Origin of the sequence: Rhodococcoides fascians NBRC 12155 = LMG 3623, from assembly GCF_001894785.1 — a bacterium.
Classification (GTDB): Bacteria; Actinomycetota; Actinomycetes; order Mycobacteriales; family Mycobacteriaceae; genus Rhodococcoides; species Rhodococcoides fascians.
On sequence record NZ_BCWW01000001.1, the window covers coordinates 1066903 to 1123358 of the forward strand.

At 64.8% G+C, this 56456-nt stretch carries 58 protein-coding genes (2 of these 58 only partly in view); 31 read left to right on the forward strand and 27 right to left on the reverse strand.

Annotation, left to right across the window (positions count from 1 at the left end; translation table 11 throughout):
• On the forward strand, positions 1-269 hold the 3' portion of the coding sequence (locus tag RFA01S_RS05380; protein WP_052060516.1) for a GNAT family N-acetyltransferase. The gene continues 88 nt to the left of window position 1, outside the view; 269 of the gene's 357 nt are visible here — the last part of the coding sequence; its start codon lies beyond the left edge, outside the window; it ends in the stop codon at positions 267-269.
• 86 nt (positions 270-355) lie between these two features.
• Positions 356-952 (forward strand): hypothetical protein, encoded by a 597-nt coding sequence (locus RFA01S_RS05385; RefSeq protein ID WP_032406518.1) that lies wholly within the window; start codon positions 356-358, stop codon positions 950-952.
• On the opposite strand, the gene RFA01S_RS05390 is transcribed toward RFA01S_RS05385, so the two are convergent.
• The 3 genes from RFA01S_RS05390 to RFA01S_RS05400 are packed head-to-tail and all read right to left on the reverse strand — an operon-like array spanning position 922 to position 3316.
• Complete coding sequence (locus RFA01S_RS05390) at positions 922-1722, reverse strand: exodeoxyribonuclease III (protein WP_032406517.1); 801 nt, start codon at positions 1720-1722, stop codon at positions 922-924. The genes RFA01S_RS05385 and RFA01S_RS05390 overlap by 31 nt on opposite strands.
• A gap of 11 nt (positions 1723-1733) precedes the next feature.
• Positions 1734-2705: an N-acetylglutamate synthase, CG3035 family gene (locus RFA01S_RS05395; protein ID WP_442978215.1), complete on the reverse strand. Its 972-nt coding sequence runs from the start codon at positions 2703-2705 to the stop codon at positions 1734-1736.
• An 8-nt stretch (positions 2706-2713) separates the two neighbouring features.
• Positions 2714-3316, reverse strand: coding sequence for a peptide deformylase (locus RFA01S_RS05400; RefSeq protein ID WP_032406628.1), 603 nt, complete (start codon positions 3314-3316; stop codon positions 2714-2716).
• A 295-nt stretch (positions 3317-3611) separates the two neighbouring features.
• On the opposite strand from RFA01S_RS05400, the gene napA reads away from it, so the two are divergent.
• The 5 genes from napA (at position 3612) to RFA01S_RS05425 (ending at position 7866) form a co-directional block, all read left to right on the forward strand.
• Complete coding sequence (napA, locus tag RFA01S_RS05405) at positions 3612-3947, forward strand: nucleoid-associated protein NapA (protein ID WP_032365130.1); 336 nt, start codon at positions 3612-3614, stop codon at positions 3945-3947.
• Between the two features lie 103 nt (positions 3948-4050).
• Positions 4051-4587: a LytR C-terminal domain-containing protein gene (locus RFA01S_RS05410; RefSeq protein WP_228139287.1), complete on the forward strand. Its 537-nt coding sequence runs from the start codon at positions 4051-4053 to the stop codon at positions 4585-4587.
• Positions 4588-4683: 96 nt separating this feature from the next.
• Complete coding sequence (gene sodC, locus RFA01S_RS05415) at positions 4684-5406, forward strand: superoxide dismutase[Cu-Zn] (protein ID WP_032365131.1); 723 nt, start codon at positions 4684-4686, stop codon at positions 5404-5406.
• Position 5407: 1 nt separating this feature from the next.
• Positions 5408-6538, forward strand: a complete 1131-nt coding sequence (locus RFA01S_RS05420; RefSeq protein ID WP_027498472.1) for a glutamate--cysteine ligase — start codon at positions 5408-5410, stop codon at positions 6536-6538.
• 38 nt (positions 6539-6576) lie between these two features.
• On the forward strand, positions 6577-7866 hold the full coding sequence (locus RFA01S_RS05425; protein WP_032406516.1) for a phosphatase PAP2 family protein: 1290 nt from the start codon (positions 6577-6579) through the stop codon (positions 7864-7866).
• Here RFA01S_RS05425 and mnhG read toward each other — a convergent pair.
• Genes mnhG through RFA01S_RS05455 form a run of 6 tightly spaced genes read right to left on the reverse strand, consistent with a single transcriptional unit; the run spans position 7832 to position 14263 of the window.
• Positions 7832-8170 (reverse strand): monovalent cation/H(+) antiporter subunit G, encoded by a 339-nt coding sequence (gene mnhG, locus RFA01S_RS05430; protein ID WP_027498469.1) that lies wholly within the window; start codon positions 8168-8170, stop codon positions 7832-7834. The genes RFA01S_RS05425 and mnhG overlap by 35 nt on opposite strands.
• A 22-nt stretch (positions 8171-8192) precedes the next feature.
• The gene (locus RFA01S_RS05435) at positions 8193-8450 is read right to left on the reverse strand and encodes a monovalent cation/H+ antiporter complex subunit F (RefSeq protein ID WP_027498468.1); all 258 of its coding nucleotides are present in this window, start codon (positions 8448-8450) and stop codon (positions 8193-8195) included.
• Entirely contained in the window at positions 8447-9088 is a 642-nt protein-coding gene (locus RFA01S_RS05440) for a Na+/H+ antiporter subunit E (RefSeq protein WP_228139369.1), read from the reverse strand. Before RFA01S_RS05440 ends, RFA01S_RS05435 begins: the two co-directional genes overlap by 4 nt.
• Before the next feature lie 2 nt (positions 9089-9090).
• Positions 9091-10734 (reverse strand): Na+/H+ antiporter subunit D, encoded by a 1644-nt coding sequence (locus tag RFA01S_RS05445; protein ID WP_027498466.1) that lies wholly within the window; start codon positions 10732-10734, stop codon positions 9091-9093.
• Entirely contained in the window at positions 10731-11417 is a 687-nt protein-coding gene (locus RFA01S_RS05450; RefSeq protein WP_081371263.1) for a Na(+)/H(+) antiporter subunit C, read from the reverse strand. The genes RFA01S_RS05445 and RFA01S_RS05450 overlap by 4 nt, the downstream gene beginning before the upstream one ends.
• Positions 11414-14263, reverse strand: a complete 2850-nt coding sequence (locus tag RFA01S_RS05455) for a Na+/H+ antiporter subunit A (RefSeq protein WP_032406515.1) — start codon at positions 14261-14263, stop codon at positions 11414-11416. The genes RFA01S_RS05450 and RFA01S_RS05455 overlap by 4 nt, the downstream gene beginning before the upstream one ends.
• A 248-nt stretch (positions 14264-14511) precedes the next feature.
• Between RFA01S_RS05455 and RFA01S_RS05460 the strand changes: the two genes are divergently transcribed.
• Together RFA01S_RS05460 and RFA01S_RS05465 are read left to right on the forward strand one after the other, a co-directional pair.
• Positions 14512-14922 (forward strand): NUDIX hydrolase, encoded by a 411-nt coding sequence (locus RFA01S_RS05460; protein ID WP_027498464.1) that lies wholly within the window; start codon positions 14512-14514, stop codon positions 14920-14922.
• Positions 14923-14982: 60 nt separating this feature from the next.
• Positions 14983-15735 carry an isocitrate lyase/PEP mutase family protein gene (locus RFA01S_RS05465; protein ID WP_032365137.1) on the forward strand — a complete coding sequence of 251 codons (753 nt, stop codon included), beginning with the start codon at positions 14983-14985 and terminating at the stop codon, positions 15733-15735.
• A 57-nt stretch (positions 15736-15792) separates the two neighbouring features.
• Here the strand turns inward: RFA01S_RS05465 and RFA01S_RS05470 are convergent, their stop codons facing one another.
• From RFA01S_RS05470 to RFA01S_RS05490, 5 genes are all read right to left on the reverse strand, one after another.
• On the reverse strand, positions 15793-17979 hold the full coding sequence (locus RFA01S_RS05470) for an AAA family ATPase (protein WP_032406514.1): 2187 nt from the start codon (positions 17977-17979) through the stop codon (positions 15793-15795).
• Between the two features lie 21 nt (positions 17980-18000).
• Positions 18001-18855 (reverse strand): CDP-alcohol phosphatidyltransferase family protein, encoded by an 855-nt coding sequence (locus tag RFA01S_RS05475; protein WP_032406513.1) that lies wholly within the window; start codon positions 18853-18855, stop codon positions 18001-18003.
• 7 nt (positions 18856-18862) lie between these two features.
• Positions 18863-19579, reverse strand: a complete 717-nt coding sequence (locus RFA01S_RS05480) for a phosphatidylserine decarboxylase (RefSeq protein ID WP_027498460.1) — start codon at positions 19577-19579, stop codon at positions 18863-18865.
• Positions 19580-19718: 139 nt separating this feature from the next.
• Positions 19719-19988 (reverse strand): GlsB/YeaQ/YmgE family stress response membrane protein, encoded by a 270-nt coding sequence (locus RFA01S_RS05485; RefSeq protein ID WP_027498459.1) that lies wholly within the window; start codon positions 19986-19988, stop codon positions 19719-19721.
• 88 nt (positions 19989-20076) lie between these two features.
• On the reverse strand, positions 20077-20541 hold the full coding sequence (locus RFA01S_RS05490) for an SRPBCC family protein (protein WP_027498458.1): 465 nt from the start codon (positions 20539-20541) through the stop codon (positions 20077-20079).
• A gap of 168 nt (positions 20542-20709) precedes the next feature.
• On the opposite strand from RFA01S_RS05490, the gene RFA01S_RS05495 reads away from it, so the two are divergent.
• Entirely contained in the window at positions 20710-21873 is a 1164-nt protein-coding gene (locus RFA01S_RS05495; protein WP_371829089.1) for an IS30 family transposase, read from the forward strand.
• A 51-nt stretch (positions 21874-21924) separates the two neighbouring features.
• Here RFA01S_RS05495 and RFA01S_RS05500 read toward each other — a convergent pair whose 3' ends face one another.
• Complete coding sequence (locus RFA01S_RS05500) at positions 21925-22701, reverse strand: DUF1206 domain-containing protein (RefSeq protein ID WP_139278392.1); 777 nt, start codon at positions 22699-22701, stop codon at positions 21925-21927.
• A gap of 484 nt (positions 22702-23185) precedes the next feature.
• Between RFA01S_RS05500 and RFA01S_RS05505 the strand changes: the two genes are divergently transcribed.
• The 5 genes from RFA01S_RS05505 to RFA01S_RS05525 all read left to right on the forward strand — a co-directional run bounded on the left by RFA01S_RS05505 (position 23186) and on the right by RFA01S_RS05525 (position 27980).
• Entirely contained in the window at positions 23186-24841 is a 1656-nt protein-coding gene (locus RFA01S_RS05505) for an NAD(P)/FAD-dependent oxidoreductase (RefSeq protein WP_032365141.1), read from the forward strand.
• A complete protein-coding gene (locus tag RFA01S_RS05510) occupies positions 24838-26271 on the forward strand; it encodes an ATP-binding protein (protein ID WP_032390652.1) in 1434 nt (477 codons plus the stop codon). Before RFA01S_RS05505 ends, RFA01S_RS05510 begins: the two co-directional genes overlap by 4 nt.
• Positions 26268-26612: a UBP-type zinc finger domain-containing protein gene (locus RFA01S_RS05515; RefSeq protein WP_032390651.1), complete on the forward strand. Its 345-nt coding sequence runs from the start codon at positions 26268-26270 to the stop codon at positions 26610-26612. Before RFA01S_RS05510 ends, RFA01S_RS05515 begins: the two co-directional genes overlap by 4 nt.
• A gap of 80 nt (positions 26613-26692) precedes the next feature.
• Positions 26693-27370, forward strand: a complete 678-nt coding sequence (locus tag RFA01S_RS05520) for a GOLPH3/VPS74 family protein (RefSeq protein WP_032406510.1) — start codon at positions 26693-26695, stop codon at positions 27368-27370.
• Positions 27371-27377: 7 nt separating this feature from the next.
• The gene (locus tag RFA01S_RS05525) at positions 27378-27980 is read left to right on the forward strand and encodes a DJ-1/PfpI family protein (protein WP_032369823.1); all 603 of its coding nucleotides are present in this window, start codon (positions 27378-27380) and stop codon (positions 27978-27980) included.
• On the opposite strand, the gene RFA01S_RS05530 is transcribed toward RFA01S_RS05525, so the two are convergent.
• The gene (locus tag RFA01S_RS05530) at positions 27960-28307 is read right to left on the reverse strand and encodes a DoxX family protein (protein ID WP_032386652.1); all 348 of its coding nucleotides are present in this window, start codon (positions 28305-28307) and stop codon (positions 27960-27962) included. The genes RFA01S_RS05525 and RFA01S_RS05530 overlap by 21 nt on opposite strands.
• 79 nt (positions 28308-28386) lie before the next feature.
• Here RFA01S_RS05530 and RFA01S_RS05535 point away from each other — a divergent pair, with 79 nt between their 5' ends.
• Positions 28387-28716: a winged helix-turn-helix transcriptional regulator gene (locus tag RFA01S_RS05535; protein ID WP_032406509.1), complete on the forward strand. Its 330-nt coding sequence runs from the start codon at positions 28387-28389 to the stop codon at positions 28714-28716.
• Positions 28717-28765: 49 nt separating this feature from the next.
• Here the strand turns inward: RFA01S_RS05535 and RFA01S_RS05540 are convergent, their stop codons facing one another.
• On the reverse strand, positions 28766-30631 hold the full coding sequence (locus tag RFA01S_RS05540; protein WP_032369821.1) for a BCCT family transporter: 1866 nt from the start codon (positions 30629-30631) through the stop codon (positions 28766-28768).
• A gap of 265 nt (positions 30632-30896) precedes the next feature.
• On the opposite strand from RFA01S_RS05540, the gene RFA01S_RS05545 reads away from it, so the two are divergent.
• The gene (locus tag RFA01S_RS05545) at positions 30897-31814 is read left to right on the forward strand and encodes a serine/threonine-protein kinase (protein ID WP_032369820.1); all 918 of its coding nucleotides are present in this window, start codon (positions 30897-30899) and stop codon (positions 31812-31814) included.
• A 65-nt stretch (positions 31815-31879) separates the two neighbouring features.
• Here RFA01S_RS05545 and RFA01S_RS05550 read toward each other — a convergent pair whose 3' ends face one another.
• On the reverse strand, positions 31880-33361 hold the full coding sequence (locus RFA01S_RS05550) for an amino acid permease (RefSeq protein ID WP_027498447.1): 1482 nt from the start codon (positions 33359-33361) through the stop codon (positions 31880-31882).
• A 406-nt stretch (positions 33362-33767) separates the two neighbouring features.
• On the opposite strand from RFA01S_RS05550, the gene groL reads away from it, so the two are divergent.
• The 3 genes from groL to RFA01S_RS05565 all read left to right on the forward strand — a co-directional run bounded on the left by groL (position 33768) and on the right by RFA01S_RS05565 (position 37259).
• The gene (gene groL, locus RFA01S_RS05555; protein ID WP_008713461.1) at positions 33768-35393 is read left to right on the forward strand and encodes a chaperonin GroEL; all 1626 of its coding nucleotides are present in this window, start codon (positions 33768-33770) and stop codon (positions 35391-35393) included.
• Between the two features lie 144 nt (positions 35394-35537).
• Positions 35538-36326 carry an RsiV family protein gene (locus RFA01S_RS05560; RefSeq protein ID WP_032406508.1) on the forward strand — a complete coding sequence of 263 codons (789 nt, stop codon included), beginning with the start codon at positions 35538-35540 and terminating at the stop codon, positions 36324-36326.
• A 30-nt stretch (positions 36327-36356) separates the two neighbouring features.
• On the forward strand, positions 36357-37259 hold the full coding sequence (locus tag RFA01S_RS05565) for an alpha/beta fold hydrolase (protein WP_032406507.1): 903 nt from the start codon (positions 36357-36359) through the stop codon (positions 37257-37259).
• Here the strand turns inward: RFA01S_RS05565 and RFA01S_RS05570 are convergent.
• Genes RFA01S_RS05570 through RFA01S_RS05585 form a run of 4 tightly spaced genes read right to left on the reverse strand, consistent with a single transcriptional unit; the run spans position 37256 to position 40481 of the window.
• Positions 37256-37579 (reverse strand): putative quinol monooxygenase, encoded by a 324-nt coding sequence (locus RFA01S_RS05570; protein WP_032365151.1) that lies wholly within the window; start codon positions 37577-37579, stop codon positions 37256-37258. The two genes, RFA01S_RS05565 and RFA01S_RS05570, sit on opposite strands and share 4 nt — an antisense overlap.
• Positions 37580-37625: 46 nt before the next feature.
• The gene (locus tag RFA01S_RS05575; protein WP_027498442.1) at positions 37626-38651 is read right to left on the reverse strand and encodes an NAD(P)-dependent alcohol dehydrogenase; all 1026 of its coding nucleotides are present in this window, start codon (positions 38649-38651) and stop codon (positions 37626-37628) included.
• 5 nt (positions 38652-38656) lie between these two features.
• Entirely contained in the window at positions 38657-39436 is a 780-nt protein-coding gene (locus RFA01S_RS05580; RefSeq protein ID WP_080731069.1) for an iron-sulfur cluster assembly protein, read from the reverse strand.
• Between the two features lies 1 nt (position 39437).
• On the reverse strand, positions 39438-40481 hold the full coding sequence (locus tag RFA01S_RS05585) for an amidohydrolase family protein (RefSeq protein WP_027498441.1): 1044 nt from the start codon (positions 40479-40481) through the stop codon (positions 39438-39440).
• A 150-nt stretch (positions 40482-40631) separates the two neighbouring features.
• On the opposite strand from RFA01S_RS05585, the gene RFA01S_RS05590 reads away from it, so the two are divergent.
• Both RFA01S_RS05590 and ligD read left to right on the forward strand, forming a co-directional pair.
• Positions 40632-42098 carry an AAA-type ATPase lid domain-containing protein gene (locus RFA01S_RS05590; RefSeq protein ID WP_052060538.1) on the forward strand — a complete coding sequence of 489 codons (1467 nt, stop codon included), beginning with the start codon at positions 40632-40634 and terminating at the stop codon, positions 42096-42098.
• Positions 42099-42170: 72 nt separating this feature from the next.
• Positions 42171-43118: a non-homologous end-joining DNA ligase gene (ligD, locus tag RFA01S_RS05595; RefSeq protein WP_032406506.1), complete on the forward strand. Its 948-nt coding sequence runs from the start codon at positions 42171-42173 to the stop codon at positions 43116-43118.
• A gap of 68 nt (positions 43119-43186) precedes the next feature.
• Here ligD and argG read toward each other — a convergent pair whose 3' ends face one another.
• Both argG and RFA01S_RS05605 read right to left on the reverse strand, forming a co-directional pair.
• A complete protein-coding gene (argG, locus tag RFA01S_RS05600) occupies positions 43187-44602 on the reverse strand; it encodes an argininosuccinate synthase (RefSeq protein ID WP_032373710.1) in 1416 nt (471 codons plus the stop codon).
• A 22-nt stretch (positions 44603-44624) separates the two neighbouring features.
• Positions 44625-45329 (reverse strand): FadR/GntR family transcriptional regulator, encoded by a 705-nt coding sequence (locus RFA01S_RS05605; RefSeq protein ID WP_032406505.1) that lies wholly within the window; start codon positions 45327-45329, stop codon positions 44625-44627.
• A gap of 102 nt (positions 45330-45431) precedes the next feature.
• Here RFA01S_RS05605 and aspA point away from each other — a divergent pair, with 102 nt between their 5' ends.
• The 4 genes from aspA to RFA01S_RS05625 all read left to right on the forward strand — a co-directional run bounded on the left by aspA (position 45432) and on the right by RFA01S_RS05625 (position 49613).
• Positions 45432-46871: an aspartate ammonia-lyase gene (gene aspA, locus RFA01S_RS05610; protein ID WP_032406504.1), complete on the forward strand. Its 1440-nt coding sequence runs from the start codon at positions 45432-45434 to the stop codon at positions 46869-46871.
• Between the two features lie 4 nt (positions 46872-46875).
• Positions 46876-48309 carry an amino acid permease gene (locus RFA01S_RS05615; protein ID WP_032399574.1) on the forward strand — a complete coding sequence of 478 codons (1434 nt, stop codon included), beginning with the start codon at positions 46876-46878 and terminating at the stop codon, positions 48307-48309.
• The gene (locus tag RFA01S_RS05620; RefSeq protein WP_052060515.1) at positions 48302-49222 is read left to right on the forward strand and encodes an asparaginase; all 921 of its coding nucleotides are present in this window, start codon (positions 48302-48304) and stop codon (positions 49220-49222) included. Before RFA01S_RS05615 ends, RFA01S_RS05620 begins: the two co-directional genes overlap by 8 nt.
• Positions 49223-49292: 70 nt before the next feature.
• Entirely contained in the window at positions 49293-49613 is a 321-nt protein-coding gene (locus tag RFA01S_RS05625; RefSeq protein ID WP_032406503.1) for a hypothetical protein, read from the forward strand.
• On the opposite strand, the gene RFA01S_RS05630 is transcribed toward RFA01S_RS05625, so the two are convergent.
• Positions 49578-50384, reverse strand: a complete 807-nt coding sequence (locus RFA01S_RS05630) for an MOSC domain-containing protein (protein ID WP_081371264.1) — start codon at positions 50382-50384, stop codon at positions 49578-49580. The two genes, RFA01S_RS05625 and RFA01S_RS05630, sit on opposite strands and share 36 nt — an antisense overlap.
• A gap of 21 nt (positions 50385-50405) precedes the next feature.
• Here RFA01S_RS05630 and RFA01S_RS05635 point away from each other — a divergent pair, with 21 nt between their 5' ends.
• A complete protein-coding gene (locus RFA01S_RS05635; protein ID WP_032365156.1) occupies positions 50406-50978 on the forward strand; it encodes an isochorismatase family protein in 573 nt (190 codons plus the stop codon).
• A gap of 12 nt (positions 50979-50990) precedes the next feature.
• Here the strand turns inward: RFA01S_RS05635 and RFA01S_RS05640 are convergent, their stop codons facing one another.
• A complete protein-coding gene (locus tag RFA01S_RS05640) occupies positions 50991-51593 on the reverse strand; it encodes a hypothetical protein (protein ID WP_032406501.1) in 603 nt (200 codons plus the stop codon).
• 49 nt (positions 51594-51642) lie between these two features.
• Here RFA01S_RS05640 and RFA01S_RS05645 point away from each other — a divergent pair, with 49 nt between their 5' ends.
• The gene (locus tag RFA01S_RS05645) at positions 51643-53055 is read left to right on the forward strand and encodes a glucose-6-phosphate dehydrogenase (protein ID WP_032390714.1); all 1413 of its coding nucleotides are present in this window, start codon (positions 51643-51645) and stop codon (positions 53053-53055) included.
• 162 nt (positions 53056-53217) lie between these two features.
• Positions 53218-53373, forward strand: coding sequence for a hypothetical protein (locus RFA01S_RS27640; protein WP_155288427.1), 156 nt, complete (start codon positions 53218-53220; stop codon positions 53371-53373).
• Positions 53374-53453: 80 nt separating this feature from the next.
• Here the strand turns inward: RFA01S_RS27640 and RFA01S_RS05650 are convergent, their stop codons facing one another.
• Positions 53454-53660: a PspC domain-containing protein gene (locus tag RFA01S_RS05650; protein ID WP_027498428.1), complete on the reverse strand. Its 207-nt coding sequence runs from the start codon at positions 53658-53660 to the stop codon at positions 53454-53456.
• Positions 53661-53941: 281 nt separating this feature from the next.
• Between RFA01S_RS05650 and ppk2 the strand changes: the two genes are divergently transcribed.
• Both ppk2 and RFA01S_RS05660 read left to right on the forward strand, forming a co-directional pair.
• Positions 53942-54886 (forward strand): polyphosphate kinase 2, encoded by a 945-nt coding sequence (gene ppk2, locus RFA01S_RS05655; protein ID WP_045840630.1) that lies wholly within the window; start codon positions 53942-53944, stop codon positions 54884-54886.
• Between the two features lie 1084 nt (positions 54887-55970).
• Positions 55971-56456, forward strand: partial view of an alpha/beta hydrolase family protein gene (locus RFA01S_RS05660; RefSeq protein WP_027498426.1) — the 5' portion only. It continues 348 nt past the right edge of the window; only the first 486 of its 834 coding nucleotides appear in the window; the start codon lies at positions 55971-55973; the stop codon falls past the right edge of the window.

A 56456-nucleotide genomic window follows, 5' to 3' on the forward strand; every position in this document is an offset into this window, starting at 1 on the left:
GATTCGATCTGTTCGTCGACGACGATCTCGTCGGCATCCTCGGCTATCGGTTCGGCGATGGCGACGATGCAGCCGGCGACGAATCGGTTGTCGCCCTGATGCACACGGTCGCCAAAGAGGAATACGGCGACCGCGGCTGGGCAGGAGTGCTCGTGCGCGCATCGCTGAACACCGCGCGCGACCGCGACTGGCGCATCGTGCCGATCTGCACCTACGTCCGTCGCTACCTGGCGCAGCACCCGGAGTTCTTGGACCTGGTCGTCGAATAGCAGAGCACTGCTCTTGCCTGGAGTGTGTCGAGGGTGAATACTGCTCCCTGTAGAGAGCGCCGCTCTCGAAAGGTTGGGTACTCCCGATGCGTGCAGCTCTGTATGTCTTCGTCGGCCTCATGTTCGGCCTCTACCCCGTATTGCGCCCCTACTCGGACGAGATGAGCAGTGCAGGAGCGGACGCCTTCGCATCCTCGAGTTGGGTGACGGCCCATACCTTCGCGATGCTCGGCTTCATCGCACTCGGACTGGTTGTGCTCTACGGCGGTCGACGGTCCGATCCGGCAGTGGTCACTACCTGGATCGGCGTCGGACTGCTTCTGCCGTACTACGGTGCGGAGACGTTCGCGCTGCACGCGCTGGGCATCGACGCCGCCGCGAACTCGAACCCCGGGCTGCTAGACCTTGTCGATCCGATTCGCTACTCGATCGTGCAAACGGTCATGTTCGGCCTCGGACTGGTGTCGATCGCCGTCGGGCTGGTGATGTTCGCTCTACGGAACCGCTATGCGATGGTGCTGGCCGCCGGATTCGTGTTGTATCTCCCGCAGTTCTACACCCCACCGGCCGTGCGGATCGCCCACGGAATCTTGATTGTCGTGGGAGCGATCATCGCTGCGCGAGCGGTGGCCGGCAGTTCGGTCCGCCCTACTCAGCCGATCTCCACGATCACCGGAGCATGATCGCTGGCACCCTTGCCCTTGCGCTCCTCGCGATCGATCGATGCGCCGGTCACGCGAGTCGTCAGAGCAGGTGAGGTCAACGCCATGTCGATGCGCAGACCTTGTTTCTTCGGAAATCTCAGCTGGGTGTAGTCCCAGTACGTGAACGTCCTGGGCTCGGGAGTGAACTGCCGCGTCACCTCGGTGAAACCGGCCTCGGAGAATGCCGCGAAGGCATCACGCTCCGGCTGCGAGGTGTGAGTCTTGCCCTCGAACAGGGCGGGATCCCACACGTCGTCGTCGGTGGGAGCGATGTTCCAGTCGCCGACGAGCGCGATCTGCGCCTGCGGGTCCGCCGCCACCCACGCCTGCGCGTCGGCCTTCAGTGCCGCGAGCCACTCGAGCTTGTAGGTGTAGTGCGGGTCGGCAAGCTCGCGGCCGTTCGGCACGTACAGGCTCCAGATACGCACCCCGTTGCAGGTCGCTCCGATGGCGCGGGCCTCGTCTGCCGCCTCGACCTCGGGATCCTTGCTGAACCCGGGCTGGTCCTCGAAGCCGACCTGCACGTCGTCCAAGCCGACGCGCGACGCGATCGCCACGCCGTTCCACTGACTGAGCCCGACGTGGGCAACCTCGTAGCCGATCTCGGTGAACCGCTCGTACGGAAACTGTGCGTCCTTGCACTTGGTTTCCTGCATCGCCAGCACGTCGACGTCGGATCGCTGCAACCAATCGACGATTCGATCCTGCCGAGAGCGGACGGAGTTCACATTCCAGGTAGCAAAGCGCACGGGAAGGAACCCTATAGAACGCGTCCGACAGGCTCGCGGCCGATCGTGTCGTCCGGGCGCGCGTAGCGATAGCGGTGATGCTCGCCGAATCCCAGATCGCGGTAGAGCGCCTGGGCATCGGTGTTGTCGACGGCCACCTGAAGGTATGCGTGCGTGGCGCCGTTCTCGCGTCCCCACCGCACCAGCTCGCCGCACATCAGCGTGCCGAGACCGTTGCGGCGATGCTCGGGGGACACCCAGAGCGCGGTCAGACCCACCCACGACCGACCGTCCGGGGCCGCGGTGACGGCCGCTCGGCCCACTGCGATCGATCCGACTCCTGCGTTCCCGATCGCGCCGAAACCGAGGGTTCCGTTGCGCACCGCCGAGACCACCTCGGCAGCACCCGTCGTCGCCTCTCGGCCTTGGTAGCGCAGAGAACTCAACCAGTCGGCGGTCGGTTCGGGAGAGACGGTGACAGGCGAGTCGCCCTCGCGTAGAACCAGATTCGAGATATCCGCCGCCATGACGACGGTCTCGTTGAACGTCGACCAACCGGCCGGTGCGGTCGCGAGACGGTCGGGGAGGGCGAGGATCGGCGTCAGTCCTCGTGCGTCGTATCGGGCGGAGATCGCGGCCACCGTCTCGGAATCTGCTGCTGCGCCGGGCTCGAGAGGCACCGCCGAATTGGCGCGCCCGGTGAAGCCGTGCCCGAAACGCAACTGCCAGCCGGTGATCCACTCCTGTTCGACACCCGGCCACCCGTCGGCCGCGGCCGCCTCCAGAGCCCGAATCTCCGAGGTGCGAACAGGTTTGGGGCCCAACGGCTTCAAGGCCACTATGCGATCGGCGGCCACCTGCACCAGAGCGCCGTCCTTGGCGCGGACCGACACCGCGACCGCGTCGGCCGACACCAATTCCCCGATGACGTCCGTCATCGGATGGGTGTGGCCGGGTGGCAGTCGGTACCGCAGCATCACCCGCGTCCCCGGCGGAACGGTCACGGCAGCGATCAGTCCTCGTCCTCGTCGTCGTGGCCGAAGGGGTCGTCGACGGTGCCCGGCACCCAGCTGAGGCCGGGGACGCCCCACCCGGAGCGCTTGATCGCCTTCTTCGCCGCTCGCGCGTGGCGACCGATGAGCACATCGGTGTAGAGGAAGCCGTCGAGGTGACCCACCTCGTGCTGCAACATCCGGGCGAAGAACCCGCGGCCCTCGATGTCCACCGGATCGCCGTTGGCGTCGGTACCGGTCACTCGCGCCCAGTCGGCCCGACCGGTGGGGTACTGCTCACCGGGGACCGAGAGGCACCCCTCGTCGTCATCGTCGGGGTCGGGCATCGTCTCGGGAACTTCGGACGTCTCGAGCACCGGGTTGACGACCTCTCCGCGGCGGCGGAAAACCTTGCCGTCCGCGCCCTGGTCGGGGCAGTCGTAGATGAACAGACGCTTACCGACGCCCACCTGGTTCGCCGCCAGTCCGACGCCGTTGGCAGCCGCCAACGTCTCGTACATGTCGGCGATCAGCTCGGCGAGCTCGGCCGGCGACTCGGTGACGGGATCGGTCGCAGTGTGGAGCACCGGATCGCCGACGATCCGGATGGGAAGAATTGCCATGGTCGACAAGGATAGTGGGTGACGCCCGGCCCACCCACCGGCCCGTCGGGAGCGGAGCCGGTGGACGAGTGTCGCACCGACGGTTCGGTCGTCGACGAACACGCCACGCGCGAGTACCTCGCGGGAGCCGGGTCCGGGCGGTCGAACGTGGTTGAATGATCCCCGAAGTACAACTGTGTAATTCGCTCGAAGTTCGGTCGGTACTCGTACGGGTGCCGGCAGCACTGGGGGAAGCAGATTTCCTCGGGGTCGGTTGTCGCACGGGCCCAGGGGAGTCGAGAAGTCGAGGAGTGGGATGGACGGCGCAGCAGCGCGTGACTCGAACCAGTCTCAGCAACCGGGATCGGACGGCTCTCACGATCCGAACGAAGTCGGTGCGGACGGCTTGAGCCGACGAGAGCACGACATCCTGTCCTTCGAGCGCCAGTGGTGGAAGTACGCCGGGGCCAAGGAAGAGGCGATCAAGGAACTCTTCTCCATGTCGGCAACCCGCTACTACCAGATCCTCAACGCGTTGGTGGATCGTCCCGAAGCCCTTGCTGCAGACCCGATGCTGGTCAAGCGACTGCGCCGTTTGCGTGCGAGCAGGCAGAAGGCCCGCGCCGCACGTCGGCTCGGTTTCGACGTCTGATCCTCCGCGTCGGGTTTCGACTCTGCCGAGAGATGTTGCTCCGTGGGGAAGGCGCAAGCTCCGTTGAAAAGGTCTCGATCGACGGTCGGCTAGGGTCGAGTACGTGAGCAGCCCCAACCCGGAACAGACCGGGCCACCCCTCCGTGCCCTGGCCATGGTGCTGATCTCGCTCGCGATCCTGTTCGCAGCGATCGGTGCACTGTCTCTGACCGGCTCCGATTCCGAGGATGCCGCCGCAGAGGCGCCCGCTGCCGCGACGACGACGGCTGCCGCTCCGGTGGCGCAAGCTCCCGGTACCCAAGCTCCCGCCGCGCAGGCTCCTGCCGCGTCGTCGACCACGTCCTCCGCGGCAACCACCTCTCGCGCCGCCGCCGATGTCGAGGTGCGCGTGCTCAACAACTCCAACGTCTCCGGGCTCGCCGCCGGCACTGCGAGCACACTCACCGCCGAGGGCTGGACGGTCGCCGAGACCGGCAACTTCAGCGAAGCTCAGTTCGCCCAGACCGCGGTGTACTACGGCACCGACACCGGTGAGCAGCAGGCAGCGCAGACGATCGCCACCCAACTCGGCATTCCGGCCGAGCCCAAACCGAGTTCACTCGAATCCACCGCGGGTGTCGTCGTCATCGTGACGCAGTAACTCGCCGGCATGACAACCTGTCCGGTTCGGCCGAATCGGTCGGCACGTTATGATTTTGCAAGCCCTTCACCCTGCCCGAAAGAGGAGCACTCTTCGATGGACCTGTTCAAGCGACGCACTGCTGCGACCCGCTCTTTGCGTTACGTGGCCCCGGTCCTCGCGATCGCCGCTCTCGGGCTCTCTGCCTGCAGCAACGGCGAGGTCGCGTCCGACACACCCGGCACGGTGCCGCCGGTGTGGACCGGTGAAGCAGACCCGTCCGCGGCCGCAGTCGCCGGTGACGGTCGGGCAGAGAGTGGCTCGGAAGGCAGCTCCGAGAACATGATCGAGGGCGTGCTCCGCAACGCGTCCGGTGCCGAGGTGGGCACCGTGTCGTTCGCGTCGGAGGGCGAGAAGCTCACCGTCACGGCCGAGGTCGAGAACATGACGCCGGGCTTCCACGGCTTCCACGTCCACACCGTCGGGGCCTGCGAGCCGAACTCGGTGGCACCTACCGGCGGTGAGCCGGGCAACTTCCTCTCTGCGGGTGGTCACCTGCAGGTCGACGGACGCACCGAACACCCCTCCAGCGGCGACCTGTCGTCGATCCAGGTGGGCGAGGACGGCACGGGCCGCCTGGTCACCACCACCGATGCGATCACGCTGGACGACCTGCGCGCCGGTGGTGCCGGAACGTCGGTCATCGTGCACGAGGGTGCCGACAACTTCGCCAACATCCCGCCGCGGTACACGTTGCCCGACGGTGCTGCGGTACCCGACATGGCGACCCTGATGACCGGTGATGCCGGTGCTCGGGCGGCGTGCGCGGTACTGAAGTAGTTTGAACGCTCCCCGGATCGACTTCGCGAGTTCTCCGCGACCCACGCTCGGCGTGGAGTGGGAAATTGCGCTGGTCGACAAGAGCACGCGGGATCTCGTCAACTCCGCCGAGGCAGTCATGGACGGCGTTCGTGACCTCGCCGGAGACACGCCTCGGGTGACGAAGGAACTGCTGCGCAACACCGTCGAACTCGTCACCGGAGTGTGCGAGAACGTCGGGGAGGCCATGGAGGACCTCGGCGGCTCGTTGGACCTGGTGCGCCGAGCCGCGGATCCTCTGGGGATCGATCTGTTCTCGGCCGGGACGCACCCGTTCGCGGAATGGTCGACGCAGCAGCTGACCAGCTCCCCGAGCTACGACGAGCTCATCGCGCGTACCCAGTGGTGGGGCCGACAGATGCTCATCTGGGGCGTGCACGTCCACGTCGGGGTGTCCTCTCCCGACAAGGTCTTTCCCATCCTCAACTCGTTGCTGCTGCAATACCCGCATCTGTTGGCACTGTCGGCGTCGTCGCCGATCTGGGCGGGCAACGACACCGGATACGCCAGCAACCGAGCACTGATGTTTCAACAGTTGCCGACGGCCGGTCTGCCGTTTCAGTTCGACGACTGGTCGCAGTTCGAGGGATTCGTTCGTGATCAGCTCAAGACCGGCGTCATCGAGCAGCTCGGGGGCATGCACTGGGACATCCGCCCGGCTCCGAAGTGGGGAACCATCGAGGTTCGGGTGTGCGACGGCGCATCGACCAAGCGTGAACTCGCGGCCCTCGTCGCGTTGACGCACTGCCTGATCGTGCATCTCGACGAACGACTCGAAGCAGGCGAGACCCTGCCGACGATCCCGCCGTGGCACGTCCAGGAGAACAAGTGGCGAGCTGCCCGGTACGGCCTCGACGCCGAGATCATTCTCGACGCCGACAGCAACGAGCGGCTGGTCACCGATGATCTGCACGACTTACTGGAGAAGTTGACTCCGACGGCGGTCCGGTTGAATTGCGTCGACGAGCTTGCCGCGGTGGCCGACATTCCCCGCCTCGGTGCCTCGTATCAACGCCAGCGTGCAGTGGCCGCGAAATCCGGCGGCGATCTACGTGCCGTCGTGGAGTCGTTGGTCACCGATCTCCAATCGTGACCCTCTGTATTTAATTTTGTGTTCACTCAGCGTTTACGATCAACGGCGTGCTGCAGGGGGACGTCGAGAGCGTCGAGGTCGATGCGACACGTGAGGACTCTGTTCGTCCTCTGATCGTCGGTGCGGTCCTTGTCGCAGCGTTTCTGCTGACGCTGCAGGTCGTCGCGTGGAAATGGAACTTCCCCGGCCCGTTGCCGAGCATGTGGAACGACATGTTCGGAACACCGAAGTCGATGTCGCTGCCGTGGGCGGCGCTCGTCCTGGCCACGGTAGGTCTGAACAGCTCGTCCCGCCTGCGCGTACTGGCCGTCGCTGCCGCGCTCGATGCCGTCGTACTGGGCGGCCGGTATCTGTTCGATGTGCCACCGACCGTCGGGAACGGGCCGTCGCTGGTGCTGGTCGCGCTCGCGTTCCATGTCGTCCGGCGCCATGACGCTCGGGCGATGCGCGGCGTCGCCCTCGGCGCACTGTTGCTGCTCGCGACCAAGGCCGGCGATGCCTGGTTGCACATCACGACCTTGGTCCGGCCCTACGTTCTCGACGAATACGCATACGCCGCCGATCATGCGCTGGGAAATCCGTCCTGGGTGCTCGGCAGCATTCTGGACCGACTCGGCCCGGTCGCCGAGGGAACGCTGCACTGGATCTACATTCAGCTCCCCGTCGCGGCGATCATTGTTGCGCTGTACCAACTGCGTGGGGTCGCCGCGGGCTCAGCGTGGCCGAGACACTTCCTGTTCCGCACGTTCCTGCTCATCGGACTCGTCGGACCGGTGTTCTACCTGCTGTTCCCGGTGGTGGGCCCGATGTTCGCGTTCGAGTCGTGGCCGACGCAGTCGGTTCCGCTCTTGGGCAGCCTCGGCGAGATCCCGTTCGACTCGCAGACGCCGCGCAACTGCATGCCGAGCCTGCACACCGCGTGGGCTCTGAGCATCTTCATCCATTCCCGACGCGGCCCCTGGTGGCTGCGCACCGGCGGCACACTGTGGCTGTTGGGAACACTGGCTGCGACGCTCGGATTCGGTTACCACTACGGCGTCGACCTGGTGGCGGGCGCGGTCCTGTGCCTCACCATCGAATCGTTGCTGCGCGACCCGGAACGGGGATGGGACCGCGACCGGATCACGCTGGTGACCTACGGTTGCGTCGCGATGGCCGCCCTACTGCTGAGCTACCGCTACCTCGCCGAGGAATTCGCCGCGAACCCACTGGTGTTCGGTCCGCTCGTGCTCGGAATCCTGATCGGTATGGCGTTCGGATTCCATACCGCGTTCTTCGCAGATCGCTCGCGCTTCACTGATCGGGTTCGTTCGGTTCCATCTCGTTGACGATGAGCAGGCCGTCGCGCCCGCGCTGTTCCCGGTAGGCGACGCGTCCCACGGTGTGCGCAATCACCGGAGCAGTGACGAGAGTGAAGATGCCGACCAGCACCAGCATCCAGATGTCGACATTGCCGCGCAGGCTGATGATCGCGCCGACCAACACCATGATCAACCCGACCACCTGCGGTTTGGTGGCCGCGTGCATGCGCGAGAGCGTGTCGGGGAAACGCACGATGCCCACGGCGGCCGTGAAGGCGAACAGCGCTCCCAACAGGATGAAGACAGATGCAATCCACTGGGCTGCGGTCATCGTTCGCCCCTCACTGTGTCGTTCATTCGTCCCTCACTCTGAACCGTGCGATGCTGACCGACCCGACGAAGCTGACCAGGGACAGCGCAACGATGGCAGGCACCAGCGTGGTGTCGCGGCTGTAGACGGCCCACACACCGAGCCCACACATCGACACGGCAAGGATCGTGTCCATCGCGACCAAGCGGTCCAACGTGCTCGGGCCGTCGAGCAACCGGAATGCGGTGAGGATCGCGGCGGCGATCAGCAGCGCGCCTGCGATCGCCAGTACTACGGTCACGACCAGTCCCCCTTCCTCTTGTCGTCGGTCATCTTGTCGTCGCGCGGAGTATCGAGATCGCCCGATTCGGGATCGTCACCCAGAACCCCGTGGTACTGCTCGTATTCCTGGTAATGCAGGGGGCTCGGCTTCCAATCGGAGTCGCGCTCGAATCCCGCGATGAACAGCTTCTCGAGGTTCCGAACGTACGTGTAGAACCCGTCGACTGCCTTCTGCGTGCCCATGTCCAGCACATGCACGTACAACAGGCGTCGGGTGCGATCGATCTCGAGGACCATCGTGCCCGGGACGAGATTCATCGCGTCGACGAAGAGGGTGAGCACCAGATCGGACTTGATGGCGATGCGGCAGCGCAGCACACCGGTGACCGGCGGTGCCTTCGGGCGGATCGCCAACCACGCCACACTGACACTGGATTCGGCTGCGTAATAGAGGAATACGACTGCGAGCTTGACGAGCGAGAACACGTGGATGCGTCCCTCGACCGGCACCCGCGGCAACGGCAACAGCACCATGATGAGCAGGCCGACCGCGAGTCCGCCGAGGATGTTGGCCGCAGAGACGTTGCCCCACAACAGAACCCAGATGGCCGTCAACCATCCCAGTGTCCAGATCCGCAGCAGGAAGGAACGGTTCATCTTCATCGGGTGCCCTCCTCGTCTGCGCGTGCCTGTTCGTAGGCCTGATCGCCGACGAACTCGGCTCCCCGCACGGCGTCGATGTACACCGAGCGATCCCGCAGATCCGCCGCCGCCCGATCGCTGATGTCGATGATGCGCCCGGCGAACACCGTCATCGCCAAACCGACGACGACGAGGCCGATCGTCGGGATCAACATGAAGGCGGGCATCCGGCCCACATCCTCGCGGTCACCGAACTGGATGTCCGAGGAATCGTCGAGCAGAGCAGAGGGGCTGTTGTCCGCGAGGTCACCTTCCGGTGCGTCGGCGCGGGCTCGCCAGAACGCCTTGGTCCAGACACGAGCAACCACGTAGAGGGTCAGCAGGCTGGTGACGGTGCCGCCGGCCACGAGCAACCAGGCCAGTACGCTGCCCTGATCGCTGCCGGCCTGCAGCAGGGCGACCTTGCCGATGAACCCCGAGAACGGCGGAATACCACCGAGATTGAGGGCCGGCACCAGGAAGACGATGGCCAGCACCGGGCTGGCCGCGGCCAATCCTCCGAGCCGTCGCAGTGACGACGAACCGGCCTGACGTTCGATCAGGCCGACGACGAGGAACAGGGTCGTCTGCACCAGAATGTGGTGGGCCACATAGTAGATCGAGCCGGACAGTCCCGATTGAGTCGACAGCGCGACGCCGAAGATCATGTAACCGATGTGGCTCACCAGAGTGAACGAGAGCAGTCGTTTGATGTCGCTCTGTGCGATGGAGCCGAGGATGCCGACGAGCATCGTCAGCAGGCCACAGACCATCAGCACGTTGTCGAGCGAGCCGTCCGGGAACAGCAGCGTGTGCGCGCGAATGATCGCGTAGACACCGACTTTCGTCAGCAAGCCGGCGAACACCGCGGTGACCGGAGCCGGGGCCGTGGGGTACGAGTCGGGCAGCCACGTGGACAGCGGGAACACCGCGGCCTTGATGCCGAACGCAACGAGCAGCACCGCGAAGATGGCCGTACGAGTGCCGGACGGGATGTCGTCCATCCGCACGGCGATGTGGGCCAAATTCAGTGTTCCGGTGGCACCGTAGACCAATGCGATGCCGATCAGGAAGATCAGCGAGGAGACCATCGAGACCATCACGTAGGACACGCCGGCGCGGACCCGGTCGGCACTTGCCCCGAGAGTGAGGAGGACGAACGACGCCGCGAGCAACACCTCGAATCCGACGAACAGATTGAACAGGTCGCCGGCCAGAAACGCGTTGCAGACGCCTGCGGTCAAGGCCAGATAGGTGGGCAGGAAGATCGAGACCGGCTGATTCTCACTGCCGTCGCGAATACCCTGGCCGATCGAGTACACCATGACGGCCAGCAGCACGATCGACGAGACGACGAGCATCATCGCCGACAGCCGGTCCACCACCAGCGAAATGCCCAGTGGTGAATCCCAGCCGCCGACCTGCAGCGCGCTGGTCCCATCGCGATCGGCGAGGTAGAGCATCATCGACGAAATCGCGACCACCGCGGTCAGCGCGGCGAGAGTGATGAAACGCTGCGCGCGGGGGCGACGTCCCAGCACCAGCGTCAATGCCGCGGCGAGCATCGGGATGAGCACGGGCAGCGGCGTCAGGGCATCGATCACGCCCGGGGAGATCGTCACTTGTCGTCTCCCTTCGTGTCGTCGGAGCTGGAGTCGTCGGAGCTGGTGTCGTCAGGCCTGGAGTCGGCAGTGTTGGGGTGCTCCGGTCGGCTGTCGTCTTTCTCGGCCGTGTCGAGTCCGTCGAGACCGCGGAGCTGGGGGTTGTCGTCGTCGTTGTCGAAGTCGCCGTCGTGCAGATCCTCGTAGCACTCCAGGTCTTCGAGGTTCCTGATCTGCTCGAGCGGAATCGGATTGCCCTTCGAGTCGAAAGCGTCGCCGCCGAAGCTCGGCTCACCGGTGACCGGGTCGTCGGAACGGTCGCGGTCCGGTGCTTCGGCCATCGAACGGCGCTGGGAGACCTTGGTGTCCTCGGGGTCGTTCTCGAGGTCGTCCTTGGTGTTGAGCGTGAACGATCGATACGCCAGCGCGAGCACGAAGGCGGCGATACCCATGGTGATGACGATCGCCGTCAGGATCATGGCCTGAGCCAGCGGATCGGCCATGTTCTGGTGCAGCGAGTTGTCTCGACCGACGATAGGCGGGGTACCTGCCGGGCCACCGACGGTGAGCAGCAACAGATTGACTCCGTTGCCGAACAGCAGCAGACCGAGCAGCATCTTGGTGATGCTGCGTTCGAGCAGCAGGTACACACCCGATGCGACGAGAACGCCGACGATGACGAGCATTCCGACATCTGCGGTCATCGGGCACTCACTCGGCCTTGGCTCTGCATTTCCACCTGTGCGTCGAGACGCGCGCCGAGACTGCGGAGCACGTCGAGTACCAACCCGACCACGATGAGATAGACACCGAGGTCGAAGAACAATGCGGTGACCAGCTTGATGTCACCGAGAATCGGCAGTGTCACTTCCAACGTCGCCGACGACAGTGCCGGAGCGCCGAGGAACATCGACGCCACCGCCGTGCCGGCCGCGAAGATCAACCCGAGACCCAGGATCTTGCCTGCGTCGATCGGGACCGCTTCGCCGAGCTCGTACCGGCCACCGGCGAGATACCGCAGCACCAGCGCGAGGCCCGCCGTCAGACCACCGGCGAAACCGCCGCCGGGGGCATTGTGTCCGGAGAAGAAGAAGTAGATCGACAGCACCATGATCGTCGGGAAGATCAACCGCGTCGTGACTTCGAGAATCAACGAACGATGCCGCGGATCGATCAGATCGCCGCCGAGCAGCCACGTCGTCTCCGCCGCGTCGTTCGTGTCCGACGACGATGCGGGGGCGTCGGACACCCGCGGAGCGCTGCCGAACCGCCGGTTGCGGAACACCAGGCTGGCCACGCCCGTCGCGGCGACGAGGAGTACGCAGATTTCGCCGAGCGTGTCCCAGGCGCGGATGTCGACGAGGATCACGTTGACGATGTTCTTGCCGTCGCCGAGCTCGTACGCGGCCTCGGGGAACTGCAGTGAGACCGGCGCGGCACTGCGGGCGTTCATAGCGAACGCGCCGAGCACGCTGACGGTCGCTCCGACGGCGACGGCGAGTGCGGCGCGGGGGCCACGCGAACCTGCCGAGCCCCGGTCGTCGACCTCGGCGGGCAGTTTGCGCAGTACCAGGACGAACACCACGAGGGTCAGCGTCTCGACGAGGAACTGAGTCAGGGCGAGGTCGGGAGCGCCATGGATGGCGAAGATGACGCCGCAGCCGTACCCGGTGAGTCCGACCAAAATGACACTGGCCAGACGGTTGCGCATCACTGTCGCGCCGAGGCCACCCGCGATCATGATCACTCCGATGACCAGCTGCAGCGGGGTGTTCCACAGCGTGTAATCCAGGCCGGGTTCTTGGCCGACGATCAACACGATGATCGGCAGCAGCACCAGCGTCAGCAGGATCGTGCCCTGAGTGAGGGGGAGCGAACCACGCTGCGTGGTGCCGGTCAAGCGAATGGACAGGGTGTCCATGGACTTGAGCACGTTGTCGTAGATGCGGTCTGCGTTACCGAGCGGCGGATGCTCGAATTTGAGTCGGTTGACCACCCGGTGTGCGATGAACAGCCCGACGCCGCCGGTGACGACGACGACGGTCAGCGCCAGCGGCAGGTTGAACCCGTGCCACAACGCCAGGTGGTAAGGCTCCTGCCCGTACGACGGCAGGGTTCGGGCGTAGGGACTGACGATGTGGTCGACGACCGAGGACGTGAATCCGGCGATCAGACCCAGAACGGCGAGGAACGCGGGCGCGGCGAGGAACAATGCGGAGGGTGCATGCATGGCCCTGACGGACGGGCTCGGACGCTTGAGCTGTTTGCGGGCGAACGCGCCCCAGACGAACCGAATGCTGTAGGTGACCGTCAGAATCGAGCCGATCACCAGGCCCGCGACGACGACAGCCGCGACCGTGGGGTCGAGCGTCGGCGTGCTGATCACGGCCGACAGGGCTGTTTCCTTGCCGACGAAGCCGATCATCGGTGGTAGTCCGGCCATGCTCGCCGCCGCGAGCGCTGCAATGGCGGCGAGCCACGGGGCCTTCTTGCCCAGGTGGGCGAGCTTACGAATGTCTCGGGTGCCGGTGGTGTGGTCGATGATGCCGACCACCATGAACAGCGTGGCCTTGAACATCGCGTGCGCGATCACCATCGTCAGACCGGCCAACATGGCCTTCTCGGATCCGATGCCGACCAGGACCATCAGGAAGCCCAGCTGGCTGACCGTGCCGAACGCCAGAATCAGTTTCAGGTCGAATGCACGCAGTGCTCGCCACCCGGCCAGAATCATCGACAGCAAGCCGAGGCTGATGACCGTGGCGCGCCACGGACCGGAGTCCGCGAAACCCGGAGCGAGGCGCGCGACCAGGTAGATACCGGCCTTGACCATCGCGGCGGCGTGCAGGTAACCACTGACCGGCGTCGGCGCGGCCATGGCACCGGGCAGCCAGAAGTGCATCGGCACGATGGCCGATTTGCTCAGTGCGCCGATGAGGATCAACACGATCGCCACTCCGGGCAGCCAGCCGCCCGGGGCGTTCGCGACGACGTCGGACAGGTTGTACGACCCAGCGGCCTGGCCGAGGACGATGATGCCCACCAGCATCGCCAGACCACCTGCGGTGGTGACGAGCAGAGCCTGCGTCGCGGCGCGCCGACTCGACGCGCGTTCTGCATAGTGGCCGACCAGCAGGAACGACAACACCGTCGTGATTTCCCAGAAGATGTAGAGCACGAGCATGTTGTCGCTGGTGATCAGACCGAACATGGCTCCGGAGAACGCGACCATCTCGGCGGCGAACAGGCCCAGCCTGGGCTCGTCGTCCTCGAAGTAGCGGGCGCAGTACAGCAGGATCAGCGAACCGATGCCCAGAACGAGCAACGACATGATGGCGGCGAGCGAATCGAAGCGCATGTCGATGTCCATCGACAGGCCGGGAACCCATTCGATGTGCAGCTTCTGGTCGGTGTTCCAGTTGCCGAACACCCAGATCAGGCTGAGCAGTGGCACCAGGGCCAAAGGGAAGAATGCAGTACGTCCCCACCACCGGACGAGAAGCGGCGCGAGCAGCGCGGCGGCGGCGTGCGCAAGAAGAATAGCGAGCAAAAATCACTCCGTCGTCTCGGTCGCCTCGGCTTTCGGGCCGGGGCGGTGGTCGTAGGGCGGCGATGAGTAGGGTCGTGAAATTGTGTGTGAAATCGACCTGGGTCTCCGAAGACTCGGCCTTTGAGAAATAGCGGACCGACCACCGAACGGTGGCGGGCACGTTTGTCGGTTTCCATCCTACTTTGCGTGGTCGACGGCGTGCCATGCGGTACAAACCGGACGTTTCCGATAGAGAGAGTCGATCGTCGATGAGTGAACCGAGACCCATTCGCACCGCCGGTCTTGCGTACGTTCGCCACCGCCGCATGCTTCAGACGCGGTCGACGGGCAAATCTGCCTTCTACATGGCCGGCGGCAAGATCGATCCCGGCGAGTCGCCCGAGCAGGCGCTGCACCGCGAGATCAGGGAAGAACTCGACGCCGCGGTCATCGACGTTCGGCTGCTCGGAGTGTTCGAGTGCCAGGCCTGGGGCCATCCGATGGGCACCCCGCTCGAGATCACGTGTTTTCTCGCCGATCTTGCCGACGAGCCGACGCCGACCAGCGAGATCGCCGAGATTCGGTACTTCACTCGCGACGAGTACGCCGCCATGCCCGATGTCGCCCCGGGGTCGTTGATGGTGTTCGACCGAATGAAGGCCCTCGATTTGATCGACTGAATCGCGTATGTTGGATGTGGGAGAACGTACGTTCTCCACAACCGCCGCGAAGGAGTCTCCATGACCGACCTGTCCCAGAAGGCCACCACCCTGCTCGAGCTGCACCAGCCGGGCAACCCGGTCGTCCTGCCGACCGTATGGGACGCCTGGTCCGCCAACCTCGCCGTGTCCGCCGGCTTCACTGCACTGACCGTCGGCAGCCACCCCGTCTCCGACTCCATCGGCAAGCCCGACAACGAGGGCATCACCTTCGACGAACTGCTCACCCGCATCTCCCAGATCTCCGCCGCCGTGGACGCACCGCTCTCGGTCGACATCGAATCCGGCTACGGAGAAGACCCCAAGCGCCTGATCGACGGACTGATCTCCGCCGGAGCCGTCGGCCTCAACATCGAGGACACCGTCCACAGCGAGGGCGGCCGACTTCGCGAAGCACAGGAACACGCCGACTTCGTCGGAGCCCTCCGCGCGGCATCTGACGCCACCGACGTCCACGTCGTCATCAACGCCCGCACCGACCTGTTCGTCAAGCAGATCGGTGACGAGAACGATCGCGTCGACCGCGCCATCGCACGCCTGAAACTGGCCGCCGCTGCCGGTGCCGACTCGCTCTACCCCGTCGGCTTCCACAACGACGACGACTACAAGCGTCTCGCCGAAGAACTCCCGCTGCCCATCAACGCCATCGCCAACCCCGCCGAGGGCGACCTCTCGCACTTCGCTTCCCTCGGCGTCGGTCGCATCAGCTTCGGCCCGATCTTCCAGATGGTGCTCGCCAAGCGCGCCGAAGAAGTTCTGGCCCGCTGGAAGTAAGTGCTGCGCAGTGGTGTGGTTATGTGCCGCGGAGGGCGCATAACCACACCACTGCCGCTAGGCACTCCCGTAAGCCCGCAGATGCGCCACCTGCTCGGGATCGAGTGACGGTTTGACCGTCGCCCGAGCGGTGGCGACATCCTCGGCGGTGACGTCTGCTGCGTCCATCGACCGACGCATCGCCGTCAGTGCGGCCTCGCGCAGCAGGGCCGCGCAGTCCGCGGCGGAGTAGCCGTCGAGATCGCGTGCGAGGGCTTCGAGATCGACATCCTCGGCGAGCGGGATCGACTTGCCCGACGCCTTCAGGATGTCCACTCGCGCATCGGCATCCGGCGGCGGGACGAAGACCAGGCGCTCGAGCCTGCCGGGCCGCAGTAGAGCCGGGTCGATCAGATCGGGCCGGTTCGTTGCGCCGAGAACGACGACGTCGCGCAGTGGTTCGACGCCGTCGAGCTCGGTCAGCAGTGCCGCGACCACTCGGTCGCCGACACCGGAATCCGAACTCTGCCCGCGACGCGGTACGAGGGCGTCTACTTCGTCGAGAAAGATGAGCGAGGGGGCGGAGTCGCGGGCGCGCTGAAACAGTTCGCGCACAGCCTTTTCCGAGGACCCGACCCATTTGTCCATCAGTTCCGCGCCCTTGACCGAGTGCACGCTGAGCTGGCCCGAACTGGCCAGGGCGCGCACCAGAAACGTCTTGCCGCATCCGGGTGGGCCGTACAGTAGAACTCCGCGCGGTGGCTCGATGCCCAAGCGCGCGAACGAATCCGGATGACGCAGCGGCCACAGGACGGCCTCGGTCAGGGCCTGCTTGGTCTCGACCATGTCTCCCACGTCCTCGAGGGAGAGGCTGCCGATCGCCAATTCCTCGGCACCCGAGCGCGACAACGGCCGAATCACCTGCAACGCGCCGATCAGGTCGTCGTGCATCAGTGAGGCGGCCGTGGCATCGTTCGATGCCCGCGCAGCCGCTCGTAGCGCCGCTTCGCGCACCAGGGCAGCGAGATCGGCGACAACGAAACCTGGTGTCCGTGAGGCTATTTCGACAAGGTCGACATCACCCTGAGGGACCTTCTTCAGTAGATGCTCCAGTAACGCTCTGCGACCGGCGGCATCGGGGAGAGTGAGGGTCAGTTCGCGATCGCACAGATCCTGCCCACGCACTCTGGCGTCGGTGGCCTCGGGATGTGCAGTCGTGACGATCAGAGCGAAGCCCGGAGTGTCCACGGCACGGCGCAGCACATCGAGGACGAACGTCGACGCAGGCTCCGGATCGGACGGCAGCAACGCGTCGACATCGGTGATCAGCAGCACCCCCGCGCCGGTCAGTTCGTCGACCGCAGCAGTGACGCGTTCGACGCGAGCCGACGCCTCCAATGCGCCGATCGACGGCCCGTCCAGCACGACGCATCGCCGTTCGCCGATGACGGCGCGTGCCAACGTCGTCTTGCCCACTCCGCCGGGGCCGGTGATCAGCACACCCAGATGCGGAGATGCGCCGAGGGTGGCGAGCAGTTCCGACTCGTCGAGCGCCAGTCGTAGCCACTCGGTGAGTTTGGCCTGTGCAGTGCTTACACCCACCAGGTCGGCCGCGCTTACGCGTGGCGGGGCCGCAGCTCCGGGCGTCGGAACCGATGTGGCCGAGGCCGATTCGGGTGATCCCGAGGCGACCGTGCCGCGCCCCCAGCTCACCGCAGAATTGGGTTGCACGCTCACGGGACCGCCGGAGGGTTCGACGGCCGAGACCGTCAACAGTTCGGTCGTCCACGCCACCCCGAACGTTCGCGACAGTGCCTGCGTGGCCGTCGACGTCGATGTGCCGGGCCCCAGATCGCGGGGGAGGAGCGACACGGTGTCGCCCACGGTGAGGACCTTGCCGAGTAGCGCTTGGCGCAGGGTGGCGTCGGAAATGGAACCGGTGGCCAGGGCCGACCCGGTGACCGTGACGGTTCTCGCCCCGTAGACCGTCACGGGAGCGACTGCCACAGAGGCATTTTCGCGTAGTCCGGCGTTGGAGAGCGTGACGTCGTCGAGTAGCGCGGTACCCTGCGGGATTCCGTTGGGAGCCTCGGCAACCACCGCAGCCGTACGCCGAGAACCGATGAGCGAGACGGCATCCCATTCCCGCAGACCGAGCGCCGCCAAGACCTCGGGATGGAGTCGGACGACGCCTCGCCTGGCGTCGGCGGCCGAGGTGTTCAATCGGGTGGTGAGAACGAGCTCGGGGGTTCGGGATTCGGTCACACGTCCAACCTAATGGGGTCGTCAGCTGCGCGGTCGGCGAAGTCCCAGACGCGCCTGCGACCGGCGCGCGTTGCCGGGCGACCGTCGAATGGCGCGGCGTTCCGCGCGACGCTCGGCCGGCTTCGCATCCCACGTGTACGGGCGTGCAGCCGTCCAGCGCTGCGAGCGCACCGCGAACGGAATGTGCACGAGGTAGGCGAACACCAATCCCATCAGCAGGACCAGCGGGAAGGTGATGAGCGCGGCAGCGAGCAGCGCGACCAACACCAGCAAACCGGCGGCCAAGCGCGGTGGCACCGAGACCGTCTTGAGCGCGAGAGTGGGGATGGTGCTCACGATCAGACCAGCGGTGAGGATCGACCAGCCGGCGACGACGTAGAACGAGGCCCACCAGCCGTCGCCGAATTCCTCGAATGCAGCGATCGGGGCGAGCGCGATGAGTGCACCTGCGGGTGCGGGGACCCCGGTGAAGAACTCGCGGGCGTACGCCGGGGTGTCGTCCTCGTCGAGCAGGGTGTTGAACCGGGCGAGTCGGAGCACGATGCTCACGGCGTACACCAGTGCGACGATCCAACCGCCACTACTGCCCTCGAGCAGAGTCACGTAGAGCACCAAGGCGGGCGCGACGCCGAACGAGATTGCATCGGACAGAGAATCCAGTTCGGCACCGATCTTGCTGGTGGCGTCGAGCAGACGAGCGATGCGGCCGTCCAGTGCGTCGAGGATCGCAGCGGCACCGATCATCGCGAGTGCGGTTCCGAGTTGACCGTCGAGAGCGAACTTGACTGCCGACAACCCGGAGCACAACGCGAGAATGGTGACGACCGACGGAAGCAGACGGATAGCAGCAGGCGGCTTGGCGCTCCTGGTGATCATGTCGTTTCTACTGGGGGAGCTCGGCGAGTACCGTCTCGGCACCGACTGCTCGTTGGCCGCGTTCGACGAGGAGCGTCGTCCCGGCCGGGAAGTAGGTGTCGACGCGGGAGCCGAATCGGATCAGGCCGTACGTGTCGCCGATGGAGAGCACGTCTCCGACCTTCGCGTTGTTGACGATGCGTCGAGCGATGAGACCGGCGATCTGCACCACGCCGACGTGGTGACCGGAATCGGTCTCGATGTGCATGCTGTTGCGCTCGTTGACCTCACTGGCCTCGGCCAGGTCTGCGGACTTGAACTGACCGCGGCGATGTACGACCTCGACCACGCGTCCGCCGACGGGAACACGCTGCACGTGCACGTCCAGAACGGACAGGAAGATGCTCACTCGCGGCACGGGCTGTGCACCGAGATCGAGCTCGGCGGGCGGGACGGCGGTGTCGACGAGGGTGACCAAACCGTCGGCGGGAGCGACGACGACGCCGGGGCGGTTCGGCGGCACGCGCGACGGGTGGCGGAAGAAGGTGGCGCAGGCTCCTGCGGCGACGAGCCCGGCATTGCGGACCCACTTCGACCGACGGCCGAGCACTGCGACGGCCAGGGGACCACCGACGAAGGGCAGTCCGGCGGGGTGTAGCGGTGGAACCGTTTCGCGAACCAGGTCGACGATGTGAGCCACTCCCGTGCGGGGTGGTTGATCAATCGGGGCGGGACGGCGTGCCACGGTCTCCTCTTACTGTCGGGCGAGCTCGGATGCGGGCAGGGATTGGACGCCGGGAGCTGATCGGACGGCGAACAAAACGACTGCCGGGGCCCTCACAGAGTACGTGAGCGGCCCCGGCAGTCGGGAAGTGCGAGTGAAATCAGACGCGGCTGCGACCGGTCACGAGCTTGACCAGGAACAGCAGGATGCATGCACCGAGGATGCAGGTGATGAAGCTGAAGATCAGGCCGCCACCTTCGACGTCGACGCCGAAGACCTTGAGCAGGTATCCACCGATGAGGCCGCCGATGATGCCGACGACGATGTTCAGGATGATGCCCATCTGAGCATCGGTCTTCATGATCTTGCTGCCGATCCAGCCGGCGAGACCGCCGATGATGATCCAGCCGATGATTCCGAGACCCAACATGTGTTGCCCCCACTTTCCGTGTGTATCGATTGCTTGTCGAAACCATGGATGCCCAGGGGTAACAAACCTGAAACCTTCCTGAGAAAAGTTATTTTCGGCTCGACTTTTCGCTTTCGGTCTTGATGCGTCGGAGCGTGCTGTTCATGCCTTCGACCAGCTCGACATCGAACTCGTCGATCCCGCCGAGGATCCGCTTGACCAGCAACGACGACACGGCCGAGGTGCCGCTGGGGGCTTCCCGCTTCTCGACGACGGTGGTTCCGGTTGCCGTCGGAGTGAGCGTGTACGACCAGATCGTCTTGTTCTCGACGATGCGGAACGCCAGTGCCTTGTTCGGCTCGAAGGTGACGACCTTGGCGCTGGTCGGCCACACGAGCAGGCCCTTGCGGTTGATGTTGAGCGTTCGGGTGCCCTTGCCGACGGGTCCGCCGAAGACCTTCATCTTCTTGCACTGCGGACTCCACTCGCCCATGCGCTGTAGGTCCGAGACGACCGACCACACGGCCTGCGGACTGGCATCGATGTCGATCGTGGCTTCGAGGGTCTTGCTCAACGTGGGCCTCCGGGTTGTAGGAATAGCTGCAACTGATCGTCACACCAATCGTGTGCATCCTATGTGGCCGTGACCACACTCGGCCACCATGTGAGTGGAACCTCGTAGCCCACTACGGGCGGATTCGAGCGGTGGTTGCAACGTGCCTGATCATTAGGGATGTTTGCGATGGTTCACCCGGGTTTCTCACATCAGGTTCGGATGACGCTCTGGTCACTGCGGAGCAGTGGCGTGACGATCAAGGACGCTGCCCTCGCAGTCGGTATCAGCGAGGGCAGCGGCTGGAACTGGGTGTACGAACGTGGTGGTGTGCGTCCACGCTCGACACCGGAGCCGACGGGCCGTTTCCTCTCACTGGAGGAACGCGAGTTCATCGCCGACGGTGTCCGGGACGGCTGGACGATGACCGCGATCGCGACATGCCTGGGGCGAGCGGTGTCGACGATCAGTCGAGAACTCAAGCGGCACAAGTACTTCCGCGGACAGTACAAGCCACATCAGGCCGAGCGTGATGCCCGAAAGGCAGCCAAACGCCCGAAGAAGGGCAAGCTCGAGCTCACGCCGTTGCTGCGCGATCGGGTGCAGGCGCTGCTCGAGTTGGACTACTCGCCCGAGCAGATCTCGGCGACACTGAGGAAGGAATTTCCTCACTCGCCGGAGATGCATGTGTCGCACGAAACGATCTATCAGACCCTCTACGTTCAGAGCAAAGGTGGCCTGACCAAGGAGCTGACCAGGCATCTTCGGACTGGCCGGCCGGTGCGGCTGGCGCACCGCCGCACCACCGAACGGCGATCGAAAATCCGCGGGATGATCAACATCTCCGAACGGCCCGCCGAGGTCGCCGACCGCAACGTTCCCGGCCATTGGGAGGGTGATCTGATCATCGGCACCAAGGGCGGGTCGGCGATCGGGACGCTGGTCGAGCGGACCTCGCGGTTGGTGATGCTGCTGCATCTGCCCATCGATCATTCGGCGGCGTCGGTGGCCGAGGCGATGACGAAGAAGATCGCGGAACTGCCTGCGGCACTGATGCGTTCGATCACCTGGGATCAAGGTGGCGAGATGGCCAAGCATGCCGAGATCACCGTCGCCACAGGGGTGCAGATCTACTTCTGTGATCCGCACTCCCCGTGGCAGCGGGGCACCAACGAGAACACCAACGGTCTGCTCCGTCAGTACTTCAAGAAGGGCACCGACTTGTCGGTGCACGGTCCCGAACGGCTCGACGAGGTCGCCGCTCTACTGAACAACCGCCCCAGAAAGACCCTGGGATGGGATACTCCACTCGAGGAGTACAACAAACGACTGCTCGTTGCGACGACCACGTGAACCCGTCACGAACTTCCACTCACATGCGAGCGAAGCGAGCTCCACTCCTGCTCACATGCGAGCGCGGCGAGCCAGAATGAATGCATACAGGCCGTACAGAGCGATTCCCACGCCGGCGAGGATCAACAGAACCTGCCCGTACGGCTGGGCTCCCAGGGTCTTGACGGCACCGTCGATTCCGGTGGCCTTCGACGGGTCCGACTGCAGTACCGCTACGACGACGAGGATTCCCGCCCCCACGAGCGCCGTGCCCTTGGCCGCGTATCCGGCGATGCCAAGTTTCACGACCGCTCCGCTCTGACTGCCTTCGAGGTCGTCGAGGAAATTCTTCGAGACGCCCTTGTAGACGTGGTATCCGCCGACGCCGATGACGATCAGGGCGATGACGATCAAAACGAGCTTGCCGCCACCGGATTCCATCAGTCGCGCCGAGTAGCCGGCGTTCTGTTGCCCACTGGACTTACCGGATCCGGTCGCGAAACCGTAGGTAGAGAATGCGAAGGCGATGTAGACGACGGCCAGCGCTGCCGCCTTCAGTCGATCCATCGCGCTGCCCTCGTCGGAATCGGACTTCTTGCCGACGATGGCCTCGACGATGCGCCACAGGGCCAGTGCCACGAACGCGACGACGGCAACCCACAGTGCGATCTTGCCGCCGGGCTTCTCGGCCAGTTCTGCGAGTGCTCCGGACTGGTCGGCGTTACCGCCCTGACCGAACGCCAATCGGATGGCGATGTACCCGATCAGGATGTGCAGCACTCCGCTGACGAAGTGGCCGGCCCGGGCCGCCTTCTCGAATGCACCGTTGTCCTGAACCGAATTGGCCAGTGATTTTCCTGTTCCCGAATGTCCCGACGTGGATTTTCCCGACGTGTTCACGAACGTTCCCCGATCAGTTGATGTGGGCCGATGTTTACCCCACGTAGAGCGGGGAGAAACGGTCTTTCGGCGCGAAACGCCGTACGAGATCCCAGCCCGGCGTTAACGCCGGGCGGACACTGATCGATGTAGCAAGCGGAGTGTCGGGACCAACGAAGAAATTGTTCGGAGTGATCCACCGTGAAATTACAGTCGATAATGCGTCGTACAAGCAGTGATCTGCCCCTGTTGAAGACCGCCAGGATGAGCGGCAGTCCGCGTACCTGGCCTGCCGAGAAGCTCGAGCGGCTGCTCACCCCGCAGGAGATCGATCTGATCAGGCGCGGCCGAATCTGACCCTGCTGTTCCCAGGCTCGACGCCGTCACTCACCTCCCATAGGGGGTCCGGTGGTGGCATGCTCATGAGGTTGACGAGCACCAGTCCTGGAGGGTCATGAAACCGGTCATTCTCAGCGTCGACGACGATCCCGGAGTATCGCGTTCGGTCGCCCGCGACCTGCGCCGCCGGTACGGCGAGCAGTACCGCATCGTGCGCGCGGAATCCGGTGCCGGGGCGCTCGATGCCCTCAAGGAACTGACGTTGCGCGGCACTCCGGTCGCGATTCTGTTGGCCGACTACCGCATGCCGAACATGAGCGGCATGGAATTTCTCGAACAGGCCATGGATCTGTTCCCGACGGCGCGGCGAATCCTGCTCACCGCCTATGCCGACACCGACGCTGCGATCGACGCCATCAACGTCATCGATCTCGACTACTACCTGCTCAAGCCGTGGGATCCACCCGAGGAAAAGCTCTACCCCGTCCTCGACGCTCAGCTCGAAGCCTGGTGCGCGTACGACCACCGGGCCGTGGAGGACACCAAGATCGTCGGCCACCGCTGGTCTGCGCGGTCCTCGGAGATCAGGGAGTTTCTCGCCCGCAATCAACTGCCGTACCGCTGGTACATGTCCGACGAATCGGAGGGTGCGCGGCTGTTGGCCGCGGCCGGAGTGGCCGACGACCGCCTCCCGGTGGTCATCACCACCGAAGGTGACGCGCTGATCGAGCCGTCCGATGCCGAACTCGGCAACCGCCTGGGGCTGACGGTCTCACCGTCGGAAGAGTTCTACGACCTCGTTGTCATCGGCGGCGGCCCGGCCGGTCTCGGCGCTGCGCTCTACGGCGCGTCCGAGGGCCTGCGCACCACGTTGATCGAGCGCACCGCGACCGGCGGGCAGGCCGGGCAGAGTTCACGCATCGAGAACTACCTCGGCTTTCCCGACGGCGTCTCGGGCGCACAACTCGCGGAGCGGGCTCGGCGGCAGGCGCTGAAGTTCGGTGCCGAGGTGGTCACCACGCAGGACGTCGTGGCCCTGGAGACCAACGGCGCTGCGCGGACCGTGCGGTTCGCCGACGGCCGCAGCATCAGTGCCCAGACGATCATCCTGTCCACCGGCGTCGCCTACCGCCGGTTGGAGGCCCCCGGAATCGACGACTTCACCGGTCGCGGAGTGTTCTACGGCTCGGCGATGACCGAGGCAGCTCGCTGCGCCGAACAGGACGTCTTCATCGTCGGCGGCGCGAACTCGGCCGGCCAGGCGGCGGTCTATCTCTCGCGGGGCGCGAGGTCGGTGACGATCCTTATTCGCGCGGCGTCCCTAGAGGCATCGATGTCGTACTACCTCATCAAGCAGATCGAGGAGAACCCGAAGATCAGCGTTCGGCCGTGCACCGAGGTCGTCGGCGTCTCTGGTGACGGGCACCTCGAGCAGATCACGCTGCACAACAGGGCAACCGACGAGACGACGACGGTGGACGCGCAGTACCTGTTCCTGTTCATCGGCGCGGCACCGCGCACCGATTGGCTCGAGGGCGTGCTCGTTCGTGACGATCATGGATTCGTGGTGACGGGCCCCGATCTGGTCGTCGACGGCCGCGGTCCTGCCGGGTGGACCCCCGCGCGGCTGCCGCATCACCTCGAGACGAGCGTGCCGGGAGTGTTCGCGGCCGGGGACGTCCGGTCGGACTCGGCCAAGCGGGTTGCCTCGGCAGTGGGAGAAGGAGCGATGGCCGTGATGTTGGTGCACAGATACCTGGCAAATCCGTGAACGCGCCCCTGTGCGATCCGGAGGAGTTGCGGACGCTGTTCTTGTTCGAGCAGCTCACCGACGCACAGCTCGCCGAGCTGTGTCGAGACGGCCGTATCGAAACGATCGAGCCGGGGCCGGTGTACGCGGAGGGCGACCCAGCGACGTGCTTCTACGTGTTGATCGAGGGCTCGGTGGTGCTTTCGAAGCTCTCGGGCGGGGAAGACCTGGTGGTCAATCGCACCTCGCAGCGCGGGGTGTATGCCGGTGCGTGGCAGGCGTATCTGGGCGATCGAGTACCGCAGACCTATCAGGGTTCGATGCGGGTGACCGCGCAGTCCCGGTTCTTCGTCCTCGATGCCGACTGCTTCGCCTCGATCGTGCGCGAGTGGTTCCCGATGGCGTTGCATCTGCTCGAGGGATTGTTCTTCGGAAACCAGAACACCAAGCAGGTCGTCGAGCAACGAGAACGCTTGTTGGCGTTGGGTTCTCTGTCGGCCGGGTTGACGCACGAGCTGAACAATCCGGCCGCGGCCGCGGTGCGGGCGACGTCCGCGTTGCGGAATCGGGTGGCGCACATGCGGCAGAAATTGGCAATGATTGCCGGCGGGACTCTCGATCGCTCGAGCTTGTCGCATCTGGTCGGACTGCAGAACGAGGCCGTGGAGTTGGTGGCCAAGGCGCCCAAGTTGACGGCCATGGAGGCGTCGGACCGGGAGGACGAGCTCGGAGAGTGGTTCGACGACAACGGAATCGACGGGGGATGGGATCTGGCCCCCACTTTCGTCTCGGCGGGTCTCGACGTGCCGTGGCTGGATCGGGTGTCGGCGACGGTGGGGGATCCGGCCATGCTCGAAGGGGCGATCAGGTGGCTCAACTACACGGTGGAAACCGAGTTGTTGATGAACGAGATTTCGGATTCGACCACTCGGATCTCCACTCTGGTCGGCGCGGCCAAGCAGTATTCGCAGATGGATCGAGCGCCATATCAGACGGTGGATGTTCGGGAACTGCTCGACAGTACGCTGATCATGTTGGGGCGCAAGATCGGTGACGATATCCGCGTGGTGAAGGAATACGACCCGTCGGTACCGCCCATTCCTGCGTATGCCGCCGAGCTCAATCAGGTGTGGACCAATCTGATCGACAATGCGGTGCAGGCCATGGAGGGCCGCGGCACGCTCACCGTTCGCACACTTCTCGACGACGATCAGGTGCAGATCGAGGTGTGCGATACCGGACCCGGTGTGCCGGAAGACATTCGGTCGCGAATATTCGAGCCGTTCTTCACCACCAAGGCCGTCGGTGAGGGCACGGGGCTCGGTCTGGACATCTCGTGGCGGATCGTGGTGAAGAAACATCAGGGCGATCTGCGAGTGGTGTCCCAGCCGGGGGACACCCGATTCATCGTGCGGCTGCCCGTTCATCCAGCAATCGAGGAGGCATCATGACAATCGACGGTATCGATCCGACAGTCTCGCCGTCCGGCCCGGGCTGCGTGGAGTGCACGCAGACGCAGGGGTGGTGGGTGCATCTGCGGCGGTGTGCGCAGTGCGGGCACATCGGGTGCTGTGATTCGTCTCCGTCGCAGCACGCCAGCAAGCATGCCGAATCCACTCGGCACCAGTTCGTGCGCAGCTTCGAGCCCGGCGAGGACTGGTTCTACAACTACGAGGACGAGCAGATGTACGACGGGCCCGAACTTGCTCCGCCGCAACATCATCCGCTCGACCAGACGGTTCCGGGCCCTCGTGAACGGGTGCCCTCGAATTGGCAGAGTCTGATCAACTGAATGGGCGGGGCCGACTGAACAGTCGATTTCGCGCGGATGAACACCGCAAATCGAGTGCGCACTGTGGGTAATCTCGCAGCATGACCTTGATTGCGGAGGACCTGCTGCTGTTGTTGCTCGACGACGAATCGGGCAAGCCATCGGCCGATTCCACCAAGTTGCCCCGTGTTCTCGCGGGTGCGCTGGTCGTCGAGCTCGCCCTGGGCGGGTCGCTCCGCATCACCGGTCCCGGTGAGCAGACCAAGAAGGACCACGTCGTCGTCGCGGGAGATCCGCCCGCGGACCCGTTGCTGCGCCGGGTGTTCGATCTGGTGGCAACGGCGTCGCGGTCGATGAAGCCGCAGAAGGTGATCGAGAAGTCGCAGAAGAATCTGGCGAAGGAACTGGCTGCGCGTCTGGTCGCGCAGGGCTTCGTCACCGAGAAGCAGGACAAGGTCTGGGGGCTTTTCCCGACGACGACGTGGCCGGCTCGCGACACCTCGCGGGAGAAGGTGCTGCGGGATGCACTGCGGAGTGCTCTCGTCGACGGCACGACGCCGACGCCGCACTCGGCTGCTCTGATCTCACTGATCTCGGCAGTCGATCTGACGCACAAGGTCATCGTCGATGCCGACAAGAAGGTGCTGAAGACGAGGGCCAAACAGATCGCCGAGGGTGAGTGGGCGGGTGCAGCCGTCCGCAAAGCGGTCTCGGACGTCAATGCCGCGGTGACGGCAGCGATCATGGTGCCCGTCATCGTTTCGACCACGAGCAGCTGAGGCGAAAATGAGAAGTATTGCGATTCTGTTGTTCGACGACGTCGAGGTGCTCGATGCCTGCGGGCCGTTCGAGGTGTTCTCGGTGGCCAATCGGGTGGCCCAACGTGCCGGTAGCGCGGTGCCTTTCGACGTGACGCTCGTCGGGCTCGACGATGCAGCGGTACGCGCGCGAGGTGGGATGAGGATCGGCGTCGACACTACGATCGACGATCCACGGACCTACGACCTCGTCCTGGTTCCCGGCGGTGTCGTCGACGCGATCGAAGCGGACGGCCGAGTTCTTCAGTGGCTGCAGCGACTTCGACCCACCGCAGAAGTTGTCGCATCGGTGTGCACCGGTGCTTTCGTTCTCGCCGCGGCGGGCCTGCTCGATTCGCGTCCGGTCACCACGCACTGGGAGGACCTCGACCTGTTGCGCACCCGCTGGCCCGCGCTGGCCGTGCACGAGGGAGTTCGATACATCGACCACGGTGATCTGGCGACGTCGGCCGGTATCAGTGCAGGCCTGGACCTTGCGCTGCATCTGGTCGCGCGGTGGACGAGCGCCGATCAGGCTCTCGCCACCGCGGGCCAGATGGACTACGACTGGTCAGGCGCTGAGCACCCGTAGGACCAGGGCAACGACGGCGAACACGGCCAGGCCTGCCGCCGGACCGAATTCCTTGTCCTTGATGCGCAGGTGCGCGACGACTGCTCCGACGAAGTACGCGATGACGCCGATGGCTGCCGCGACTCCGATCGGCCATGCGAACAGGCCGACGAGCAGGCCGACGGCACCGAGGATCTCCGCGTAGGCCAACCACGGAATCTTGTCGGCGGGCACGCCCACCTGCTCGAGCATCGGGACGACGGAGGGGTTGCGCGTCAGCTTCCCGACGGCGGAGAACGTGAGTGCCACGGCCAGCAGCACCGACACGACGACTGTTGCGATGAACATGAGCCCTGCTTTCATTTCTGAGGCCACTAGTGAATCAGAAGTGGCAAGGCAGACAGTAGCACTTCGGTACGGTGGGGTCATGGCCGCGAACGAACCCACTCACGAACCTCGTGCCTGCGACGGAGCCCTGACCAAAGCGTTCGGCTTCCTCGGCAAGCGATGGAACGGAATTCTGCTGGCCACCCTGATGAACGGGTCGATGGGATTCGCGGACCTACGCCGGGCCGTCGGTGGCATCAGCGATTCGGTCCTGTCCGAGCGGCTCGGGGAGCTCGGCAAAGCCGGCCTGGTCCAGCGAACAGTGGACAACGGACCGCCGCTCTCGGTGCGGTACAGCTTGACGCAGTCCGGAGCGGCGCTGCTGCCGTCCCTGCAAGCACTGACCGACTGGGCTTCGAAAAACCTCTGACCCCCGCGAACGTGTCGCGAGGGCCAGAGATCGGTGGGTGAGAAGGTGTTCAGTCGCCGTTCTTGACGTTCTGGCCTTCGGCCGAATCTGCGAACTCCTGGGTGTCGAACACTTCGCCGCCCAGGGGATCGACCGGTGCGTTGTCACCGGAGTACTCGACCGCACCCGTCTCGGGGTGAATCTCGAGTTGTTCGGTGGGCACCTCGTGCACCGCCAGTACGACGCTGCCGTCCGTGCGCGGCGGCGTCACCCCTTCCCGGGACGGTGCCAAGCCGGAGAATGTCGACGAAATCCCGGCACTCACTCGCTTGCGTGCCGCCGGTGACACCGGTGCCGCCTCGGGCTCGTCCTCCCCGACATCGGGTGTCGCGGTGACGCGCAAGTACCGCGGGGTGGTGGCGACGTCGTAGCGGAAGGCCTTGAGCATCGACACGCATGCCAGCACCAATACGATCGAGAACGGTACTGCCGTGGCTATCGACATCGTCTGCAGAGCAGTCAGAGAACTGGTTCCTCCGATCAGCAGCAGCACGGCCGCAGCCACGCCCTGCAGGACGGCCCAGTAGACCCGCGTGATCTTCGGGGTTTCCAGCTCGCCGCCGGTCGCGAGGATGTCGATCACCAGCGAGCCGGAGTCCGAGGACGTCACGAAGAAGAACACGATCACAGCAATGGCGATGACGCTGGTCAACGCCGCAATCGGCAGACCGTCGAGCACCTGGAACAGACTGGTGTTGGTGTTCACGGCCCCTTCGGCGTCGAGCAGATCGCCGTCGTTGCGCTGACGCAGAATGCCCGTGTCGCCGAAGATCGTGAACCACAGCGAACCGACGATGGTCGGTGCAAGCAGTACGCCGAAGACGAATTCACGGATGGTGCGACCGCGCGAGATGCGGGCGATGAACATGCCGACGAAGGGTGCCCAGCTCATCCACCAGCCCCAGTAGAAGATGGTCCAGCCGCCGGCCCAACCGTCGTCGGAGAACGGAGAGGTGCGTAGCGCCAACTCGGGCAGGGCCTGGACGTAACCGCCGAGATTCTGCACCCAGGACTGCATCAGGAACAGCGTCGGACCGAGGAGCAGCACGAACAGGGCGAGCGCAGCTGCCAGACCCATGTTGATGTTGGACAGCCACTTGAGGCCCTTGGACACTCCACTGACCACCGAGAAGGTGGCGATGCCGGTGATGGCGGCGATGAGCAGGATGACGAACCAGTTGGTGGTCTCCACCCAGCCCAGGTATTCCAGCCCCGCCGAAATCTGCTGCACACCGAATCCGAGCGAGGTCGCCACACCGAACAGGGTGCCGACGATGGCGACCGTATCGATGGTGTGCCCGATTGCGCCCTCGATGCGCTTGCGGCCCAGCAGTGGCTCGAGCAGCCAACGCACGGTCAGCGGGCGACCCTTGCGGTAGGTCATGTACGCCATACCGAGGCCGACGACCACGTAGATGGCCCATGCGTGCAGACCCCAGTGGAAGAGCGTCAGCTCCATCGCCTGGCGTGCGGACGCGTCGGTGCTGCCGGGGATGCCTCCGGCCTCGGGTGGTGTCACGTAGTGCGAGAGGGGCTCGGCGACGCCGTAGAACACCAGGCCGATGCCCATGCCGGCGCTGAAGAGCATCGCGAACCAGGACAGGACGCCGAACTCCGGCTTCTCGTCGTCTCGGCCCAGGCGAATATTGCCGACCCTACTGAGGCCGCAGTACAACGCGAACAGTACGAAGCCGGTCGCGGCGAGGATGTACCACCAGCCGACGCCGGACGTGATCGCCTTGTTGAGTGTGTCGAACGAATCCGCCGCGGTGCTCGAATAGACCACGGAGAAGGCGATCATGACGAAGATGATGACGGACGCGGGCACGAAGACCGGTTTGAGCAGTCCTCCCCACGCTTCCTTCACAGCTTTCATTTACTTGACTTCCTTTGAACTCGAGTCACGGTGATCGGCTGACCACTATCGGTATGCCGCTATATTTCTCTTGTTTCGGTCAAGTACCGGTAAACACCATAAGCGACATCGGCGCTGGTGGCGAAACTGCCGCACGCCCCGGCGGCACCACCGAGTCGCCGGAATGTGCCCCGCGGACTACAGTTCTGTCGATGCTGCGGCCTCGTCCGATCGTCCCTCTCGTGAGCCTGTGGGCTGTGAGTGAGGCTGCGCAGCAGGTGATTCCATGACGCCCGGCCAGCTGCAGCCGGGTTCGGAGTTCGCCGGCTTCCGGGTGCAGCGTCGCCTCGGGGTCGGCGGCATGAGTGAGGTGTACCTCGTACTCGGCCGCGGACACGATCGGCTCGAAGCTCTGAAGATCCTCGACCGCGACGCCTCGCGCTCGCCGCGACTGCGCACCAAATTTCGGACCGAGGCCACGGTGGCCGAGCTGCTGGTGCATCCGAACATCGTGTCGGTGCACGAACACGGTGAGTTCGAGGGCCAGTTGTGGATGTCGATGCACTACGTCGACGGGTACAGCGCGGCGCGGTTGGTCGCTCGCGGTCAGATCGCTCTCGACGTCTCCCGCGTGGCACGCATCGTCGCCGAGGTGGCCAAGGGCCTCGACTACGCCCACTCGAACGGCGTCCTGCACCGCGACGTCAAGCCGTCGAACATCCTCATCTCCACCGAGCGGGTGGACGGGTACGAGCAGGTGTTGTTGTCCGACTGGGGAATTGCGCGTCTGGTCGACGACTCGACGCCGCTGGTCGTCGGCGGAACTGTACTGGCGTCCATCCACTACGCGGCACCGGAACTGCTTCGCGGGGGAGTGCTGAGCGCGCAGACCGACGTCTACGCATTGGGGGCGACGCTGGTCGAATTGCTGACCGGGCGAACGCCGTACCCGTTGGCCACGCCGCTCGCGATCACGGCCGCCCATCTGTCGGCCGAACCGCCTGCGGTGACGAGGCGTCGGCGATCACTGCCGCGGGGTCTCGACGCGGTGGTCGCACGCGCGTTGGCCAAGGACCCGGCAGATCGATTCCAGACCTGCGTGGAGCTTGCCGATGCCGTGGCTGCTGCTGTTTCTGCCGGAGTGCCGGAGCCGCCGGCGCGACGCTCACCGTTCACCCGCTCGCGATGGCTCAGGTTTTCGTGACTCCATGAGCAGGGCCCCGCATCGGGTCGATGCGGGGCCCTGGCTCGAGAGGGGGTTGGGAAGGGTCACTCCTCCGGTTCGGTCGGACGGTTGGCCACCACCGGGTACTGGCCGGTGTAGCCCATTCGTTCTTCGGCCACCGAGAGCACCTTGGTGCGCACCAGGAACCAGCCGCCGATCAGTGCGGGGATGATGACGACGAGGGTCGCGATGGTCCACGAGCCGATCGGGGCATCGAAGGCCATCAGGACCAGCACGCCGAACAGGAAGACCAGCGTCGCGTAGCTCGTGTACGGCGCACCGAACAGACGGAACTTGGGCCGCTTCAGGATGCCCTTCTTGGACCAGCGGTACAGCTGGATCTGGCACAGCACGATGGTTGCCCAGCTGGCGATGATGCCCAGTGCGGACATGTTCAGCACGATCTCGAACGCTTCGCCCGGGGCGATGGCGTTGAGGGCGACACCGAACAGTGTGATGAAGCAGGTCAGCAGAATGCCGCCGAACGGTACTCCGCCCTTGGTCATCTTCTTGGTGAATTCCGGTGCGCTGCCGTTCATCGCCATCGACCGCAGAATTCGGCCGGTCGAGTAGAGACCGGCGTTGAGGCTGGACAGCGCCGCGGTGAGCACCACGATGTTCATGATGGTGCCCGCGCCGCCGAGGCCGATGCTCGAGAAGAACGTCACGAACGGCGAGGTACCGGCCTGATATGCGGTGTACGGCAACAGTAGTGCGAGCAGTACCAGCGAGCCGACGTAGAACAGTGCGATACGGGCGATGACCGAGTTGATCGCCCGCGGCATGATCTTCTCCGGGTTCTCGGTCTCACCGGCCGCGGTACCCACCAGTTCCACTGCGGCATAAGCGAACACGACGCCCGAGATGACGATGACCAGGGGCCACGCGCCGGACGGGAACAGGCCGCCGTTGTCGGTGATCAGGCTGATTCCGGGCATCTCGGAACCGACGGGGATGCGGCCGGCCAGGAAGACGATGCCGACGATCAAGAAGGTCACCAGCGCGATGACCTTGATCATGGCCGCCCAGAACTCCATTTCACCGAACCACTTGACCGACACCAGGTTCAGGCTCATCACCAGAACCAGTGCGACCAGCGCGATGGCCCACTGCGGAATCACCTCGAAACTTCCCCAGTAATGCATGTAGGTCGCGATGGCCGTGACGTCGACGATGGCCGTCATCGCCCAGTTGAGGAAGTACATCCACCCGGCGACGAATGCGGCCTTCTCGCCGAAGAACTCGCGAGCGTACGAGACGAAGCTGCCCGACGACGGGCGGTGCAACACCAATTCGCCGAGGGCACGGAGAATGAAGAAGACGAAAATTCCACAGAGGGCGTAGGCGAGGAACAGGCCGGGGCCGGCACTGGCGAGGCGTCCGCCCGCGCCGAGGAACAGGCCGGTGCCGATTGCGCCACCGATCGCGATCATCTGCAACTGTCGAGGTTTGAGGCCCTTGTGGTAGCCCTCTTCCTCGTGGTCCATCGCCGAGTTGTCGTACGACGTGTCGACCGTATCGGACATATTCGATCCTCACTGTCGCTTTTGCGGGGGTTTGTCCGAATTTTTCGGGTGTCGAAACCGTTGTCGCTCAACGGTATTAGCGTCGCGGGTCCGATGCACAGTATTCGGATGTTAACAATGCGTACCGGTGTGAACAGTGTGTGACAGATATCGGCTCGGCCGAGCATCTGCTCGGCACCTGCGTCCCGCGGTGGCGTCGAGCATGGGGGGTGCGGCGGTTCGCCGGCGGCGGACGACCTTGCACTCACCATGGGCGAGTGCTAGAAATGCAGTTGGCACTCTCGACACGTGAGTGCCAGGTCGGGACACGGTGAGGCCGGGGAATCAACGACACCCCTGGTCGTCCGTCGCGGGCACCGAGCTCGGCCAGCAATGTGTCACCCCCAATCCGGAGGATCACTTCGCAATGGCCAAGATCATCGCGTTCGACGAAGAGGCACGCCGTGGCCTCGAGCGAGGCCTCAATGCCCTCGCCGACGCAGTAAAGGTGACGTTGGGCCCCAAGGGTCGCAACGTCGTACTCGAGAAGAAGTGGGGAGCTCCCACGATCACCAACGATGGTGTTTCCATCGCCAAGGAGATCGAGCTCGAAGATCCCTACGAGAAGATCGGTGCCGAGCTCGTCAAGGAGGTCGCCAAGAAGACCGACGACGTCGCAGGCGACGGCACCACCACCGCTACCGTTCTCGCTCAGGCACTCGTCCGTGAAGGCCTGCGCAACGTCGCAGCCGGCGCGAACCCGCTCGGCCTCAAGCGCGGCATCGAGAAGGCTGTTGCAGCCGTCACCGAGTCGCTGCTCGCGTCCGCCAAGGAGATCGACACCAAGGAGCAGATCGCTGCTACCGCTGGCATCTCCGCAGGCGACCCGTCCATCGGCGAGCTCATCGCCGAGGCAATGGACAAGGTCGGCAAGGAAGGCGTCATCACGGTCGAGGAGTCCAACACCTTCGGCCTGCAGCTCGAGCTCACCGAGGGCATGCGCTTCGACAAGGGCTACATCTCGGCGTACTTCGCCACCGATGCAGAGCGTCAGGAAGCCGTCCTCGAAGACGCGTACATCCTGCTCGTCAGCTCCAAGATCAGCACCGTCAAGGACCTGCTGCCGCTGCTGGAGAAGGTCATCCAGTCCGGCAAGCCGCTCGTCATCATCGCCGAGGACGTCGAGGGCGAAGCTCTCTCCACCCTCGTGGTGAACAAGATCCGTGGCACCTTCAAGTCCGTCGCCGTCAAGGCTCCCGGATTCGGTGACCGTCGCAAGGCGCAGCTCGCCGACATCGCCATCCTCACCGGTGGCGAGGTCATCAGCGAAGAGGTCGGCCTCTCCCTGGAGACCGCCGGACTCGAGCTGCTCGGTCAGGCACGCAAGGTCGTCATCACCAAGGACGAGACCACCATCGTCGAGGGCTCGGGAGATTCCGACGCCATCGCCGGTCGCGTCAACCAGATCCGCGCCGAGATCGAGAACTCCGATTCCGACTACGACCGCGAGAAGCTGCAGGAGCGCCTGGCCAAGCTGGCCGGTGGCGTTGCAGTCATCAAGGCCGGAGCGGCAACCGAGGTCGAGCTCAAGGAGCGCAAGCACCGCATCGAAGATGCCGTGCGTAACGCCAAGGCAGCCGTCGAAGAAGGCATCGTCGCCGGTGGCGGCGTGGCACTGCTCCAGGCAGCGCCCGCACTCGACAACCTCAAGCTCGACGGTGACGAGGCAACCGGCGTGAACATCGTTCGCGTCGCACTGTCCGCCCCGCTCAAGCAGATCGCATTCAACGCAGGCCTCGAGCCCGGCGTTGTTGCGGACAAGGTCTCCAACCTGCCCGCAGGTCACGGCCTCAACGCCGCGACCAACGAGTACGAGGACCTGCTCGCTGCAGGCATCAACGACCCGGTCAAGGTCACCCGCTCGGCACTGCAGAACGCAGCGTCCATCGCGGCTCTGTTCCTCACCACCGAGGCCGTCGTCGCCGACAAGCCCGAGAAGGCCGGAGCGCCCGCTGGCGATCCGACCGGTGGCATGGGCGGCATGGACTTCTGAGTCCCGTCTTGCACTGAAGAAGCCCGGCACCTTTCGAGGTGCCGGGCTTTTTCACGTTCGAATCGGGTGCAACAGCCGCGCTCAGCGCGGTCGGCCGCACCCGATTCTCGGTGATACTCGTCGGGTTCGTGGTTAGTGTGGGGCATGACGCGAATCCGCTCGATGACGGTCGCACTCGCTCTGGCAGCGGCCCTCGCGGGCTGCTCCACCTCCGGAACTGCCACGCCCGTATCGGCACCGACCACAACCGATGTCACCGCCACCACCGAGCGCGCCGAGCCGACGTCTACAACGCCAACCACTACCTCGAGTGCCGCCGAGCCGTACGTCGTCGGCAGTACGCGCATCACCGGATCGACAGCGCGTGCGACCTACGACGTCGCGATTCCACAGCTGAGCGGCGGCAATCCGGCCGTGACAGCCGAATTCAACGAGTCGATGCGCGCGGCGTTGCAGGACCAGATCGATCGCGATTACGGGAACGACTTCGCTCTCAGCGACGGCTATTCGAAGGGGCAGACCCACGTCGGTCGACGCGTGATCAGTGCCGAACAGATCACGAGTTGGATCGCCGTGCCGCCCGGAGCACACGGTAATTCACTGCTTGCGACCGTGACGATCGACGCCGATACCGCACAGCCGATCACCCTCGGTGATGCCTTCACCGACCTCGATGCCGGCCTGTCTCGACTGTCCGATCGAGCAGCGGCAATTCTCCCGTCCACCCGCGCGGGCGCGAGCTTCGAGCGCTCGGGCATCGAACCGACGGTGGCCAACTTCGGGAACTGGACGGCATCGCCGGAAGGTATGAACATTCACTTCGGTGACGACCAGGTGGGGGCCTACGGCATCGGCCTCGTCACGATCACGATCCCCTGGACCGACCTGTCGGATGTCCTCGCTCCCGGCATGGAGGACGTGCTGAGCAGCTGACCCTCAGCCCGGCAATGCGAGCATGGACCCATGATGATTCGCGCAGGGGTGCTGGAGGTTGCGTACGACCGCGTCGGTGATCCGTCGGGCCGATCGGTGGTGCTGATGCACGGGTTTCCGTACGACCCGCGCAGTTACGACGACGTCGCCAGGCTGCTCGCTCAGTCCGGCTACGACGTGGTGGTGCCCTACCTGCGCGGCTTCGGACCGACTCGCTTCGTCGACGCCGGCACGATGCGCTCGGGTGAACAGGCTGCGATCGGCCACGACCTCCGCGAGCTGATCCTGGCCCTGGAGCTGAACGACCCCATCGTCGCCGGCTACGACTGGGGTGGCCGAGCGGCGTGCGTCGTCGCCGCGCTGTGGCCGGAATTGGTGTCCGGTCTGGTGAGCGTGTCCGGGTACCTCGTGCAGGACATCGAGGCGGCGGTGTCCACGCCCGTGCTGCCGCACCTCGAGAAGCGGTATTGGTATCAGTACTACCTGCACTCCGAGCGCGGCCGGGACGGGCTCGCGGCCTACCGCACCGAAATCGCCCAGACTCTGTGGACGGATTGGTCGCCGACATGGCGGTTCGGGGACTCCGAATTCGCGGCCACCGCGCCCTCGTTCGACAACCCCGACTTCGTGGACGTGTCCGTGCATTCCTATCGGCACCGATACGGCATCGAGGCGGGCGACGCCGCTTACGCCGCGACGCAGGAGTTGCTGACACGGCAACCGGCGATCACGGTGCCCACGGTCGTGATCGATCCGACCGAGGACACCGTCGCCTCGCTGTACGGCCGCCCGGACCACGCGGCGCACTTCAGCGACCTGATCGATGTTCGTCAGGTCGAGTGCGGCCACAACCCGCCCCAGGAGTTGCCGGGGCAGTTCGCCGACGCCGTCATGACGCTCGGCCAGGTGATCCGGGATCGCGAAAGGAACTAGTCGACCGCGAGTTCGCCCAGTTCGTTCCAGTCGGTGCCGTCGACTTCCTGGCTGATGATCTTCGGCGTCTCCACCAGGTACGGCGGAAGATCCTTCTGGGCCTGCTTGAAGTGATCCGAATTCACATGGGCGGCACCGGCATCCGGATCCTTGAACGCCTCCACGAGGACGTACTCGGTGGGGTCGTCGAGGGTGCGCGACCAGAAGTACCAGAGGCATCCTTCCTCGGCCTGGCAGGCTTCGGTGAAATCGCGTGAGATCTCGGGCCAGTTGTCGGCGTGCTCGGGCTTCACCTTGAACTTGGCGGTGATGAAGATCAACGTTGCTCCCTGTGGTTGTAGTGACGAATCTGGGTTGTACCCGATTTCACGGTACGAGAATCGCGCGGCCGCGAACCCGACCGTTGTCGAGGTCGTCGATGGCGCTCTGGAAGTCGTCCAGTGCGTATGTCTGCGTGTGCAGGTTGACGGCACCACGGGCGGCGAGGGACATCAGATCGCACAGGTCGTTGTAGGACCCGACGAGATTGCCGACGATGTTCTTCTCCGCCGACACCAGGTCGATGGTCGGCACGTCGACGTTCTCTCCGTACCCGATGACGTGATAGTCGCCGGCCCGCCTCGTCATGGCCAATCCCTCTGCGGTGGAGCCGTTCTCGCCGACGAAGTCGAGTACCACCTCGGCTCCGAAGCCGCCGGTGAGTTCCATGACCTGATCGACCTGACTGCCGTCGGCGACCACCGCATGATCGGCCCCCAAGGTGAGCGCGAGTTTCACGGCGTCGGCATTGCGGTCGATGACGATCAGCTCGGCGGGGGAGAGTGCCTCGAGTACCTGAATGCCGATGTGGCCGAGGCCGCCTGCTCCGATGACGACACACTTGTCGCGTGGAGTCAGACGCCGGGCCGCCTTCGCGGCCGCGTGATAGGCCGTCAGTCCGGCATCGGCAAGTGCAGCGACTGCGGACGGTTCGAGTGAATCATCGATCTTGACGACGGTTCGCGCATTGGTCCGTAGGTAATCGGCGTATCCACCGTTGGTGTCGATACCCGGGAAATCGCTCGTCTCGCAGTGGACGTCGTCGCCCGAGCGGCACGCCCGACACAACCCGCACGTGACGAGTGGATGCAGAATCACCTTGTCGCCCTCGCGGACGTTGGTGACGGCCGAGCCGACGGCGTGGACCCACCCGGCGTTCTCGTGGCCGATCGTGTAAGGCAGTGTGACGCCGGACTTCTCGGCCCACTGGCCTTCGAGAATGTGCAGATCGGTACGGCACACGCCGGCACCGCCGATCCTGACGATGACGTCGAGTGGGCCCTGTACTTCCGGAATCGGAACCTCGGTCATCTCCAGATTCTTGTGATATCCGACGACCTGGACGGCGCGCATCGAACTCATGAAACATGCTCCTGTGTAGTGCGGAGGGGGACAGTGAGAGTGGTGAGAGGAACGAACGCGCCCTCCTCGCGAGGGACTTGCTGTTCCTCTGCGCCGGGGTAGCGGGTCTGCAGCAATCCGCGGCAGAAGTGCGCATTACCGTCGATCGAAACGCGGGTGGCGCGGGCGCGTCGCATCACCATCGTCAGGTCGCCGGTGTGTGGACGACCCGCATGATCGACCAATGCCGGTGCCGCCGGATCGGTCCGCAGGCCGAGAGCCTCGCGTCGGCGAAGCAGCGCGGTCGAGGTGCGATCATCCGGTAGATCTCCGAGAACCACTGCGGCCAAGTCGTTCTCGGTCGAGTCGGGATTGGCGCGCAACCACGCCATGAGCGACCGTTCCATCGCCGCCACGTACGCCTTGCGACGGAACGTCGCGCGTAGTTCGTCGAGATCCTCCTCGGCCTCGTGTCCGAAGGTGCCGCGGTAGCCGGCGTCGGCGGCGAGGCCGGCATTGATCTTGTCCGAGTCGTGGTGATCGTCGAGTTCGACGAGAACGTGCTCGGTCCACGGCAACGCCGTCAACACGTCCTTGGAGTCTCCCGCCATCAAATACGCGAAATTCGGTGAGCAGAACGACGTGGGCAGTCGAAGATGAACGTGCACTGTGCCGTCATCGACCTCGAGGGATCGCACGAACCCGAGATCGGTGATGGGCTCGTCCAATTCGGGATCCAGGACGACGCCGAGCGCGGTGTACGCCTCGTCCTTCCTGGTGGTCACAGCAGTCGTCACGTCACACCGCCGCAAGGTCGGCGCGTTCGGGCTGACGCGGTCCGGTCTCGGTTTCGTTCGCGTCGGGCAACTGCAGTTCGGCCGGCACCGGGATGTCGTAGAGCTTGGCGGCGTTCAGTCCGAGCACCTTCTTCTTCTGTTCGAGCGTGATCGGTGCGTATTCGTCGAGGGACTCGTGGATCTGGAAGTCGACGAACCCTTCGACCAACCACTTGGGCGTCCACAGCGCGTAGTCCGAGGAGAAGAAGATGCGGTCCTCGCCGAGCCAGTAGAGCAGCTCGCCCATGATCTGACCGAAGTACTTCGGGCGCGTGTGCATGAACGGGATGGCGACCGCGAGGCCGGCGTACACGTTGGGCTCCTGGGTGGCGATCCAGCAGAAGTCCTCCAGGCGCGGCAGTCCGCAGTGTTCGACGACGAAGTTCAGATCGGTGAAGTCGGTGGCCACGTGGTCGACGTCTGCGACGTCGAACGCATCGCGATCGAGCGGACGGATGGTGGGTCCCTTGTGCACGTGGATGTTCTTGATGCCGACCTCGCGGCACACGTCGAGGTAACGCCGAGTCCAGTCGTCGTCGAGCTTGTAGCCACGAGAATCGCCGTGCCAGTCGGCGGTGTAGAGCTTGACGCCCTTGAGCCCGAAGCGTTCTGCGTCGGCACGTAGCTGGTCCAGGCCACGCTCGCCGTTGCGTGGGTCGAAGTGATGGTTGTAGGTCAGCTTGTCCGGGTGAGCTGCAGCGAGCGCCGATGCCTCGTCGGTCTGGCCGAACCCGCGGTGATAGAACTCGCCCAGGTGAGCGGGCTGGAAGATGGCGTGGTCGACGTATCCGATCTCGAACAGGTCGCGCATCAACCGATCGCCGCCCTGGTAGAGGTACTCCTCGTAACTCCACAGCTCGCTCTCGGGGGAGAGGTTGCGGTGGTAGTCGTAGAAGCAGTCGATGAACTGCTTGCCGTGGATGTTGCGTTGGTTCTCCTGCCGCGCATCCCAGAGCGCGACGTGGGCGTCCACGATGAAGTAGTTCTCGCCGTTCTTGCTGTACATGGCTGACCTCCAGAGACTGTGCGTGACGTCTGTCACAAGCGATCTGTCGATGACGGTAGGCGCGGCGGGAGCTCGGCGAGGTGGCGTGATGTCTCAATTCGAGACGCTGGTTTCGGATCCATGGCGACCAGCGAATGTAACCTGAATCACATGGCAGATCCCGAGGGTCTCGTACGAGCCCGCTTGCACTCGGAGCCCCTCGCTGCCGTGTCGCATCGGTTGCTCGCATCGTGGCACCGAAGCCAGGAATTCGGAGTGCCACTCGAAGACGTCGTACCTGCATTTTCGGGCACCTACGACGGCGAATCGCTGTTCTACCGATGTGGGCGCGAGGTGCTCGACGGACTGCGCGACACGTTGGCGAACGAGCCGGTGTCGATGATGCTGACCGACGCCGACGGTCTGGTGCTCGATCGAGTGAGTGCGGACCGTGAGCTGTTGGCCGCGCTCGACCGTGTGCATCTGGCCCCCGGCTTCTCGTACGGCGAGAACCAGGCGGGCACCAACGGCCTCGCCCTCGCGCTCGCCGATCGAATTCCGGCAGTGGTGCGCGCCTCGGAGCACTACTCGCTCTCGCTCACCGGATACACCTGCGCCGCGGCACCGGTGCTGAACCCGATGACGGGCACCGTGGAGGGCTGCGTCAACCTCACCACGTGGTCGGAGTCGTCGACGGATCTGCTGCTGGCCCTTGCTCAGTCGGCGGCAGGGAACACTGCGGCGATGATGCTCGCGCGAGCGCAGGGACAGCACGCGCGTCCGGCTCCACGTGGGACGGTCTTTCGCGTCGAGGCGTCATCGGGTCGGCCGGGTGCGGGCAGCGTCCCGACGCTGTCGACGCGGTGGAATCAGGCTCTCGCATCCTCCGAAACAGCTCTGAGTCAACATGATTCGGTCCTGTTGGTAGGAGAACCGGGAACCGGACGTGCCACGATTCTGGCCCGAGCGCTGCGTACCATCCGCCCACGGGGTCGAATTCTGAGTGCCGGTGTTCCGGCGGCGCGCGACGTCGACGCCTGGCTGGACTTGTGGACTCCCGAGCTGCCCAAGCCGGACACCGCAGTCATCGTCCGCGACGTGGACCGTCTTCCGGCGCGAGGGGCAGACGCGTTGGCGGAACTGATCTCTCGTGTCGGTGACGGCGTGCCCGTCACCCTGACGGCCTCCGATTACGACGCTGTTCCCGCTGCCCTGGCGCAGCTGGTGCGTTCGGTCGTCGAGGTCCCGCCGCTGCGCGATCGGCCCGAGGACATCGCTCCGCTCGCTCGGCATCTGGCATTGCGGGCACGTGGACGCGAGGTCAGCCTGACCGGGGACGCCGAACGAGCCCTCGTCGGATATTCGTGGCCGGGAAACGTCACCGAGCTGGCGACGGTGATGCACGAGGCGGCGGTCCGCGCCGACGTCGTCGGCGTCAATCACCTGCCGCCCGAGCTGCTTTCGCGGACCACCCAACGTCTGACACGAATCGAGACGTTCGAGCGCGACGAGATGATTCGAGTACTCAGCCGGCCCGGCATCACGATGAACCAGGCGGGCGAGGAACTGGGAATGAGTCGGGCCACGATCTACCGCAAGCGAGACCGCTACGGCATCACGCTGCGTTCCCACACGTAGCTCCGGTGGACCTGCGAGAAAATCTCCGACTTCCGAGCGCGCGCGGCCGCGGGTACATCTAGTGTCGCTGGTATGGCATCTCCGGCAATAGAACTCGAGGTGGGCACGCGCACGGTGCGCATTTCCAACCCCGATCGGGTGTATTTCCCCGAGAGCGGTGCCACGAAGCTGGACCTGGTGAACTACTACCTGAGCGTCGGCGACGGCATCGTCCGCGCGTTGCGGGAGCGGCCGTGCATGATGCATCGCTTCCCCAAGGGCCTCGCCGGTGAGAAAGTGCACCAGAAGCGCGTGCCGCACGGAGCCCCGCCGTGGCTGGAGACCGTCGAGGTGACGTTCCCCCGCTACAACCGCACCGCGGACGAGCTGTGCGTGACCGAATTGGCGCACGTGGCGTGGGCGGTGCAGATGTCGACGGTGGAGTTCCATCCGTGGAACTCGCGCCGCGCCGACGTCGAGATGCCCGACGAATGGCGCATCGACCTCGATCCGATGCCCGACTGCCCCTTCGATCGGGTGCAACGCGTCGCCGGTGTCGTGCAGGAGGTGCTGAGTGATCTCGGGGCCGTCGGCTGGCCCAAAACCTCCGGCGGCCATGGTCTGCACATCTACGTTCGGATCGACCCGGCCTACGGCTTCAAGGACTTACGAAGGGCCGCACTGGCATTCGCGCGGGAGGTGGAGCGCCGCGCACCCGAGGACGTGACGACGACGTGGTGGCGCAAGGATCGCGACCCGTCGAAGTTGTTCGTCGATTACAACCAGAATGCGCGCGACCACACGATCGCCAGCGCCTATTCGGTGCGGGGAAACCCGGAAGCGACTGTGTCGACGCCCATTTCGTGGGCCGAGGTACCCGACGTCGATCCACGCGAGTTCACGATCTTCACGGTGCCGGCCAGATTCGCCGAACTGGGCGACCTACATGCGGGTATCGACGACGCGGTGTTCGCCATCGACGAGCTACTCGAGTGGGCGGAGCGCGACGAGCATCAGGGCCTGACGGAGCCCGAGGAGTAGCCGAACTCGAAGTTATGGACGGAAATCGGCAGAAATCCGTCCATAACTTCGAGTTCGGCAGCCAGAAGTCAGTCGGTACCGGACTCGATTGCGGCGTGGTCGAGGGCTGCGGAGTCCACGGAGTTCTCGGCGCTGCTGGCGGCGATGGCGTCGGCTCCACCGGGGGCGAGTTCGCCGATCAGGTCGCCCCAGGCGGTCAGCTGATCCTGGGCGGCGTACTGCTCGAGTTTGCTGCGCGAATCCGCGATGTCGAGGTTGCGCATCGTCAACTGGCCGATGCGGTCGCCGGGGAAGAAGGCCTGGCCCTGGCTGCGTTCCATCGACAGTTTCTCGGGGTGGTAGCTGAAGTTGCTGCCCTGGGTGTCGACGATGGTGAAGTCCTGACCGCGGCGCAGGCGAACCGTCACGCTGCCGGTGACGACGTTGCCGACCCAGCGCTGCAGGCCCTCGCGCAGCATGAGTGCCTGCGGATCGAACCAGCGGCCCTCGTAGAGCAGGCGTCCGAGTCGGCGGCCCTCGTTGTGGTACGAGGCGATGGTGTCCTCGTTGTGGACGGCGTTGACGAGCCGCTCGTAGGTGATGTGCAGCAGTGCCATGCCCGGGGCCTCGTAGATGCCGCGACTCTTGGCCTCGATGATCCGGTTCTCGATCTGGTCGGACATGCCGAGTCCGTGGCGGCCGCCGATGGCGTTGGCTTCCATCACCAGGTCGACGGCACTGTCGAAGGACTTGCCGTTGATCCGAACGGGACGGCCACGCTCGAAGTCGACGGTGACGTCCTCGGCTGCGATCTCGACCTCGGGGTCCCAGAAGCGGACACCCATGATGGGCGAGACGATCTCGAGGGATGTGTCGAGGTATTCGAGACGCTTCGCCTCATGGGTGGCACCCCAGATGTTGGCGTCGGTGGAGTACGCCTTCTCGGCCGAGTCACGGTAGGGGAGGGTGCGCTGGGTGAGCCACTGCGACATCTCGTGCCTGCCGCCGAGCTCGGCGACGAATGCCTCGTCGAGCCACGGCTTGTAGATGCGCAACTCGGGGTTGGCGAGCAGGCCGTAGCGGTAGAACCGCTCGATGTCGTTGCCCTTGTACGTCGAGCCGTCGCCCCAGATCGAGACGCCGTCCTCCTGCATCGCGCGCACCAGCAGCGTGCCGGTCACCGCGCGGCCGAGGGGAGTGGTGTTGAAGTACGTCTGCAGCGACGATCGGATGTGGAATGCGCCGCAGGTCAGTGCCGCGAGGCCTTCCTCGACCAGCGGTTCGCGGCAGTCGATCAGCCGGGCCTGCTCGGCGCCGTACGCAAGGCCGCGGGCGGGTACGTCGGACAGATCCGGCTCGTCGTACTGGCCGATGTCGGCGGTGTAGGCAAACGGGATCGCGCCGTGCTCGCGCATCCACGCCACGGCCACCGAGGTGTCGAGACCACCGGAGAATGCAATGCCGATTCGTTCACCGACCGGGAGAGAGTTCAATACCTTCGTCACGGCCCGCAGCTTAGTCGTACGGTCAGCTGGGCCGATCGGCGAGCGACTCCACTGCACCACGGACGGCATCGAGGTGGGCGGTCATGGCGCGGGCTGCTGCGTCGTAATCGCCGGATCGGATACCGGCGACGATGGCGTCGTGCTCGACGTTGGACTGCTGCTGCCGGTGGGCGACGAGGTTCAACGTTTCGGACTGCCGCGTCAACGCGTCCCGGATGTCGACGACGATCGACTCGAACACGCGGTTTCTGCTGGCCCGCGCGATGGCGGTGTGGAACTGCGCGTCCAACAGGACCCAGGCCTCGTGGTCGTCCTCGGAACGCATCTCGTCGGCCAAGCCGGAGAGAATCGCCAACTCGTCGCCGGTGTGTCGTTCGGCCGCCCACCCGGCTGCGGGTACCTCGACGTGGGGTCGGGCCTCCATGAGTTCACGGGCCTCGTAATTGCCGATGTCGAGGTCGCTACCCACTCGATCGCGGACGACGAAGGTGCCGAGGCCCGTCTTGGTTTCGGTCAGACCGAGCGCGTGGCACGAGCGCAGAGCTTCGCGGATGACGGAACGACTGACGCTGTGCCTCGCGGCCAGCGCCGCCTCGGACGGGAGCTTCTGCCCGACGGGGAGCTTTCCCGACGAGATCGCGGCACGCAGGTCGGCGAAGACTGCCTCGGCGGCGCTCATGCGGGCATTGGTGGGCGCACTGACTGCCCAGCTGTCCGACAGGTTCATGTAGTGATCCTATCCCGGGGTTGACCGACGAGGTGTTCTACGCCACACTCTACCTGTCAGACAGCCGGACAGCTGGACACCCCTTGAAGGAGCGCACCCACCGTGGCCGATACCCGCATCGAGAAAGACCTTCTCGGCGAACGCGAGATTCCGATGACCGTCTACTGGGGAATCCATACCCTGCGCGCGCTGGAGAACTTTCCCATCACGGGGCGGCCGATCTCCACCAACGCCCACCTCGTCCGCGGGCTCGCAGCCGTGAAGTGGGCGGCCGCGGCGGCCAATCAGGACCTCGGAATTCTCGACGCCACCCGCGGGGAAGCGATCCGGGCCGCGTGCCAGGAAATCCTCGACGGCCAGTGGCACGAGCAGTTCGTCGTCGACGTCATTCAGGGTGGCGCGGGGACGTCGACCAACATGAACGCCAACGAGGTCATCGCCAATCGTGCCCTGGAAATCCTCGGCCACGCGCACGGTGACTACTCGATGCTGCACCCCAACGAGCATGTGAACGCCTCGCAGTCCACCAACGACGTGTATCCGACGTCGGTGAACATCGCGACCATCTTCGCGGTGCACGAGCTGATCGCATCGATGAAGGTCCTGCAAGATTCGTTCTCCCGCAAAGCAAGCGAGTTCGCCACCGTCGTCAAGATGGGCCGCACCCAGCTGCAGGACGCGGTGCCGATGACACTCGGTCAGGAGTTCGGCACCTACGCGATCATGATCGACGAGGACTGCTCACGGCTCGAGGAAGCCGCGTTGCTGGTGCACGAGATCAACCTCGGGGCCACGGCCATCGGCACCGGGCTCAATGCTCCTGCCGGATACACCGAGTCGGCCGTCGCGCACCTGCGCACCATCACCGGCCTGCCGTTGGTCACCGCAACGGACCTCATCGAGGCAACGCAGGACGTCGGTCAGTTCGTGCACCTGTCGGGTGTGCTCAAGCGCGTCGCAGTGAAACTGTCGAAGATCTGCAACGATCTCCGGCTGCTGTCCTCCGGGCCGCGCGCGGGCTTCAACGAGATCAATCTGCCTCCGATGCAGGCGGGTTCGTCGATCATGCCCGGCAAGGTCAACCCCGTCATTCCCGAGGTTCTCAATCAGGTTGCCTACGAGGTGATCGGTCACGACGTCACCATCACGATGGCCGCCGAGGCAGGGCAGTTGCAGCTCAACGCTTTCGAGCCGATCATCGTCAAATCCCTGTCCGACGGTATGGCGCATCTGAGTGCGGCCTGCCGGACCGTCGCGCATCGGTGCGTCGACGGCATCACCGCAAACGTCGATCTGCTGCGTGAGCGGGTGGAGAACTCGATCGGTCTGGTCACCGCGCTCAGCCCGTACCTCGGGTACGTGGAGTCGACGGCCATTGCGCAGGAAGCGCTGGTCACCGGTCGCAATGTCGTCGACCTGGTGCTCGAGAAGGGCCTGCTGGCGCGAGAAGAGCTGGATCGATTGCTGAGCCCCGAGCATCTCGCGAACCTGCGGGTGGCTCCCACCGAGCATTCCGTTGCTCCCGAGACGTCGACGAGGTAATGCGATGAGCACCGAGAACCCGACCCAGAAGCAGGCCTTCAGCGAAGAGGAGCTGGGGTATCGAAAAGAACTGGCTCCGCGCCAGATTCAGATGATCGCCATCGGCGGCGCGATCGGCACCGGCCTGTTCATGGGTGCCGGCGGAAGATTGCGTGACGCCGGGCCCGCGTTGGTTCTGGTCTACGCACTGTGCGGCTTCTTCGCATTCCTGATCCTGCGCGCGCTGGGTGAGTTGGTGATGCACCGCCCGTCGTCCGGATCGTTCGTCTCGTACTCCCGCGAGTTCTTCGGTGAGAAGGTCGCGTTCGCGGCCGGGTGGTTGTACTGGATGAACTGGGCGATGACGGCCGTCGTGGACGTGACGGCAGTGGCGCTGTACATGAACTTCTTCAAGAAGTACTGGGCACCGCTGGGCAACGTGGATCAGTGGGTGTTCGCGCTGGCCGGCCTGGTGTTGGTTCTCGGTCTGAACCTGGTGTCGGTCAAGGTGTTCGGTGAGCTCGAATTCTGGTTCGCGCTCATCAAGGTCGTGGCCCTGGTGACGTTCCTCGCGATCGGCACCTACTACGTCATCTTCGGTACCCCCATCGACGGTCAGGCTCCGGGTCTGAGCGTCCTCACCGACAACGGCGGTCTCATCCCCAACGGACTGCTTCCGGCGATCGTCGTGATCCAGGGCGTCGTATTCGCCTATGCCTCCATCGAATTGGTCGGAACCGCCGCCGGAGAGACGCAGAACCCCGAGAAGGTCATCCCCAAGGCGATCAACACCGTCATCGTCCGCATCGTCGTCTTCTACGTCGGCTCGGTGCTGCTGCTCTCGCTGTTGCTGCCGTACACCGCGTATCAGGCCGGGGAGAGCCCGTTCGTCACATTCTTCGGAGCGATCGACGTCGAGGGTGCCGACGCGATCATGAACCTCGTCGTGCTCACCGCGGCGCTGTCGTCTCTCAACGCCGGGCTGTACTCCACCGGTCGGATCCTGCATTCGATGGCGGTAGCCGGTTCGGCACCGAAATTCGCGGCCCGCATGAACAAGCAGGGAGTTCCGTACGGCGGCATCGCGCTGACGTCGGTGGTGACGCTGCTCGGGGTCGTCCTCAACGCAGTCGTCCCGGCGCAGGCGTTCGAGATCGTGCTGAACCTCGCTGCGCTCGGCATCATCAGCGCGTGGGCCGTCATCGTGGCGTGCCAGCTGAAGTTCTGGTCTCTGTCCAAGACCGGCGCGGTCACCCGGCCTGCGTTCCGGTTGTTCGGTGCCCCGTACACCGGCTACGCAACGCTAGGCTTTCTGGCGTGTGTACTGGTGCTGATGGCCTTCGACAAACCCGTCGGTACGTGGACCGTCGCGTCCATCCTGCTCATCGCGCCGATGCTGATCGCCGGATGGTACATGTGCCGCAACAGAATTCGAGAGGTAGCCGCCCGTAATGACTGAGGAGTGGAGCCTGCCGGAACGACCCGACAGTGCTGAGTTCGTCGCATTGTTGACCACCGGTGGGACGATCGCCAGTAGTCGCGACGAGCACGGGGTTTCTCGGCCGGTCGCAGGCGTCGGCGTCGACATGGACGGCGTGGTGGTGCGCGAGGTGATGTCGAAGGACAGCTCCGCCCTGGACCTCGCCGATCTCGACGCCATTCGCACTGCCGTGGTCGACGCGTTGGCCGAGGACGGCTGCGCCGGAGTGGTGGTGTTGCACGGCACCGACACCATGGAGGAGTCGGCGTTGTACGTCGACCTGTTCCACGACGACGCGCGTGCGGTGGTGTTCACCGGGGCCCAACGCACCGCCGATCATCCGGACCCGGACGGCCCCGGCAACATCGCCGCCGCGGTGACGGCGGCGCGGTCCGAGCAGGGGGTGCTGATCGCGTTCGGCGGACGAGTACTGCCGGCCCGCGGGGCGATCAAGAAGCACACTTCCGAACTCGACGCCTTTCGGTCGGCAGCAGTGCCGAGGCCGGACCCGCTGCGGTGGCAGCCCGTCGCGGGAGTGCGCGTGGACGTCGTGGCCCTGTACCCGGGCGCGGACGGGGTGCAGATCGATGCCTGTCGCGAAGCCGGGGCGTCGGGCATCGTGCTCGAGGCGTTGGGCTCGGGTAACACCAACGCTCTGGTGGTGCACGCGGTGAAAGAGGCCGTTGCTGCTGGGCTGCACGTGGTCGTCACGACGCGGGTGCCGTTCGGTGAGACCTCGCCGACGTACGGCGGCGGAGGTGGCGGCCACGATCTGCTCGACGCCGGTGCGGTCTTCTCCCGCGAACTCCGGGCCGGACAGGCGCGCATCCAGTTGGCGGCGCTGGTTGCCACCGGAGCGAGTGACGTAGTTGTCCACAATTCGTTCGCATAGATCCCGCCTGCGGAGCAAAATAGTGGACACTCAGCGCGCTACACTCGCTATACCGTTACTCTAGGTAACCATGAGCGCGATCGAGATCGAATTCGCTCCACATTGGGTGAACGCGTCCTTGGTGCGCACGCTGACGCGGCCGTTCGTGACGATCGACGGCGTGGAGCATCGCCAGTCGTGGTCGGAACCGTCGACCTACGAGCTGGCACCGGGTGGCCACGAGCTCACCGCATTCATTCGTTACCGCGGCACGACATCCGCACTCGGCACCGGGCGGCGACGCGTCGAACTCGGTGCAGAACAGCACCTTCGGCTGCGAGCTCGAAACGGGTGGGCGAACCACATGCCGTTCGAGTTACAGCTCCGACTCGCCCCAGGTCTCGACGCGTAGTTCGTCCCCGACCGAGATGGTTCCTTCCTCGATCACCGAGAATTTCGAACCGAAGGCGACGCCCTTCTGCCGGGCCCGGCGGTAGGTGCCGAGAGTGCGCAGAGGTTCGGGTCCGGTGCGAACACCGGTGCTCTGCTCCACCGTGGTGACGGCGCAGCGGATCGCCAGCTTCGTGTACGCCAATCGTGCGTCGCCGATCGAGATGTCGCGCACTTCGTCCTCGACATGAGCGTCCTGCGAGCCGTCGACGACGATGTTGGGCCGAAATCGGTCGATCGGCAGCGGGGCGTCGAGGCGGGAGTTCAGACCGGCCAGCGTGGCGGTCGAGAGGATGTGGACGGCGGCGCTGTCGGCGAAATGGGCCGAGCCGGGACGGATTCCGTCGGTGACGCGGCCGTGATCGCGGGGCGCGGCGACGAGGCGTGAGGGCTCGCCGATGACGTCGGTGAGCCAGGCGGCGATGTCGTCGCCCTGGTCGATGCCCCGCAGCGGCGCGCCGAACATCGTGACCTCGCGGCCCGCGGAATCACGATCGACGACGGCGGTGACGCTTCCTGCGCTCTCGTGGCGCAGTGTCAGTGAGCCGTTTTCCACCGAGCATCGAACGACGGCCAGCACGGGATCGGTGCGTTGGCTGCGGAACGAGCCGTCCGCGTCGACGATCATGAACGCTCGATCGTGTTCGAGACCGGCTGCGCTCACCCGGGCCGAGTCCAGCGCCGTACCGGCACATCCTTTGACGGGATAGGTCACCAGAGACGACACGCGCACCCGTCGAGGATACTGGGACACATGACTCGTGCTCTGTTGGTAGTCGATGTTCAGAACGATTTCACCGAGGGTGGTGCTCTGGCCGTGGTCGGCGGTGGGGAGGTGGCGCGCAGGATCAGCGCGTACCTCGCCCGGAGCGGCGACGACTACGACCTCGTGGTGTCCTCACGCGACTGGCACGACGGCGACAGCGACAACGGTGGACATTTCGCCACCGACGCTGCCCCGGATTTCGTCACCACGTGGCCCGTGCACTGCGTCGCGGGAACGGTCGGCGCGGAATATCACCCGGATTACCGAACCGGCAGCGTCGACGTGCATGTCTACAAGGGGCAGGGCAGACCGTCGTATTCGGCGTTCGAAGGCGTCACCGAGGATGGAACATCTCTGTCCGAGATCCTGACCGCCAACGAGGTGACGGCCGTCGACATCGTCGGTCTCGCCACCGATTACTGCGTGCTGGCGTCGGCGAAAGATGCAGTGGCACAGCACCTGGACGTTCGGGTTCTCACCGATCTGGTGGCCGGGGTCGCTCCCGAGACCTCCGCAGCGGCTCTCGACGAACTCCGCGAAGTCGGAGCAGCAGTGGTGTGAAACAGAAGTGGTCTACGAGTCGATCGTGGTGGTGATGGACGTGACCGACGGTGCCGCGGGGGTGCTGCCGAAACCGAACGTCACCGGGGGAGTGACGGGCGTCAGCGAGCCCAGGTCGTCTCCTTGCCAGGATGCGACGACGTCGACGACGCGGTGCTGGTGCCTGGCTCCGTAGTATTCGCGCCTGCCTCCGCCGGCGCTGCCGCGAGTTCGCACTCCGCGCAGTATCACTCGGGCGATGGGGTCGCTGATCGTGCAGAACCACGGTGCGGTGGACACGGCGTCGGGGACGAGGCTCAGGGCGCGGCCGAGAACCGTCGGTCCGGCCACTCGGATGCGTACCGACAGATCCCCGGCCACGACGGACCGCCACCCGTCGGGCTGTTCGGAGAAGGTGACCGGTACCAGCTCGGTGGAATCGAACGAGTATGTCGCCGTGACGAATTCACGTACTGCCTCGTTCGGTGCCACGAGTAGGCGTCGACCGTCCGCGAATTGGACCATCACATCGGTGAATTCGCCGAGGGGCGAGCGCGTCCAGTGTCCGACGACGATGCGCACTCCCGACGTCGTACCTACCCCGTAGATCTCTCCGTGAAACCGTGATCTGGTCATCTTCGTGCACTCTCACCTAGGTAGCACTATGCGGTGCATAGTGGAGGTCATGGCGTCCTCGCAACCCACTGTATTCGTCCTGTTCGGCGCGACCGGAGACCTCGCGAAGCGAATGGTTCTGCCGTCGTTCTACCAACTCCACGTCGAAGGCCTGCTGCCGGAGAAATGGATCCTGATCGGCAACGGTCGCAAGGATTCGTCCGACGACGAGTTCCGCGACCACGTGAAAGATGTGCTCGACGAGTTCGCCGAGAACGTGGCCGACGACGATTGGTCGGCGTTCTCGAAGCGAATCCGTTTCGCGGGCAACGGCTTCACCGTCGACGATCCCGGCAAGCTCCCCGACGTCGTCGCCGACGCCAGGAAAGAGATCGGTGACGACGCACAGCTGGTGCACTACATCGCGCTGCCGCCGAGCACGTTCGTCGACTACACGAAGGCCCTCGGTGCACACGATCTCGCCGAGGGTTCCCGAGTGGTGTACGAGAAGCCCTTCGGCACCTCGCAGCACAACTTCGAGGAACTCGACAAGGCCGTGCACGAGGTCGTGAAGGAGGAACAGGTCTATCGCATCGACCATTTCCTCGGTAAGGAAGCAACGCAGAACCTGCACGTGTTGCGGTTCGCCAACGGCATGATCAGCGGCATCTGGAACTCCGAGCACGTGGAGCATGTGCAGATCGACGTGCCCGAGACACTCGACATCGACGACCGCGCCGAGTTCTACGACGAGACCGGTGCCGTTCTGGACATGCTGGTGACCCATCTGTTCCAGGTGGCCGCCGAGGTGGCCATGGAACCCCCTGCGTCGTTGAAGGCCGAGGATCTGCAGTCGGCTCGCGAAACGGTGATCGGGCAGTTCCGTCCACTCGACACCGACGAGGTGGTTCTGGGGCAGTACGACGGCTACCGCGACGTCGACGGCGTTGCCGAGGATTCGACGGTCGACACGTTCGTGGCCGCGAAGCTGTGGGTGGATACCGATCGCTGGCGTGGGGTGCCGTTCCTGCTTCGTACCGGCAAGATGCTCGGTGCCGGAGCGCAGCGGGTATCGCTGGTGTTCCGCAAGCCCGCCGACAGTCCACTGTCGACGCTGCCCGAAGACGGCGCGGTGCTCTCGTTCGACCTGTCCGGTGACGGCAGCATCGATATCGCCATGACGGTCAAGGAACCGGGACCGGATTTCGACCTGTCCGTCGGGCATCTGTCGTTGCCGCTGAAATCGGTGCCCGACGCGGAGCCGTTGAGCCCGTACTCCCGTCTGATCCTCGATGTACTGAACGGGGACCGATCGCTGTTCACCAGACCCGACGGCCTGGCCCACGTGTGGGAGGTGGCGGCGCCGCTGTTGAACGATCCGCCCGCGGTGAAGAACTATGCGCCGGGCTCGATGGGACCGACGGAAGCCGACGAGCTGGCTGCGCCCTGCGGTTGGTTGATCACCGGGAAAACCGAGGACTGATCACCGGAACGGTGAAGAACCGGGTCGGCTTTCGAGCCCCGAAACAGCCGGTGGGTCCTTTTTGTCCGAAACAATGGAATGGATCGCGTCTGGAACGTTATGTTCCTGTGGCCTGGTCACCCTCCGACTCGGGCCACGACGTGTCTTTCGAAAGGCTTACCCATGCTCCTCGATCTCCTCACCGGCCTCCTGCCCATCCTCGGCGGCGGCGAAGACGGTGGCATCACCGGACCCATCACCGGTGGCCTCACCGATGGTCTCGGTGAACTTCTCGACGGACTGCTCGGCGGAAGCACCGGTAGCTTCGGCTCCAGCTAGGCCCCATTCCGCGAAGTCCGACGGCAAGGCCCCGTTCCTCCACCGGCGAGGATGCGGGGCCTTTCCGCGGTCGCGGGAGCTCACGGGCGGCGCGGCATCAGCATCAGGGCCGCCAGGTAGATCAGCACGACTGTGCCACCGCTCAGCACTGCACCGGCGACGGTGGCGACGCGAACGAGGTTGACGTCCCAACCGAAGTAGTCGGCTATACCGCCGCAGACGCCTCCGATCATCTTCTGCGAGTTGGACAGGGTGAATTCTCTGGGGGAATTGCTCTCGAATGTCATGGTGAGAAGTCTGCGTCGCCGACGCCTGTGGGCACATCGGGGCTTTCACCCATATCGACCCGGAGAATCGAACGATCGAGAAACGGGTCGATATGCAAGTTCGGTGACTTTTACGACGCAGACGCTCGACCTGTTGTCGGCGCGAGGATTACGGTCGGATGTGTCGGTCGCTTCCGGTCCGTCCCCCTTGCAGACCGGAAGCGTGTCCGATGCGTCCGGTTGCGCTCGGTGTTCACCGAATCGCCATGGACCGGTCACCGATGAGCACTAACTTTCGGCGCATGACCGACTTCGATCTCCGCAACGGCGTGGCTGCACGCAAGAATCTCAGCGACGTGCGGGACATCACGACCGCCGTGGATCTTGCCGATACTTCGGGGTTCGTCGTCGACGACTCCGATGACGACGACCCGGTGCTGCTGACGGTACCGGGCGGTCACGTCGTCGACACGTGGCGGGAGAACTACCCCTACGACGAGCGTATGACCCGCGCCGAGTACGAACTCGAAAAGCGGCTGCTGCAAATCGAACTGCTCAAGCTGCAGATGTGGTCCAAGGACACCGGACGACGCCACGTCATCATCTTCGAGGGTCGCGACGCCGCCGGTAAGGGCGGCACGATCAAGCGGTTCATGGAGCACCTCAATCCCCGCGGCGCACGCGTCGTCGCGTTGGAGAAGCCGTCGGTGCGGGAGTCGACGGAGTGGTATTTCCAGCGGTACATCGGGCATCTGCCTGCGGCCGGCGAAATTGTGATGTTCGACAGGTCTTGGTACAACCGTGCCGGTGTCGAACGGGTCATGGGGTTCTGCACCGAGGAGCAGCATGCACAATTCGTTCGGCAGGCACCGCTGTTCGAGCAGATGTTGGTGGACGAGGGCATCAGCTTGACCAAGTTCTGGTTCTCGGTGTCGCAGCACGAGCAGCGCACTCGCTTCGCGATCCGGCAGGTGGATCCGGTACGGCAGTGGAAACTGTCGCCGATGGATCTTGCGTCACTGGACAAGTGGGATGCGTACACCGCTGCGAAGGAAGAGAACTTCCGCGCCACCGATACCGACGTAGCACCGTGGACCGTGGTGAAGAGCAACGACAAGAAGCGCGCGCGGATCAACGCGATGCGGTTCGTGCTCAACAAGTTCGACTACGCCAACAAGGACTCCGAGATCGTGGGCGAAACAGACCCGCTGCTCGTCGGACGCGCGAAAGACGTGCTCGGAGAATAATTCTGGGCTACATACCGGGGTCTGCTCGGTGAACGTCCTGCGTCGCTTCGGTATCCGCGCAGCGAGTTCGTGCCGCGTTGTGCACCGCGCCGGTGGTTGCGGTAGGAAAGTGGTAGGCCGTATTACCTACGGCTGTACGAAGAGACGAGCATCAGGAGTTCTCATGGGTTCAGCTGCGCAGTTCATCACCGACATTGCAACCGGAGTCTACGACGGCATCGTCGACGCGATCGTCGAGCAGATCGTCGGCGTGCTGACGTCGGGTAGCGCCGCGTAATTCGTCGGTCCACGAGTCGCGGTCGCTGTCGGGGGCGGCCGCGACTTTCCGTCTCCGTGACCGTTTTGTGACAGCTCACCAAGATTTCTGACTTTTCGATGCCAATGCGTGTACGAAACGTTATCCGTTCGGGTAGAAATCTTCATGCAGAGGTAATCGAGTGACGACCGTCACGTTCGATCTGCACATCCCTCGAACAACAAGGAGCCTGTCGCATGTCCGCTGAACTCGGTGACCTCTTGGCAATCTTCATCCAGCTCTTCTCGGGTATCAGTTCTTCCTCCGACTGACATCCCGGCTCCGCGCCGTAGGCCTCGGCCAGGACGGCCGACCGGAGCCGAATCGATGAACAGTAAGGCTCGCGACGCCGCGTCGGCGGCGAATCCCCCTCTCTCGAAGGAGTTTTGATGGAATTTCTCTCGCTGTTGCTGCAGTTGCTCGCTGTCGGCAGCTCCGAAGGAACAGGTTCGGTCGTCAACATCCCCGGCACGCTCCCCAGCTGAAGCGCGACCCCGAAACCGGGCCCGACTACCGTCGGGCCCGGTTTTCGTGGTTTCGAAGTGTCATTCGTTCGACCGAAATATCCTCCAGCGGTCGATGATTCGCCGCCGACCGGGTAGACCTGAACCTCATCCTCGATGCGCTCGGTATCGACGGTAATAGAGGTGGTGCCATGCTCGAAGCCGTAGTCGGATTCATCAACAGTCAATTGTTCTGGTTCAGCTGGTCGACCGGTAGCTACCACCCGATCATCCTGTGAGGTAGTGCCCTGGGGAAGGTGCGGTCGCACCGTCATAGGGTTGGCCGATGCAGACGGTTCCGATTCAGATGCCCGACGGTTCGACGGTGCCGGTGACGCTGTTTCCGAGTGAGGGCCGAGACGATGCGCCCGTCATCGTCGTTCTCCCGGGTCTCGGCATACCCGGCGGTTACTACCGGCTGTTCGCCGAAGCGCTCGTCGCACGCGGATTTCATGCTGCGATCGGCGATCTTCGGGGCCAGGGGGACAGTAAGCCGAAGCCGAGTTCGTCTAGCAGGTACGGATATCAGGAATTGGTGTCGGTCGACTTTCCGGCGATCTTCGAGGTGGTGCGCGAGCAGTTCCCCGCCGCAACCCCGTATCTGCTCGGCCACAGTATGGGCGGACAACTGGGCGCGATGTACGCAGCCCGAATTCGAGGCAGGCTCGGTGGCTTGATCCTGGTGGCATCCGGGTCGCCGTACCACCGCGGTTTCGGCACCACTCGCGGGGTCCCGCTGTACTTCGGCGCGGCGGCGATGGCGATCACCAGC

What these genes read in the sequence shown, in the direction of transcription:
- RFA01S_RS05540 (WP_032369821.1), bottom strand. Translation starts at nt 30,631, where the DNA reads ATGAAAGCTGTGAAGGAAGCGTGGGGAGGACTGCTCAAACCGGTCTTC.
- RFA01S_RS05545 (WP_032369820.1), top strand. Translation starts at nt 30,897, where the DNA reads ATGACGCCCGGCCAGCTGCAGCCGGGTTCGGAGTTCGCCGGCTTCCGG.
- RFA01S_RS05485 (WP_027498459.1), bottom strand. Translation starts at nt 19,988, where the DNA reads ATGTTGGGTCTCGGAATCATCGGCTGGATCATCATCGGCGGTCTCGCC.
- RFA01S_RS05585 (WP_027498441.1), bottom strand. Translation starts at nt 40,481, where the DNA reads ATGTACAGCAAGAACGGCGAGAACTACTTCATCGTGGACGCCCACGTC.
- RFA01S_RS05400 (WP_032406628.1), bottom strand. Translation starts at nt 3,316, where the DNA reads ATGGCAATTCTTCCCATCCGGATCGTCGGCGATCCGGTGCTCCACACT.
- mnhG (WP_027498469.1), bottom strand. Translation starts at nt 8,170, where the DNA reads ATGACCGCAGCCCAGTGGATTGCATCTGTCTTCATCCTGTTGGGAGCG.
- napA (WP_032365130.1), top strand. Translation starts at nt 3,612, where the DNA reads ATGGACGGCGCAGCAGCGCGTGACTCGAACCAGTCTCAGCAACCGGGA.
- RFA01S_RS05440 (WP_228139369.1), bottom strand. Translation starts at nt 9,088, where the DNA reads ATGAACCGTTCCTTCCTGCTGCGGATCTGGACACTGGGATGGTTGACG.
- RFA01S_RS05505 (WP_032365141.1), top strand. Translation starts at nt 23,186, where the DNA reads ATGAAACCGGTCATTCTCAGCGTCGACGACGATCCCGGAGTATCGCGT.
- RFA01S_RS05535 (WP_032406509.1), top strand. Translation starts at nt 28,387, where the DNA reads ATGGCCGCGAACGAACCCACTCACGAACCTCGTGCCTGCGACGGAGCC.
- RFA01S_RS05650 (WP_027498428.1), bottom strand. Translation starts at nt 53,660, where the DNA reads ATGACATTCGAGAGCAATTCCCCCAGAGAATTCACCCTGTCCAACTCG.
- RFA01S_RS05530 (WP_032386652.1), bottom strand. Translation starts at nt 28,307, where the DNA reads ATGTTCATCGCAACAGTCGTCGTGTCGGTGCTGCTGGCCGTGGCACTC.
- RFA01S_RS05575 (WP_027498442.1), bottom strand. Translation starts at nt 38,651, where the DNA reads ATGCGCGCCGTCCAGGTCGTCGGATATCACAAGAATCTGGAGATGACC.
- RFA01S_RS05515 (WP_032390651.1), top strand. Translation starts at nt 26,268, where the DNA reads ATGACAATCGACGGTATCGATCCGACAGTCTCGCCGTCCGGCCCGGGC.
- groL (WP_008713461.1), top strand. Translation starts at nt 33,768, where the DNA reads ATGGCCAAGATCATCGCGTTCGACGAAGAGGCACGCCGTGGCCTCGAG.
- RFA01S_RS05560 (WP_032406508.1), top strand. Translation starts at nt 35,538, where the DNA reads ATGACGCGAATCCGCTCGATGACGGTCGCACTCGCTCTGGCAGCGGCC.
- RFA01S_RS05460 (WP_027498464.1), top strand. Translation starts at nt 14,512, where the DNA reads ATGAGTGAACCGAGACCCATTCGCACCGCCGGTCTTGCGTACGTTCGC.
- RFA01S_RS05450 (WP_081371263.1), bottom strand. Translation starts at nt 11,417, where the DNA reads ATGACCGCAGATGTCGGAATGCTCGTCATCGTCGGCGTTCTCGTCGCA.
- RFA01S_RS05385 (WP_032406518.1), top strand. Translation starts at nt 356, where the DNA reads ATGCGTGCAGCTCTGTATGTCTTCGTCGGCCTCATGTTCGGCCTCTAC.
- RFA01S_RS05645 (WP_032390714.1), top strand. Translation starts at nt 51,643, where the DNA reads ATGGCGTCCTCGCAACCCACTGTATTCGTCCTGTTCGGCGCGACCGGA.
- RFA01S_RS05520 (WP_032406510.1), top strand. Translation starts at nt 26,693, where the DNA reads ATGACCTTGATTGCGGAGGACCTGCTGCTGTTGTTGCTCGACGACGAA.
- RFA01S_RS05615 (WP_032399574.1), top strand. Translation starts at nt 46,876, where the DNA reads ATGAGCACCGAGAACCCGACCCAGAAGCAGGCCTTCAGCGAAGAGGAG.
- RFA01S_RS05635 (WP_032365156.1), top strand. Translation starts at nt 50,406, where the DNA reads ATGACTCGTGCTCTGTTGGTAGTCGATGTTCAGAACGATTTCACCGAG.
- RFA01S_RS05640 (WP_032406501.1), bottom strand. Translation starts at nt 51,593, where the DNA reads ATGACCAGATCACGGTTTCACGGAGAGATCTACGGGGTAGGTACGACG.
- RFA01S_RS05605 (WP_032406505.1), bottom strand. Translation starts at nt 45,329, where the DNA reads ATGAACCTGTCGGACAGCTGGGCAGTCAGTGCGCCCACCAATGCCCGC.
- RFA01S_RS05495 (WP_371829089.1), top strand. Translation starts at nt 20,710, where the DNA reads ATGGTTCACCCGGGTTTCTCACATCAGGTTCGGATGACGCTCTGGTCA.
- RFA01S_RS05625 (WP_032406503.1), top strand. Translation starts at nt 49,293, where the DNA reads ATGAGCGCGATCGAGATCGAATTCGCTCCACATTGGGTGAACGCGTCC.
- ppk2 (WP_045840630.1), top strand. Translation starts at nt 53,942, where the DNA reads ATGACCGACTTCGATCTCCGCAACGGCGTGGCTGCACGCAAGAATCTC.
- ligD (WP_032406506.1), top strand. Translation starts at nt 42,171, where the DNA reads ATGGCATCTCCGGCAATAGAACTCGAGGTGGGCACGCGCACGGTGCGC.
- RFA01S_RS05590 (WP_052060538.1), top strand. Translation starts at nt 40,632, where the DNA reads ATGGCAGATCCCGAGGGTCTCGTACGAGCCCGCTTGCACTCGGAGCCC.
- RFA01S_RS05465 (WP_032365137.1), top strand. Translation starts at nt 14,983, where the DNA reads ATGACCGACCTGTCCCAGAAGGCCACCACCCTGCTCGAGCTGCACCAG.
- RFA01S_RS27640 (WP_155288427.1), top strand. Translation starts at nt 53,218, where the DNA reads ATGCTCCTCGATCTCCTCACCGGCCTCCTGCCCATCCTCGGCGGCGGC.
- sodC (WP_032365131.1), top strand. Translation starts at nt 4,684, where the DNA reads ATGGACCTGTTCAAGCGACGCACTGCTGCGACCCGCTCTTTGCGTTAC.
- RFA01S_RS05525 (WP_032369823.1), top strand. Translation starts at nt 27,378, where the DNA reads ATGAGAAGTATTGCGATTCTGTTGTTCGACGACGTCGAGGTGCTCGAT.
- RFA01S_RS05475 (WP_032406513.1), bottom strand. Translation starts at nt 18,855, where the DNA reads ATGATCACCAGGAGCGCCAAGCCGCCTGCTGCTATCCGTCTGCTTCCG.
- RFA01S_RS05620 (WP_052060515.1), top strand. Translation starts at nt 48,302, where the DNA reads ATGACTGAGGAGTGGAGCCTGCCGGAACGACCCGACAGTGCTGAGTTC.
- RFA01S_RS05565 (WP_032406507.1), top strand. Translation starts at nt 36,357, where the DNA reads ATGATGATTCGCGCAGGGGTGCTGGAGGTTGCGTACGACCGCGTCGGT.
- RFA01S_RS05550 (WP_027498447.1), bottom strand. Translation starts at nt 33,361, where the DNA reads ATGTCCGATACGGTCGACACGTCGTACGACAACTCGGCGATGGACCAC.